Annotated in this window: 52 protein-coding genes; 19 read left to right on the plus strand and 33 right to left on the minus strand. The window is 73.9% G+C overall.

All coding sequences use genetic code 11. The features are described 5' to 3' along the window. Nucleotides 1-96: 96 nt before the first annotated feature. The 5 genes from ACIQUT_RS20460 to galU all read right to left on the minus strand — a co-directional run bounded on the left by ACIQUT_RS20460 (nucleotide 97) and on the right by galU (nucleotide 4307). Nucleotides 97-750, minus strand: a complete 654-nt coding sequence (locus ACIQUT_RS20460) for a GNAT family N-acetyltransferase (RefSeq protein WP_403564451.1) — start codon at nucleotides 748-750, stop codon at nucleotides 97-99. After that, on the minus strand, nucleotides 747-1229 hold the full coding sequence (locus ACIQUT_RS20465; protein WP_403564453.1) for a molybdenum cofactor biosynthesis protein B: 483 nt from the start codon (nucleotides 1227-1229) through the stop codon (nucleotides 747-749). The genes ACIQUT_RS20460 and ACIQUT_RS20465 overlap by 4 nt, the downstream gene beginning before the upstream one ends. Nucleotides 1230-1372: 143 nt before the next feature. After that, nucleotides 1373-1852 (minus strand): cyclic pyranopterin monophosphate synthase MoaC, encoded by a 480-nt coding sequence (gene moaC, locus ACIQUT_RS20470; protein WP_385682384.1) that lies wholly within the window; start codon nucleotides 1850-1852, stop codon nucleotides 1373-1375. Nucleotides 1853-2017: 165 nt separating this feature from the next. Further along, nucleotides 2018-3313: a gephyrin-like molybdotransferase Glp gene (gene glp, locus ACIQUT_RS20475; RefSeq protein ID WP_403564454.1), complete on the minus strand. Its 1296-nt coding sequence runs from the start codon at nucleotides 3311-3313 to the stop codon at nucleotides 2018-2020. 91 nt (nucleotides 3314-3404) lie between these two features. Continuing rightward, nucleotides 3405-4307, minus strand: coding sequence for a UTP--glucose-1-phosphate uridylyltransferase GalU (gene galU / locus ACIQUT_RS20480; RefSeq protein ID WP_403564344.1), 903 nt, complete (start codon nucleotides 4305-4307; stop codon nucleotides 3405-3407). Between the two features lie 95 nt (nucleotides 4308-4402). On the opposite strand from galU, the gene ACIQUT_RS20485 reads away from it, so the two are divergent. Further along, nucleotides 4403-5041 carry a 5-formyltetrahydrofolate cyclo-ligase gene (locus ACIQUT_RS20485; RefSeq protein ID WP_403564346.1) on the plus strand — a complete coding sequence of 213 codons (639 nt, stop codon included), beginning with the start codon at nucleotides 4403-4405 and terminating at the stop codon, nucleotides 5039-5041. Here ACIQUT_RS20485 and ACIQUT_RS20490 read toward each other — a convergent pair. Continuing rightward, nucleotides 5025-7901 carry a penicillin acylase family protein gene (locus tag ACIQUT_RS20490; protein WP_403564347.1) on the minus strand — a complete coding sequence of 959 codons (2877 nt, stop codon included), beginning with the start codon at nucleotides 7899-7901 and terminating at the stop codon, nucleotides 5025-5027. The two genes, ACIQUT_RS20485 and ACIQUT_RS20490, sit on opposite strands and share 17 nt — an antisense overlap. Before the next feature lie 242 nt (nucleotides 7902-8143). On the opposite strand from ACIQUT_RS20490, the gene ACIQUT_RS20495 reads away from it, so the two are divergent. From ACIQUT_RS20495 to mscL, 6 genes are all read left to right on the plus strand, one after another. After that, nucleotides 8144-9652 (plus strand): potassium/proton antiporter, encoded by a 1509-nt coding sequence (locus ACIQUT_RS20495; RefSeq protein WP_403564456.1) that lies wholly within the window; start codon nucleotides 8144-8146, stop codon nucleotides 9650-9652. 348 nt (nucleotides 9653-10000) lie between these two features. Beyond that, a complete protein-coding gene (locus ACIQUT_RS20500) occupies nucleotides 10001-11302 on the plus strand; it encodes an MFS transporter (protein ID WP_403564348.1) in 1302 nt (433 codons plus the stop codon). Between the two features lie 67 nt (nucleotides 11303-11369). Beyond that, nucleotides 11370-11666, plus strand: a complete 297-nt coding sequence (locus tag ACIQUT_RS20505; protein WP_403564350.1) for an FmdB family zinc ribbon protein — start codon at nucleotides 11370-11372, stop codon at nucleotides 11664-11666. Between the two features lie 95 nt (nucleotides 11667-11761). Beyond that, nucleotides 11762-12595 (plus strand): S-methyl-5'-thioadenosine phosphorylase, encoded by an 834-nt coding sequence (locus ACIQUT_RS20510; protein WP_403564352.1) that lies wholly within the window; start codon nucleotides 11762-11764, stop codon nucleotides 12593-12595. A gap of 195 nt (nucleotides 12596-12790) precedes the next feature. Then, on the plus strand, nucleotides 12791-13366 hold the full coding sequence (locus ACIQUT_RS20515) for a hypothetical protein (RefSeq protein WP_403564354.1): 576 nt from the start codon (nucleotides 12791-12793) through the stop codon (nucleotides 13364-13366). A gap of 129 nt (nucleotides 13367-13495) precedes the next feature. Continuing rightward, the gene (gene mscL, locus ACIQUT_RS20520; RefSeq protein WP_403564356.1) at nucleotides 13496-14023 is read left to right on the plus strand and encodes a large conductance mechanosensitive channel protein MscL; all 528 of its coding nucleotides are present in this window, start codon (nucleotides 13496-13498) and stop codon (nucleotides 14021-14023) included. A gap of 88 nt (nucleotides 14024-14111) precedes the next feature. Here the strand turns inward: mscL and ACIQUT_RS20525 are convergent, their stop codons facing one another. Beyond that, complete coding sequence (locus ACIQUT_RS20525) at nucleotides 14112-14369, minus strand: hypothetical protein (protein ID WP_403564358.1); 258 nt, start codon at nucleotides 14367-14369, stop codon at nucleotides 14112-14114. Nucleotides 14370-14471: 102 nt separating this feature from the next. Between ACIQUT_RS20525 and ACIQUT_RS20530 the strand changes: the two genes are divergently transcribed. Together ACIQUT_RS20530 and ACIQUT_RS20535 are read left to right on the plus strand one after the other, a co-directional pair. Beyond that, the gene (locus tag ACIQUT_RS20530; RefSeq protein WP_403564360.1) at nucleotides 14472-15626 is read left to right on the plus strand and encodes a low temperature requirement protein A; all 1155 of its coding nucleotides are present in this window, start codon (nucleotides 14472-14474) and stop codon (nucleotides 15624-15626) included. A 55-nt stretch (nucleotides 15627-15681) separates the two neighbouring features. After that, the gene (locus tag ACIQUT_RS20535) at nucleotides 15682-16962 is read left to right on the plus strand and encodes a cytochrome P450 (RefSeq protein ID WP_403564361.1); all 1281 of its coding nucleotides are present in this window, start codon (nucleotides 15682-15684) and stop codon (nucleotides 16960-16962) included. A 167-nt stretch (nucleotides 16963-17129) separates the two neighbouring features. Here ACIQUT_RS20535 and ACIQUT_RS20540 read toward each other — a convergent pair whose 3' ends face one another. Further along, on the minus strand, nucleotides 17130-17624 hold the full coding sequence (locus ACIQUT_RS20540) for a DUF5949 family protein (RefSeq protein WP_403564363.1): 495 nt from the start codon (nucleotides 17622-17624) through the stop codon (nucleotides 17130-17132). A 57-nt stretch (nucleotides 17625-17681) separates the two neighbouring features. Next, complete coding sequence (locus ACIQUT_RS20545; protein ID WP_403564364.1) at nucleotides 17682-18275, minus strand: DUF4352 domain-containing protein; 594 nt, start codon at nucleotides 18273-18275, stop codon at nucleotides 17682-17684. A gap of 166 nt (nucleotides 18276-18441) precedes the next feature. On the opposite strand from ACIQUT_RS20545, the gene ACIQUT_RS20550 reads away from it, so the two are divergent. Then, nucleotides 18442-18885, plus strand: coding sequence for a DUF6299 family protein (locus tag ACIQUT_RS20550; protein WP_403564366.1), 444 nt, complete (start codon nucleotides 18442-18444; stop codon nucleotides 18883-18885). A gap of 186 nt (nucleotides 18886-19071) precedes the next feature. Here ACIQUT_RS20550 and ACIQUT_RS20555 read toward each other — a convergent pair whose 3' ends face one another. From ACIQUT_RS20555 to ACIQUT_RS20575, 5 genes are all read right to left on the minus strand, one after another. Beyond that, nucleotides 19072-19251, minus strand: a complete 180-nt coding sequence (locus ACIQUT_RS20555; protein ID WP_403564367.1) for a hypothetical protein — start codon at nucleotides 19249-19251, stop codon at nucleotides 19072-19074. 86 nt (nucleotides 19252-19337) lie between these two features. Beyond that, nucleotides 19338-21341 (minus strand): SpoIIE family protein phosphatase, encoded by a 2004-nt coding sequence (locus tag ACIQUT_RS20560; protein WP_403564458.1) that lies wholly within the window; start codon nucleotides 21339-21341, stop codon nucleotides 19338-19340. A 137-nt stretch (nucleotides 21342-21478) separates the two neighbouring features. After that, on the minus strand, nucleotides 21479-21721 hold the full coding sequence (locus ACIQUT_RS20565; protein WP_403564368.1) for a hypothetical protein: 243 nt from the start codon (nucleotides 21719-21721) through the stop codon (nucleotides 21479-21481). 17 nt (nucleotides 21722-21738) lie between these two features. After that, nucleotides 21739-23013 carry an NAD(P)-binding domain-containing protein gene (locus ACIQUT_RS20570; RefSeq protein ID WP_403564460.1) on the minus strand — a complete coding sequence of 425 codons (1275 nt, stop codon included), beginning with the start codon at nucleotides 23011-23013 and terminating at the stop codon, nucleotides 21739-21741. A gap of 171 nt (nucleotides 23014-23184) precedes the next feature. Beyond that, a complete protein-coding gene (locus tag ACIQUT_RS20575) occupies nucleotides 23185-24672 on the minus strand; it encodes an ATP-grasp domain-containing protein (protein ID WP_403564370.1) in 1488 nt (495 codons plus the stop codon). A 295-nt stretch (nucleotides 24673-24967) separates the two neighbouring features. Here ACIQUT_RS20575 and ACIQUT_RS20580 point away from each other — a divergent pair, with 295 nt between their 5' ends. Beyond that, nucleotides 24968-26596 (plus strand): glycosyl hydrolase, encoded by a 1629-nt coding sequence (locus ACIQUT_RS20580; protein WP_403564371.1) that lies wholly within the window; start codon nucleotides 24968-24970, stop codon nucleotides 26594-26596. Nucleotides 26597-26601: 5 nt separating this feature from the next. On the opposite strand, the gene ACIQUT_RS20585 is transcribed toward ACIQUT_RS20580, so the two are convergent. From ACIQUT_RS20585 to ACIQUT_RS20625, 9 genes are all read right to left on the minus strand, one after another. Then, nucleotides 26602-27744, minus strand: coding sequence for a GNAT family N-acetyltransferase (locus ACIQUT_RS20585; protein ID WP_403564373.1), 1143 nt, complete (start codon nucleotides 27742-27744; stop codon nucleotides 26602-26604). Then, nucleotides 27741-28487, minus strand: coding sequence for a lipopolysaccharide biosynthesis protein (locus ACIQUT_RS20590; RefSeq protein WP_403564375.1), 747 nt, complete (start codon nucleotides 28485-28487; stop codon nucleotides 27741-27743). Before ACIQUT_RS20590 ends, ACIQUT_RS20585 begins: the two co-directional genes overlap by 4 nt. A gap of 67 nt (nucleotides 28488-28554) precedes the next feature. Further along, nucleotides 28555-29832: a glycosyltransferase gene (locus tag ACIQUT_RS20595; protein ID WP_403564462.1), complete on the minus strand. Its 1278-nt coding sequence runs from the start codon at nucleotides 29830-29832 to the stop codon at nucleotides 28555-28557. 14 nt (nucleotides 29833-29846) lie between these two features. Beyond that, nucleotides 29847-30626 carry a polysaccharide deacetylase family protein gene (locus ACIQUT_RS20600; protein ID WP_403564377.1) on the minus strand — a complete coding sequence of 260 codons (780 nt, stop codon included), beginning with the start codon at nucleotides 30624-30626 and terminating at the stop codon, nucleotides 29847-29849. Then, on the minus strand, nucleotides 30616-32466 hold the full coding sequence (gene murJ / locus ACIQUT_RS20605; RefSeq protein ID WP_403564379.1) for a murein biosynthesis integral membrane protein MurJ: 1851 nt from the start codon (nucleotides 32464-32466) through the stop codon (nucleotides 30616-30618). Before murJ ends, ACIQUT_RS20600 begins: the two co-directional genes overlap by 11 nt. Further along, nucleotides 32463-33875 carry an O-antigen ligase family protein gene (locus ACIQUT_RS20610; RefSeq protein WP_403564381.1) on the minus strand — a complete coding sequence of 471 codons (1413 nt, stop codon included), beginning with the start codon at nucleotides 33873-33875 and terminating at the stop codon, nucleotides 32463-32465. Before ACIQUT_RS20610 ends, murJ begins: the two co-directional genes overlap by 4 nt. Before the next feature lie 2 nt (nucleotides 33876-33877). After that, nucleotides 33878-35389, minus strand: coding sequence for an exopolysaccharide biosynthesis polyprenyl glycosylphosphotransferase (locus ACIQUT_RS20615; protein ID WP_403564382.1), 1512 nt, complete (start codon nucleotides 35387-35389; stop codon nucleotides 33878-33880). Further along, the gene (locus ACIQUT_RS20620) at nucleotides 35386-36603 is read right to left on the minus strand and encodes a glycosyltransferase (protein ID WP_403564384.1); all 1218 of its coding nucleotides are present in this window, start codon (nucleotides 36601-36603) and stop codon (nucleotides 35386-35388) included. Before ACIQUT_RS20620 ends, ACIQUT_RS20615 begins: the two co-directional genes overlap by 4 nt. A gap of 19 nt (nucleotides 36604-36622) precedes the next feature. Then, nucleotides 36623-37726, minus strand: coding sequence for a DUF3344 domain-containing protein (locus ACIQUT_RS20625; protein WP_403564386.1), 1104 nt, complete (start codon nucleotides 37724-37726; stop codon nucleotides 36623-36625). A 348-nt stretch (nucleotides 37727-38074) separates the two neighbouring features. On the opposite strand from ACIQUT_RS20625, the gene ACIQUT_RS20630 reads away from it, so the two are divergent. The 4 genes from ACIQUT_RS20630 (at nucleotide 38075) to ACIQUT_RS20645 (ending at nucleotide 40737) form a co-directional block, all read left to right on the plus strand. Next, on the plus strand, nucleotides 38075-38485 hold the full coding sequence (locus ACIQUT_RS20630) for a rodlin (protein ID WP_403564388.1): 411 nt from the start codon (nucleotides 38075-38077) through the stop codon (nucleotides 38483-38485). A 284-nt stretch (nucleotides 38486-38769) separates the two neighbouring features. After that, on the plus strand, nucleotides 38770-39003 hold the full coding sequence (locus ACIQUT_RS20635) for a chaplin (protein ID WP_403564389.1): 234 nt from the start codon (nucleotides 38770-38772) through the stop codon (nucleotides 39001-39003). A gap of 121 nt (nucleotides 39004-39124) precedes the next feature. Next, entirely contained in the window at nucleotides 39125-40225 is a 1101-nt protein-coding gene (locus ACIQUT_RS20640; protein WP_403564391.1) for a chaplin, read from the plus strand. A gap of 158 nt (nucleotides 40226-40383) precedes the next feature. Further along, the gene (locus tag ACIQUT_RS20645) at nucleotides 40384-40737 is read left to right on the plus strand and encodes a hypothetical protein (protein ID WP_403564393.1); all 354 of its coding nucleotides are present in this window, start codon (nucleotides 40384-40386) and stop codon (nucleotides 40735-40737) included. Between the two features lie 92 nt (nucleotides 40738-40829). On the opposite strand, the gene ACIQUT_RS20650 is transcribed toward ACIQUT_RS20645, so the two are convergent. Both ACIQUT_RS20650 and ACIQUT_RS20655 read right to left on the minus strand, forming a co-directional pair. Next, on the minus strand, nucleotides 40830-41069 hold the full coding sequence (locus tag ACIQUT_RS20650) for a chaplin (protein WP_403564395.1): 240 nt from the start codon (nucleotides 41067-41069) through the stop codon (nucleotides 40830-40832). A gap of 166 nt (nucleotides 41070-41235) precedes the next feature. Then, nucleotides 41236-41736: a hypothetical protein gene (locus tag ACIQUT_RS20655; protein ID WP_403564397.1), complete on the minus strand. Its 501-nt coding sequence runs from the start codon at nucleotides 41734-41736 to the stop codon at nucleotides 41236-41238. A 299-nt stretch (nucleotides 41737-42035) separates the two neighbouring features. Here ACIQUT_RS20655 and ACIQUT_RS20660 point away from each other — a divergent pair, with 299 nt between their 5' ends. Continuing rightward, the gene (locus tag ACIQUT_RS20660) at nucleotides 42036-42446 is read left to right on the plus strand and encodes a rodlin (protein ID WP_403564399.1); all 411 of its coding nucleotides are present in this window, start codon (nucleotides 42036-42038) and stop codon (nucleotides 42444-42446) included. A gap of 110 nt (nucleotides 42447-42556) precedes the next feature. Here ACIQUT_RS20660 and ACIQUT_RS20665 read toward each other — a convergent pair whose 3' ends face one another. Beyond that, complete coding sequence (locus tag ACIQUT_RS20665; protein ID WP_403564401.1) at nucleotides 42557-43198, minus strand: vitamin K epoxide reductase family protein; 642 nt, start codon at nucleotides 43196-43198, stop codon at nucleotides 42557-42559. A 192-nt stretch (nucleotides 43199-43390) separates the two neighbouring features. Between ACIQUT_RS20665 and ACIQUT_RS20670 the strand changes: the two genes are divergently transcribed. Next, entirely contained in the window at nucleotides 43391-44170 is a 780-nt protein-coding gene (locus ACIQUT_RS20670; RefSeq protein ID WP_403564403.1) for a DUF6227 family protein, read from the plus strand. Between the two features lie 35 nt (nucleotides 44171-44205). On the opposite strand, the gene pfkB is transcribed toward ACIQUT_RS20670, so the two are convergent. Further along, nucleotides 44206-45267, minus strand: a complete 1062-nt coding sequence (gene pfkB / locus ACIQUT_RS20675) for a 1-phosphofructokinase (protein WP_403564405.1) — start codon at nucleotides 45265-45267, stop codon at nucleotides 44206-44208. Between the two features lie 119 nt (nucleotides 45268-45386). Beyond that, entirely contained in the window at nucleotides 45387-46949 is a 1563-nt protein-coding gene (locus tag ACIQUT_RS20680) for an MFS transporter (RefSeq protein ID WP_403564407.1), read from the minus strand. 63 nt (nucleotides 46950-47012) lie between these two features. On the opposite strand from ACIQUT_RS20680, the gene ACIQUT_RS20685 reads away from it, so the two are divergent. Continuing rightward, complete coding sequence (locus ACIQUT_RS20685; RefSeq protein WP_403564408.1) at nucleotides 47013-48023, plus strand: helix-turn-helix transcriptional regulator; 1011 nt, start codon at nucleotides 47013-47015, stop codon at nucleotides 48021-48023. 148 nt (nucleotides 48024-48171) lie between these two features. Here ACIQUT_RS20685 and ACIQUT_RS20690 read toward each other — a convergent pair whose 3' ends face one another. The 4 genes from ACIQUT_RS20690 to ACIQUT_RS20705 form a co-directional block, all read right to left on the minus strand. Beyond that, on the minus strand, nucleotides 48172-49149 hold the full coding sequence (locus ACIQUT_RS20690) for an RNA polymerase sigma factor RpoD/SigA (RefSeq protein ID WP_403564410.1): 978 nt from the start codon (nucleotides 49147-49149) through the stop codon (nucleotides 48172-48174). A gap of 382 nt (nucleotides 49150-49531) precedes the next feature. Then, nucleotides 49532-50329, minus strand: a complete 798-nt coding sequence (locus ACIQUT_RS20695) for a dioxygenase (protein WP_403564464.1) — start codon at nucleotides 50327-50329, stop codon at nucleotides 49532-49534. A 308-nt stretch (nucleotides 50330-50637) separates the two neighbouring features. Next, on the minus strand, nucleotides 50638-52218 hold the full coding sequence (locus ACIQUT_RS20700; RefSeq protein WP_403564412.1) for an MFS transporter: 1581 nt from the start codon (nucleotides 52216-52218) through the stop codon (nucleotides 50638-50640). Nucleotides 52219-52351: 133 nt separating this feature from the next. Beyond that, a complete protein-coding gene (locus ACIQUT_RS20705) occupies nucleotides 52352-53032 on the minus strand; it encodes a TetR/AcrR family transcriptional regulator (RefSeq protein WP_403564465.1) in 681 nt (226 codons plus the stop codon). A 325-nt stretch (nucleotides 53033-53357) separates the two neighbouring features. Between ACIQUT_RS20705 and ACIQUT_RS20710 the strand changes: the two genes are divergently transcribed. Beyond that, nucleotides 53358-54635 carry a M6 family metalloprotease domain-containing protein gene (locus tag ACIQUT_RS20710; RefSeq protein ID WP_403564414.1) on the plus strand — a complete coding sequence of 426 codons (1278 nt, stop codon included), beginning with the start codon at nucleotides 53358-53360 and terminating at the stop codon, nucleotides 54633-54635. On the opposite strand, the gene ACIQUT_RS20715 is transcribed toward ACIQUT_RS20710, so the two are convergent. Next, nucleotides 54622-55512 carry an FAD binding domain-containing protein gene (locus ACIQUT_RS20715; protein WP_403564416.1) on the minus strand — a complete coding sequence of 297 codons (891 nt, stop codon included), beginning with the start codon at nucleotides 55510-55512 and terminating at the stop codon, nucleotides 54622-54624. The genes ACIQUT_RS20710 and ACIQUT_RS20715 overlap by 14 nt on opposite strands. Nucleotides 55513-55539: the final 27 nt, after the last annotated feature.

Here is a 55539-nt window from a genome sequence, read left to right on the forward strand (position 1 = left end):
TGTGATTCTTCGGATCAGGATATGGGCGATTCGGGCCCCCGCTCAGGAATTCGAACGCGCTTTCGAATTACTGAGGGGGGCGGTGGCGTCCGGCGTTTATCGGGCGCCCGTGTCCGGGCCCGGCGGCGGCTCGGCACCCCGGTCCCGCGTGCGGTGCCAGCGGGACACCAGCCCCTCCGGGACCTCCTCCACCGTCAGCGCGTACACCAGGTGGTCGCGCCAGGCTCCGTCGATGTGCAGGTAGCGCGGCCGCAGCCCCTCCTCGCGGAAGCCCAGCTTCTCCACCACGCGCCGGCTGGGCCCGTTCTCCGGCCGGATGCACACCTCGATCCGGTGCAGCCCGACCCGCGCGAAGCAGTGGTCCACCGCCAGCGCCACGGCGGTCGGCATCACGCCCCGCCCCGCCACCTCGCGGTCCACCCAGTAGCCGATGTGGCCCGCGCACATGGAGCCCCAGGTGATCCCGGCGACCGTCAGCTGGCCGACCAGCCGCCCCTGGTACTCGATGACGAACGGCAGCATCCGCCCGGCGTTCGCCTCCGCCCGCAGATGGCGGACCATCTGCCGGTAGGTCGGGCGCCGGACCACCGGCCCCCAGGGCGCGGGCGGCGGAATCGTGGCCTCCCACGGCCGGAGCCATTCCCGGTTGCGCCGGTTCACCTCGCGCCAGGCGCTCTGGTCCCGCATTCTTATCGGCCGGAGGATGACATCGCCGTCGGCGAGCGCCACCGGCCAGGTGGGTCCGTTCAGCTCTGGCTCCCCGACGGTGCCGGGTGGTCGCCGCCCCGGATCTGGTCCACCGCGTGCGGCAGGATCCGCGCGAGGACCGCGAGGCCGTCGCGGACGCCGCCGGTGGAGCCGGGCAGGTTGACGATCAGGGTGCGGCCGGCCACGCCCGCGCGCCCCCGGGACAGCGCCGCGGTCGGCACCTTCGCCAGGCCCTCGGCCCGGATGGCCTCCGGAATGCCGGGGATCTCGTAGTCCAGCACCCGCGCGGTGACGTCCGCGGTGCGGTCGGTCGGCGAGATGCCGGTGCCGCCGGTGGTGAGGATGACGTCGTACCCGGCGGCCACGCCCTCGCGCAGCGCCTGCTCGACGGGGTCGCCGTCCGGGACGACGCGCGGGCCGTCCACGGCGAAGCCGAGCTCCAGCAGCCCCTCGGCCAGCAGGGGGCCGCCCTTGTCGGCGTACACGCCGGCCGAGGCCCGGTTGGAGGCGGTCACCACCAGGCCGCGCGCCTGCCGCGCGCCGACACCGGCAGCGGCAGCGGCAGCAGCAGCAGCAGCAGCACCGGCAGCCGTACCGCCGCCCTCGCGCTGGGGCTGGGCGTCGGGGTGGGCGTGGCCGAAGGCGTCGCCGCCGCGCGGGGCGTTCACGCGCGTGTCCAGTCGCCGGACTTGCCGCCGGTCTTCTCCTCCACCCGGACGTCGGTGATGACGGCGCCCTTGTCGACGGCCTTGACCATGTCGATCACGGTGAGCCCGGCGACCGCGACGGCGGTGAGCGCCTCCATCTCCACGCCCGTGCGGTCGGTGGTCTTGACGGTGGCGAGGATCTCGACGGCGTCGTCGGCGACCGACAGGTCCACCTTCACTCCGGAGACGGCGAGCGGGTGGCAGAGCGGGATCAGGTCGGGGGTCTTCTTCGCGCCCATGATCCCGGCGATCCGCGCGGTGGCGAGGGCGTCGCCCTTGGGTACGCCCTCGCCGCGCAGCAGTTCGATCACCCGGGGGGAGACGAGCACGCGCCCGCTGGCGCGCGCCGTCCGCGTCGTGACGTCCTTCTCCGAGACGTCGACCATCCGGGCCGCTCCGGCCTCGTCGATGTGCGTCAGCCTGCTCTGCGTGTTCATGGGTCGTGCCGCTCCCGATCCCGGGCCCCGAGGGGGCCTGTGTGGTGCAACACGCTACCCGCACCTGCCGGAACAGGGGCGCGGCGGGGGAACGGCTCCGGGCGCCCCGCGGCCGGTCGGCGGCCCCGGCCGAGCGGGGCCGGCCGGGCGGTCAGCCGAGCGGTGTCAGCCGAGCGGGATCACGTCCAGCTCGCTGCCGGGCTCCACGGAGGTGACGTCCTCCGGTACGACCATCAGCGCGTCGGCGTGGGCCAGTGCGGCGATGAGGTGCGAGCCGGATCCGCCGACCGGGCTGACCGTGCCGCTGTCCGCGTCGTACGCGCCGCGCAGGAACTGGCGGCGGCCGGCCGGGGAGCCGAGCGCCTCGTCCGCCTTCAGGACCGCGCGCACGCTGGGCCGGCTGACGTCCGGCAGGCCCATGAGCGCCCGGATCGCGGGCCGTACGAACAGTTCGAAGGAGACGTACGAGGACACCGGGTTGCCGGGCAGGGCGAGCAGCGGGGTGTGGTCGGGGCCGATGGTGCCGAAGCCCTGCGGCTTGCCGGGCTGCATGGCGAGCTTGCGGAAGTCCATCCGGCCGGCGTCCGGCTCGTCGGGGGCGGTGCCGATCGAGGAGAGGGCCTCCTTGACCACGTCGTACGCGCCGACGCTGACGCCGCCGGTGGTGACCAGCAGGTCGGCGCGGACCAGCTGGTCCTCGATGGCGGCCTTCAGGGTCTCGGCGTCGTCGGCGACGGCCCCGACCCGGTAGGCGATGGCTCCGGCGTCCCGGGCTGCGGCGGCCATGGCGAAGCTGTTCGAGTCGTAGATGGCGCCCGCGGTCAGGGCCTCGCCGGGCTGGACGAGCTCGCTGCCGGTGGAGATCACGACCACGCGCGGGCGCGGCCGGACCCGTACGGTGGCGCGCCCGATGGCGGCCAGCAGCGCGATCTGCGACGGGCCGAGCACGGTGCCCGCGGCGAGCGCGAGGTCGCCGGCCTGGACGTCGCTGCCGCGGGCGCGGACGTGCGCCCGCGCCTGCGCCGGCCGGTGCACCCGCACCTCGCCGCCCGCGCCCTCGGGGGCGGCGCTGGCCGGGGCCATTGCGGCGGCCGCGCCGCCGCCCGTGCCGCCGTCGGTCCACTCGACCGGTACGACGGCCTCCGCGCCGGGGGGCAGGGGCGCCCCGGTCATGATCCGGGCGGCCTGGCCGGGGCCGACGGTGGGCAGTTCGCCGCTGCCCGCCGCCACGTCCCCGATGACCGTGAGGACCGCGGGGAACTCCTCGCCGGCGCTCTGGACATCGGCCGTGCGGACCGCGTACCCGTCCATCGAGCTGTTGTCGAAGGGCGGGAGGGCGACGGGGACGGTGACGTCCTCGACCAGGACACAGCCCTGGGCATCGAGCAGCTGGAGTTCGATCGGCTCCAGCGGCCGGACGGCGGCGAGGACGTCCGCGAGGTGCTCGTCCACCGACCACAGGCGCTGCCGCCCGGTGGGGCCGCCGGTGTCCCGGGGTGCCTCCGCCGCCGCGTCCGCCGCCTGCGATGCCTCAGGGCTGGTGCTCAAGGTGCTACATCTCCTCCGTGACGTAACGGCGAAGCCAGGTGCGGAACTCCGGGCCCAGGTCCTCACGCTCGCACGCGAGGCGGACGATGGCCCGCAGGTAGTCGCCGCGGTCTCCGGTGTCGTAGCGGCGGCCCCGGAAGACCACGCCGTGCACCGGGCCGCCCACGGTCTCGTCGGCGGCCAGCTTCTGCAGGCCGTCGGTGAGCTGGATCTCCCCGCCGCGGCCCGGCTCGGTCTCCCGCAGTATGTCGAAGATCGCGGGGTTGAGGACATAGCGTCCGATGACGGCGTAGTTGCTCGGCGCGTCCTCGGGGTCCGGCTTCTCGACGAGGCCGGTGATGCGGACGACGTCCGCGTCGTCCGTGGCCTCGACGGCGGCGCAGCCGTAGAGGTGGACGTTGGCCGGGTCGACCTCCATCAGGGCGATGACGCTGCCGCCGGTGCGCGCGTGCACGTCCGCCATCTGGCGCAGCAGCGGGTCGCGCGGGTCGATGAGGTCGTCGCCGAGGAGGACGGCGAAGGGCTCGTCGCCGACGTGCGGCTCGGCGCACAGGACGGCGTGGCCGAGGCCGCGGGGGTCGCCCTGGCGGACGTAGTGCATGGTGGCCAGGTCGCTGGATTCCTGGACCTTCTTGAGGCGGTCGTCGTCGCCCTTCGCGCTGAGCGCCGATTCCAGCTCGTAGTTGCGGTCGAAGTGGTCTTCCAGGGCCCGCTTGTTACGCCCTGTGATCATGAGCACGTCGTCCAGTCCGGCCGAGACGGCCTCCTCGACGACGTACTGGATGGCCGGCTTGTCCACGACCGGGAGCATTTCCTTGGGCGTCGCCTTCGTCGCCGGAAGGAAGCGGGTGCCGAGGCCCGCGGCAGGGATGACTGCCTTTTTGATCACGGGGTGCAACTGAGTCATGGGCAGAACCATAGTGGGTGATGCCATGGCCTCCGTTTGGAAACCGGTAAGTAGATCAACGTTTGATCCTTTTTGAGAGGAAAAGCGAGTCACCAGTGGTAACGACCCCGCCGAACCCCGCCCGCCCGCCGCAGCCGTCCGGGAAGACGCTGCTGCGCCGCGAACTCCTCGCCGCCCGCCGCGCCCTGTCCCCCGGCTCGCTGCGTACGTCGGCCCGCGCGCTCTCCCGCTCCGCCCTCGCCCTGCCCGAGCTGGCCGGCGCCCGCACCGTGGCCGCGTACGTCTCGGTCGGCAGCGAACCGGGCACCCGCGACCTGCTCGACGCACTGCGCGCCGCCGGGAAGCGGGTGCTGCTGCCCGTCCTGCTGGCCGACAACGACCTCGACTGGGCCGTGTACGAGGGCCCGGACTCCCTCGCCGAGACCGCCCACGCGGGGAAGATGCCGCTGCTGGAGCCCTCCGGCCCGCGCCTCGGGCCGGAGGCGGTCACCGGCGCGGACGCGGTCCTGCTGCCCGGGCTGGCGGTCGACGGGCGCGGGATGCGCCTCGGGCGCGGCGGGGGCTCGTACGACCGGGCGCTCGCGCGCCTGGAGCGCGCCGGGGCGCATCCGGCGCTGGTCGTGCTCCTCTACGACGAAGAGGTGGTCGCGCGGGTCCCGGAGGAACCGCACGACCACCCCGTTCAGGCGGTGGCCACCCCCTCGGGGGTGGTCCGTTTCACGGACTCAGCGTGAGCCGGTACTCCGTCGCCTTGTCCACGGCCTCCTTGCCGAAGGGCCAGTCGAGCAGGTCGCCCTTGGCCCACAGCGTGGTCTGGTCCGTGTAGTTGTCGTGGTACGCGTGCCCGGAGGCGCCGGTGAGGTTGATCCAGCGGGACTTGTCCAGCTCGCCGAGGTTCACGATCATCCGCATGGACGGGACCCAGGTGACGCCGTAGCCGCCGGCCGCGTTCCAGCCGGTCGCGTTCACGGTGGCCTCGCCGCCGCCCACGTTCCACGGGCCGCGGTTGAGCATGAACTTCAGGAAGTCCGGGCCCTCCTTGCCGATGGTCTGGTTCTCCAGCGTCAGCTGGTGCATGCGGCCCCAGCTCCAGGTGGACTGGTCCTTGCCGAGCTTGGCGGTCAGCTCCCAGCGGGCGTCGACCATGGCGCGCGCGAAGAGCTCGTCGCGGGTGGTGGTCGCCGGCTTGTTGCGGAGGGCGGGCGACTGCCACCAGGCCGACTTCTCGTCCTTGATCAGGCGGCGGACCACCTCGAACCAGCGGTCGCCGCCGTCGGGCTGCGCCGAGTCGGCATCGCGGGCGCCGCATTCCCGGACGGTCTTGGCCAGGTCGTCGGCCGGGCCGCTCGTCTCCTCGCGGACGTTCCTGCAGCTGCCCTGGATGCGCAGCTCCTTGGGCAGCTTGTCGCCGAAGGCCAGGCGGAGGATGTTGCTCCAGACCGCGTTGAAGTAGGCGGCCGCCGCCGAGTCCGGCTCCTGGGTGTAGTTCCAGCCGTCGAGCAGCTTCTGCGCGGCGCGGACGTCCGGGTCGCTCATCTCGATCTTGGCCAGGATCGGGGTGAGCAGCGCGGCGATCTCGCTGCTGTTGTCCATCTGCATGACGCGCATGTCGTCGCTGGAGATCTTGCCGCTGTCCTTGATCTTCGCCTCGATGAGGTCGTTGATCCGCTGGCTGCGGGCGCCGTAGCCCCAGTCGCCGGTCAGCAGGTGCGGGTACTTGCCGGCGCCGGTGCCGTTCTCCACGACGGCCTGGTTCGCGGTCACGATGTAGCCGCGCGCCGGGTTGAAGTCGTACGGCATCTCGTCCTGCGGGATGTAGCCGTTGCCGTCCTTGCCGCCCTTCCAGGCGTACTTCGGGTCCCAGCCCGGGGCGGGCAGGCGGCCGTCGCCGGCGCCGCGGAGCGGGATGCGGCCCGGGGCCTGGTAGCCGATGTTGCCCTTGACGTCCGCGTAGATCAGGTTCTGCGAGGGGACCTCGAAGTCGCGGGCGGCGAGGCGGAAGGCGGCGAAGTCCTTGGCCCGGTTGAGCTTGAAGACGGCGTCCATCGACTTGCCCGGGTCCAGGGCGGTCCAGCGCAGGGCCACGGCGTAGCCCTCGCCGCGGTCGGGGGCCGAGCTGGGCACGGGGGCGCGGCCGCCGACCGTGCCGAGCTCGTCGCTGCGGTCGGAGACCAGCGGGCCGTTGTTGGTCGACCGGATGGTGATCTTCTTGGAGGCTCCGCCGGCGACCTTGATCTCCTCCACGCGGGTCGTGAAGGGGACCACCTTGTTGTCGTAGACGTAGCCCTCGGGCCGCACCTGCTCCAGGTAGAGGTCGGTGACGTCGGCGCCGAGGTTGGTCATGCCCCAGGCGATGTCCGTGTTGTGGCCGATGACCACGCCGGGCATGCCGGAGAAGGTGTAGCCGGCGACGTCGTACTGGCACTGGGGCGAGACGGCGCGGCAGTGCAGGCCCATCTGGTACCAGACGGAGGGCAGCTGCGGGGACAGGTGCGGGTCGTTCGCGAGCAGCGGCTTGCCGGTGGTCGTGTACTGGCCCGAGACGACCCAGGAGTTCGAGCCGATGCCGCTGCCGTTGGGGCCGAGGATGGCCGGGACCTGGTCCAGGGTCTTGGCCAGGGAGCTCAGCGAGGTGCGCAGGCCCATGGACGCGCCCTGGGCGGTGGCGTTGCCGGTGAGGCCGGACTGCGGGGCGGTGGCGGCCTGGTTGGCGGTGGCGGCGCCTGCGGCGCCGGAGCCCGGGCCCGCGCCCGGGCCTGTGGCGCCGGAGCCGGTGGCGCCGGAGCCGGACGCCGGGCCGGAGCCCGTGCCCTTGCCGCCGGCGGCGGTGCCCTGCGGCGCGAACTTGCCGCCCTCGATCTTGCCGCCCTCGACGATCGGCTTGTTCCGGTCGAAGGGGTAGGGCGGGTAGAGCTCGTCGATCTGCTGCGGCGTGAGCTTGTTCGTCATCAGCGCGCGGTCGATCTCTTCCTGCATGTTGCCGCGCAGGTCCCAGGCCATCGCCTTGAGCCAGGCCACCGAGTCCACCGGCGTCCATGCCTCGGGCCGGTAGTTGTCGCTGAGCTTGAGGGCGGCGTGCTCGACGGAGAGGTCCTTGCCGGACTTCCCCTTCATGTACGCGTTGACCCCGTCGGCGTAGGCCTGGAGGTACTTCTTGGTCTCGGGCGAGAGCTTCGAGTCGAACTCGGCCTGCGCGACCTGGCGCCACCCGAGGGTGCGCAGGAACGCGTCGGTCTCGACCTGGCCGGCGCCGAACATCTCCGAGAGCCGCCCGGAGGTCATGTGGCGGCGCACGTCCATCTCCCAGAAGCGGTCCTGGGCGTGGACGAAGCCCTGGGCGCGGAAGAGGTCGTCGTCGCTGTCGGCATACAGCTGGGGAATGCCGTTGGCGTCGCGCTTCACCTCGACGGTCCCCTTCAGGCCGGGAACCTTCAGGGAGCCGGTGGTCTGCGGGAACGAGGCCCGGACGGTGTCCAGGCCCCAGTACGTCCCGTAGCCGAAGCCCGACACGAGCGCCAGGACCAGAACGAGCACGAGCAGTCGGGCGCGTCGTCCCTTCTTCTTGACGGAAGGGGCGGTTTCTTTGGCGGGCATCGCTGTCCTTAGAGCGGCAGGGTGGTCCTGGCAGTACTGGAAGCAACCATAGGCGCAGGACCGCTCCCGTTGATCCGCCAGGGGTCGAGGTCCTCAGGACAAGGGCGAACCGGCGTTTCACAATGTGACTATCACGTAAAGGAAGCGTCAAATATTAGGTAAGGTAACGAACCACTTGCCGTTCCGCTCGACCCGGTCGCCAGGGGGAAGGATCCGCCAGGCGTGTAGAGGAGGGCCGCCCGCTGACCGTCCACACGCTCAACGAACTTCTGCTGGTCTGCTCGCTCGTCCTGCTCGTCGCCGTCGCGGCGGTGCGCGTCTCGTCGCGCAGCGGACTGCCCAGCCTGCTCATCTACCTCGGCATAGGCATCGCGATCGGCCGGGACGGCATAGGCCAGGTCGTCTTCAGCAATGCCGCGCTGACGCAGGTCATCGGGTACGCGGCCCTGGTCGTGATCCTCGCCGAGGGCGGCCTGGGCACCAAGTGGAAGCAGATCAGGCCGGCACTGCCGGCCGCGGCCGCCCTGTCGCTCGTCGGCGTGGCGATCAGCGTGGGCGTGACGGCGGCGGGCGCGCACTACCTGGTCGGGCTGGACTGGCGGCAGTCCCTGCTGATCGGCGCGGTCGTCTCGTCGACCGACGCCGCGGCCGTCTTCTCCGTCCTGCGCAGGGTGCCGCTGCCCTCCCGGATCTCGGGCGTGCTGGAAGCCGAGTCCGGCTTCAACGACGCCCCCGTCGTCATCCTCGTCGTCGCGTTCTCGGCCGTCGGCCCGATCGAGCCCTGGTACGTGCTGATCGGCAAGATCGCGCTGGAGCTCGCGATCGGCGCCGCGATCGGCCTGGCCGTGGGCTTCGTGGGGGCGTACGGCCTCAGGCACGTGGCCCTGCCCGCCTCCGGCCTCTACCCGATCGCCGTGATGGCCATCGCCGTGACCGCGTACGCGGCCGGCGCGCTGGCGCACGGCTCCGGCTTCCTCGCGGTGTACCTCGCGTCCATGGTGCTCGGGAACGCGAAGCTGCCGCACTGGCCGGCGACCCGCGGGTTCGCGGACGGGCTCGGCTGGATCGCCCAGATCGGCATGTTCGTCCTGCTCGGCCTGCTGGTCACCCCGCACGACCTGCCCGGCGACTTCTGGCCCGCGGTGGTCATCGGCCTGGTGCTGACCATGGTGGCGCGGCCGCTGTCGGTGTTCCTCAGCCTGATGCCGTTCCGGCTGCCCTGGCAGGAGAAGACCCTGATGGCGTGGGCGGGCCTGCGCGGCGCCGTCCCCATCATCCTGGCGACCATCCCGATGGTGACCGGGATCGAGGGCAGCGACCACATCTTCAACATCGTCTTCGTGCTGGTCGTCGTGTACACGCTGGTGCAGGGGCCGACGCTGCCCTGGCTGGCCCGCAAGCTCAGCCTCGGCACCGGCGACGAGACGGCCTCCGACCTGGGGATCGAGTCGGCCCCGCTGGAGAAGCTGCGCGGGCACCTGCTGTCCTTCGCCATCCCGGCGGCCTCGCGGATGCACGGCGTCGAGGTGAGCGAGCTGCGGCTGCCGCCCGGGGCATCGGTGACGCTGGTGGTCCGGGAGGGCAAGAGCTTCGTGCCGCTGCCGTCGACCGTGCTGCGGCACGGGGACGAGCTGCTGGTGGTGGCCACCGATCCGGTGCGGGACGCGGCGGAGGCGCGGCTGCGGGCGGTGGCCCGAGGCGGAAAGCTGGCCGGATGGCTGGGAACGGGCAATGGGAAGGCGGGGCGCTGACCGGCGTTTTCCATGGAAACTGCGGGCCTTCACCCCGGTTCAGGGGCATCTGGAGGGCGAACTTCCCGTTAATCGCAGGCGAAGGCACAGGTTGTCGGCGGAATCACAGGGCGTGATACCACACCTCCCTGTACGATAAACGCACACCACATCGAACCAACTCTGCCTGATGCAGAGCTGGCGCGACCGCAAAGCGGCCGTGGCACCCCAACCGCAGTGGGCGCCCAGGTATCACTCGGTTCTGCGCAAGAGGACAGCTCTCGGGGTTCCCGCGTACGGGTGCGGCCGCTCACCAGCGAAACACCTCCGCAAGCCGGGATCTCTACCAGGCAGCGGAAAGGCCAGGCCGTGACATCCGCGGTCACGACCGACACGTCCGCCCGGCCCGGATACGGCGCGCTGCTGCGCACCCCCGGCGCCCTGGGCTTCGTCCTCCCGGGATTCGCCGCCCGCCTCCCCTTCGGCATGCTGACCATCAGCATCCTGCTGCTGGTCCAGCACACCACCGGCTCCTACGGCTCCGCCGGCATCGTCTCCGCCGTCACCGGCATCTCGATGGCGCTGTCCGCGCCGGTCATGGGCAAGTTCACCGACCGCCGCGGCCAGAGCGCCGTCCTCGTCCCGGTCGTCCTCGCGCACGCCGCAGCCGTCGCCGCCCTGGTGACGCTCGCCCTGCTCGACGCCCCGCTGTGGGCGCTCGCCCTCTCCGCCGTCCCGACCGGCGCCTCGGTCCCGCAGGTCGGCCCCATGGTCCGGGCCCGCTGGACCGCCCGGCTGGAGGGCTCGCCGCTGCTGCCGACCGCGGCCGCCTTCGAGTCCGTCACCGACGAGTTCACCTTCGTCGTCGGCCCCGTGCTCGCCACCGCCCTGTGCACCGGCGTCCACCCCGCCGCCGGCCTGGCCACCGAGGCCGCACTGACCCTCGTCGGCGGCCTGGTCTTCGCCGCCCGGCGCGCCACCCAGCCCGCGACCCACGCCCCCGCCGCGGCCGGCGAGAAGCACGCCTCCGCCCTCTCCCACGCCGGCCTGCGCGTCCTGATCGCGGCCTTCCTCGGGATCGGCGCCGTCTTCGGCGGCATGCAGGTCTCGCTGGCCGCCTTCTCGAACGAGATCGGCAACCCGGGCGCGAACGGCCTGCTGTACGGCGTGTTCGCGGCCGGCAACATGATCGCGGGCATCGCCTGCGGCGCCATCGCCTGGAAGATCGGCCCGCGCCGCCGGCTGCTGCTCGGCTACGCCGGCCTGACCGTCACCGCGTCCGTCCTGTGGACCGCCCACTCGGCGGTCCTGCTCGGCGCCCTCGGCCTGCTCGTCGGCCTGTGCATCGCCCCGGCCCTGATCACCGGCTACACCATGGTCGAGTCGCTGGTCCCGGCCCACACCCGGACCGAGGCCTTCACCTGGCTGACCGGCGCGGTCGCCTTCGGCCAGGCCGTGGCCGTCGTCCTGGCCGGCCGCCTGACCGACGCGCACGGGTCCTCGTACGGCTTCCTGGTGCCGATGGCGGGCACGGTGCTGGCCCTGGCCACGCTGCTGGCGCTGCGGTCGAGGCTGGCGCCCAAGGCGCCGAGCCGGATCATCAACGCGTCCGCGTCCGCGCCCGCCGACGAGCGTGGGATGGGTCACCGCACGCCGGTGACGGTGGACTGATCCGCCGGAATACGTCACCATGGAACATCGTTAGCACTCGTCGAGTCAGAGTGCCAGGAGGAAATTCGTGCCGACCTACCAGTACCAGTGCACCGAGTGCGGTGAGGGCCTTGAGGCCGTGCAGAAGTTCACCGATGACGCGCTGACCGAGTGCCCGAGCTGCCACGGACGCCTGAAGAAGGTGTTCTCCGCGGTCGGCATCGTCTTCAAGGGTTCCGGCTTCTACCGGAACGACAGCCGCGGCGCCTCGTCGAGCAGCACCCCCGCCTCGAAGCCGGCCTCGTCGTCGAGCAGCACCTCGACGGCCTCCGCCGCCCCGGCAGCGTCGTCCAGCCCGTCGACGGGCTCCACCTCGGCCGCCTGACCGAGCCGCAGCCGCAGCCCAGCAGCATCGTCGCGAGGCCCCGCCGCCCCCTCCGGGCAGCGGGGCCTCGCGCATGCCCCGGTTAGGGTGACGGCATGGCTAACGCAGAGATCGGTGTCATCGGCGGCTCGGGCTTCTACTCCTTCCTGGAGGACGTCTCCGAGATCCAGGTGGACACCCCGTACGGGCCCCCCAGCGACTCCCTCTTCCTCGGCGAGCTGGCCGGGCGCCAGGTCGCCTTCCTGCCCCGCCACGGCCGGAGCCACAAGGTCCCGCCCCACAAGATCAACTACCGGGCCAACCTGTGGGCGCTGCGCTCGACGGGCGTGCGCCAGGTGCTCGGGCCGTGCGCGGTCGGCGGGCTGCGCGCCGAATACGGCCCGGGAACGCTGCTCGTCCCCGACCAGCTGGTCGACCGTACGAAGTCCCGCGCCCAGACCTTCTTCGACGGGGAGCCGCTGCCCGACGGGACCGTTCCGAACGTCGTGCACACCACCTTCGCCGACCCGTACTGCCCGGTGGGGCGCTCGGTGGCGCTGGCCGCGGCCCGCGGCCGGGACTGGGAGCCGGTCGACGGCGGCACCATGGTCGTCGTCGAGGGCCCGCGCTTCTCGACCCGCGCCGAATCGCAGTGGCACGCGGCGATGGGCTGGTCGGTCGTCGGCATGACGGGCCACCCGGAGGCCGTCCTCGCCCGGGAGCTGGGGCTCTGCTACACCTCGATGGCGCTGGTCACCGACCTGGACGCGGGCGCGGAGACCGGCGAGGGCGTCTCCCACACCGAGGTCCTGAAGGTGTTCGGCGAGAACGTCGGCCGACTGCGCGAGGTGCTCTTCGACGCGGTGGCGGCCCTGCCGGCCACGGACTCCCGCGACTGCCTGTGCACGCACGCGCACGACGGCTGGGACCTGGGCATCGAACTGCCTTAGGACGGTCCGGACCGCCCTGGCGGCGAAGCGGCCCCCTTGCTGCGTGCGAGGGGGCCGTTCCCGTGCGGGTGACGCGGTTGTCCACAGGCTGGGGATCGTCCACAGGCGCGAGCGGGGGCGGGCGGAGCAGCGGATCGTGGGGGTGTCCGGACGGCCGTCCGGACACCGGAACCCACTCAGCCCGGCGGTGCCGTCATGTCGAGGACCTCTCAGCCCCCTTCCCCTTCCTCTTTCTCCCTCGCTCCTGTGCCTTCTCCCTCTCCTTCTCCCTCTCCTTCGCCCTCTCCGTGCCCGCCTGCGCGTACGGTGCCGGCGTTTCCGCCGCTGCGGGTCGGGCGGTGCGGGGGCCGGCTGCGGCGGGCGCTGCGGCGCAGGCGGCGGGCGGCCTCGGCCGCGCTGGCCGTCGCGGCGGCCGCGCTCGCGGTGGCGGGCGGCCCTCAGGCCCAGGCGTCCCGGGGGGCCGGGCCGCCCGTGCAGGAGCCACCGCCGCCGCCCGCGCGGATGGTGTCCGCGCCGGTGCGGATCGCGGACGCGGCGACCGTACGGCTGCTGCGGCCCGGGGACCGGGTGGACGTGGTCGCGGCGGAGCGGGCCGGGCCGCCGCGGGTGGTGGCTGAGGGGGCCCGGGTCGACGCCGTACCGGGCCCGGAGGAGGCCGCTGCGGGCGCCGGGGACGGCGGGGCGCTGGTGGTGCTGTCCGTGCCCCGGGACACCGCGCGGGCCCTGGTCGGGGCGGGTGCGGTGGCGCGGCTGGCGGTGACGCTGTGCTGATCCGGAATCGGACACCCGTACCGGCGGGTCGCCACGGGCCGGACCCGGACTGGACACGCCGGGCCCCGACTGCCGTAGTTTTCGGAACCGTTGGCTCCATTCATGACGGACTCGAAGAGAGGCTCAGCGGTGAGCGAGAAGAAGCAGAGCGTCCTGGCAGGCTTCAAAGCCTTCCTGATGCGCGGCAACGTGGTCGACCTGGCGGTCGCGGTGGTCATCGGCGCCGCCTTCACGAACATCGTGAACTCGGTCGTGAAGGGCATCATCAGCCCGATCGTCGGCGCCATCGGCACCAAGAGCCTGGACGGCTACAGCTCCTGCCTGAAGGGCCCCTGCGGCGTCGACGCGAAGGGGGAGCCCATCGGTGTCAACATCCTGTGGGGCTCGGTGCTGAACGCGGCGCTGACCTTCCTGATCACGGCCGCGGTCGTGTACTTCCTGATGGTGCTGCCCATGGCGAAGTACCTCGCCAAGGTGGAGGACCGCCGCAAGGCCCGGGAGGGCGTCAAGGAGTCCATCGAGGTCACCGAGCTGGTGGTGCTCAAGGAGATCCGGGACGAGCTGGTCGCCCAGCGCGGCCGGGCGGGCGGCAACGGCAGCGGCCACGGCAACGGCTACGGCGGCCCCGCCGCCCCGGGCTCCCAGCAGCAGTACTGAGCGGGTGCAGTACCGCGCCCCCGTAAGGGGCGCGGGGAACTGCGCGACCAGCCGCCACCGGCCCGCGGTGTCACGACCGGACTTCCGGTCAGAGGTGGTGCGGCGGCTTCTCGTCGAGGAAGCGGGCCAGGTCGGCGGAGCTCCCGGTCACGGGAGCCCGCTCGCCCCACCCGTGGTCGGTGTCGTCCCGGGACTGCTGGTCCAGCGGGTCGTCGAAGACGAGCCGCGGCCGGGGCTTCCGCGGGGCCGCGGACCCGGTCCGGGAGTCCGCCGGGGACTCGGCGCCGGCCGCGGACGAGGGCTCGGCGTTCGCGGACTGCGGGTCGGAAGCGGGGACGGTGCTCATGCCCCCAGGGTACGGCCGCGGCGGGGCCGTACAGGTGAAGGCGGCCCCCTCCGGACGCCGCCGGGGCCTGCCGGGCGGCCCCGGGCTGCTGTGCTGGGCGGTATGACGTACGTACCGATGACGGCCCGCGACCGGGACGAGGGGCACCGGTCCGCGACCGCGCTGGAGCTCTTCTTCGACCTGTGCTTCGTCGTGGCGGTGGCGCAGGCCGGCCGCCAGCTGGTCCACGCGCTCGCCGAGGACCACGTCGGCGCCGGGGTGAGCGGCTACCTCTACGTGTTCTTCGGCGTGTGGTGGGCATGGATGAACTTCACGTGGTTCGCCTCCGCCTACGACGTCGACGACGTGCCGTACCGGATCGCGACGCTCGTGCAGATCTCCGGCGTGCTGGTCTACTCGGCGGGGATCCCGCAGGCCTTCAACAACAACGACTGGACCGTCGCCGTCATCGGCTACGTGGTGATGCGCCTCGCGCTGACCGTGCAGTGGCTGCGCGCCGCGGCCGGGGAGAGCGGCGAGGCCCGCCGCTGCGCGCTCACGTACGCGATCGGGCTGGTGATCTGCCAGGCGGGCTGGGTGGCGATGCTCTGGGCGCCGGAGGCGAGCAAGAGGTGGCTGTTCCTCGTCCTCGTCGCGGCGGAGCTGCTCGTGCCGGTCATCGCGGAGCGCGGCCACCAGACGCCGTGGCATCCGCACCACATCGCGGAGCGGTACGGGCTGTTCACCATCATCGTGCTCGGCGAGACCATCGCCGCCAGCACCGTCGCCGTGCAGTCGGCGATCGCCGAGCACGAGGCGCTGGACGTGCTGCTGCCGATCGCGGGCGGCGGCCTGCTGCTGGTGTTCTCGGCGTGGTGGATCTACTTCGCCGCCCCGGCCCACGACCTGCTGCGCAACAACCGCCAGGCCATTCCCTGGGGCTACGGGCACTACGTGATCTTCGCTTCGGCGGCCGCGATCGGCGCGGGCATCGAGGTGGCGATCGAGTACTCCGTCGGCAAGGCCCGCATCTCCCAGACGGCGGCCAATCTCGCGGTGGCCGTCCCGATGGCGGTGTACCTCGCCTTCGTCTGGCTGCTGCACTCGCGCCACTTCAAGCACGGCGCGGCCCAGCAGCTGCTGCTGCCGGTGTCGGCGGCGGCGATCCTCGCCTGCGCCTGGACGGGTCCGTACGCGGTGCTGTGGGCCGGGCTGGTGGCCGCGGCCACGGTCGCGGCGGGCGTGACCTTGGCGGATCGGGAGCGTTCTGGTGCGTGAGGAGCGCGGGCGGCAGTGGCCGCGGCCAACGCGCCGGCAAAAGGAAGAAGAAACGATGAAGGTCCCGGTACAGCGGTACGGGCAGGCCGGCCCGGCGGGGGCGGAGCATGCGGAGTACGGGGAGCTCGCCGACCCGGCGTTCTGGCAGCAGCCCCCGGCGGCGCGGCTCGCGGAGTTCGCGCGCCTGCGGGCGCTGGACTCCCCGGTCTTCGTGCCCGAGGGCAGGGGGCGGGGCCACTGGGCCCTGGTCCGGCACGCGGACGTGCAGGAGGCGAGCCGGCTGCCGAAGGTGTTCGCGAGCGCGCCCGGGGTGACCACGCCCGAGCCGGCGCGGTGGGTGCGGGCCCTGTTCGGGGACTCGATGGTCAACCTGGACGGCGCCGACCACGCGCAGCTGCGCAAGATCGTGCAGCGGGCGTTCACGCCGCGGCTGCTGGCGGCGGCCGAGGCGGACATCCACGCGGTGGCCGCGCGGATCGTGGACGACGTCCTGGCGGAGCGGCCCGACGAGTTCGTCTCGGCGGTGGCCTCCCGGCTGCCCCTGGAGGTCATCTGCAACATGATGGGCATCCCGGAGCGCCACCGGCCGGAGATCGCCGACCGCGTCAACCACGCCTCGGAGAACATCGGTGTCGAACGGGGCCTGGCCGCACGGCTGCGGATGCCCGGGCGCGGCCTGCGGGCGCTGGCCCGGATGCAGCGGATGGTCGCGGGCATCGGCCGGGAGCGCCGCAGGAACCCCTCCGACGACCTGATCTCGGCGCTGGTCTGCGCGAACGTGGACGGGCAGGCGCTGGGGGCGCGCCAGCTGGGGGCGTTCTTCTCGCTGCTGATGGTCGCGGGCGTGGAGACCACGCGGAACGCGATCACCCACGGCCTGTCCCTGCTGACCGACCACCCGGACCAACGGGACCTGCTGCTGGAGGACTTCGAGAAGCATGCGGACGGGGCGGTGGACGAGATGATCCGGCACTCGACGCCGATCATCCAGTTCCGCCGGACGGTGGCGGCCGAGCACGCCCTGCGCGGGCACGTGTTCAGGCCGGGCGACAAGGTCGTGCTGTACTACGCCTCCGCCAACCGCGACGAGGCGGTCTTCCCCGACCCGGACGCCTTCGACATCACCCGCTCCCCCAACCCGCACCTGGGCTTCGGCGGCGGCGGCCCGCACTTCTGCCTGGGCGCGCACCTGGCCCGGGTGGAGATGAAGGCCCTGTTCCGCGAGTTGCTGATCCGGCCGGTCGGGCTGCGGGCGGTGGGGCTGCCGGATCTGGCGGGGTCGAACTTCGACAACCGCGTCCGCTCGCTCAGGTTCGCCTTCGAGCAGCCGCGGTAGCGCTCCGGCGGGCGTGCCGCGGGCGCGCGGGACCGGCCGCCGGGCAGGCCGGGAGCCCGGCGGCCGGAGCGGGCGCCGGGCGAGCGGGCGGGCAGGTGCCGGGCAAGTGGGCGAGCAGGTGCCGGGCACCCGGCCCGCCGCCGCCGGCACCGCGCGGCGGCGGCGCGCTACTGCTTCAGGCGCCGTACGGCGAGGAGGCAGTGGGCGCTGGTTGCGAGCACCTCCTCGTCCCCCGCGAACGCCTGGAGCATCGCGGCGTCGACCGGCCGCCCCGGGACGGCCTCGGGCCAGGGGCGGGTGGCGAACAGGAAGTACGCCTGCCCGCTCTCGTTCGCCGCCTCGACCCATTCGTCCGGGACGGTGCAAGTGGCGTTGAGTCCGGGCAGGGTCAGGGCGACCTGGTTGTCCGCCAGGATGATCTGCACGGGGAAGCCCGTCGGGTCGTTCCGGCCGTCCTCGACCTTGTCCCCGACGGACAGCTTGTTCTCCGCCAGCAGCGCCCGCGCGGCCTCCCCGGCGGCCTCCGGGCCCTGCGGGCCGTCGCCCAGCGAGTAGGCGAGGAGGTACGGCATGTCGTGGCCTTCGGCGGGGTCGCCGATCCAGGCGAGCACCGAAAGGGTGCCGAGCCGGGTCCGGTCGATTTCGGCTTGAGTTGAAGTCATGCGCCGCACCCTAGTGGCCTTCACCCCGCCCCTTTCACGGCCTGTCACCCGGGCGGGCTACACCGCCCAGAATCCTTCTCCGGAATTCGACTGGACGTTCGCATCCTGGTACTGGAGCCGAACGATGCGCGTATTTTCCGGGATTTCGAACACGACCCACCCCTCGGCCTGTTCGCCGACGGCGAGGGAATCGAAGACGAGGGGTTTCCCGGTGGTCAGTTCGCCGGTCTGCACCGCCGGGTGGCGCTTCCCCGCGCTGTCGTACGCCCACATGCGCCCGAGTGCCCCGTACGAGGCCCCGCCGACGTTGACGAACGACATCGAGGCGGCCACCCAGCGCTTCCCCGCGGACGGGGAGTAGTTCTTCTCCATGCTGACCGCGGGGTCGACATAGGCGTTGAGCACCGCCTGGAGGTGTCGGCCGACCTGGCGGCCGTGCACCCGTACGGGGTCGCCCACGTGGGCTTCCTTCGCGGCGGGATCGCCCGCGGCGCCCGGGGCGGCGTCGTCCACGGGGACGGCGGGCACCGCGGCGGGGGCGAGCGCGGCCCCGTCGGAGGGTGCGGAACAGGCCGTGGTCCCGAACAGCAGGAACGGCAGGAGGGCGGCGGCGGCAAGAGCGGAGGCGGGGACGGAGGGGGGCTGGCGCATGCGCGATCCCTTCGGGGACCTTCGAGAGGGGTATTTCCGGCCAGTCTCACGCGCCCGAGCGGGGAATTGCACACACCGACACGGGTGTGCGGAGCGAGTTGCCGCCCATCTGCCAGCACAATGCGTTCCGACGGAATTCCGTCACCCGCATCCACCTGGAGGAAGAATGCGCACGTACGGCAGCCGAATCGCCCTGGCGGCCTTCTCGGCACTGGCCGCGGGCGCGGTATTCACCGCCCCGGCCGAGGCCACCGTATTCAACCAGGCTGTTTCCGTGCAGTCGAAGGCATCCATCGGCAAGGACGGCACGATCACCCTTTCCGGCACCTACCGCTGCGAGCTGCCGTCACCCGAGGGGACGATCCAGGTCAGGGCCGCCCTCGTGCAGGACGACGTCCACCTCGGCCTCAGCGGCGGCGAGGCCGTCTGCGACGGCAAGGACCACGCCTGGCACGCGCACGGAACGCTCGGCTACACGCCGCAGGTGCACGCGGGGCCCGCCAAGGCCACGGCGGAACTCCAGGAGATCCACTTCTCGGGCATCATGCCCTCGTCGCTCGACACGGTGGCGGCGGACGAGAAGGTCGTCGAGATCGTCGACCACCGCTGAGCCGCGGTACCGCGCCCCGCCAGGGGCGCGGGGAACTGCGCGACCGGCCCCCACCGGCCCGCAGCGTCACAACCGGCATGGCGAAGCGCCAACGGCAAGGCGACGCCCCGCCCCGCCAGGGGCGCGGGGAACTGCGCGACCAGCCCCCACCGGCCCGCGGTATCACAACCGGCTTCCGGCGGAGCGCTAGCGGCAAGGCGCCGCGCCCGTCATCGACATGAACGCCACGGTCCGGCACCCGGGATCCGCGTGCCGGTGCCCTGTGGCCACGTCCACGGCGCGGTCCACGGCCGTCGGCAGCGCGGCCCCGAGCAGGAGCAGCGCGAGCAGGCCCGTGGCCGTGCGCCCGCTCAGGCGGCGCCGCACGGGACGATCCGTTCCACACACGTCCGTCTCATGGACCGCATCATCACGCCGGACCCCACCGGCCACAACTCGGCGTGCGCACGTGCTCACGCCGTGCCGCGGGGGCTGCCCGCCGCGTCGAACTCGCACCACACCGCCTTGCCGTCGCCCCGGGACTCCACCCCCCAGTGCGTGGCCAGCGCGTCCACCAGCAGCAGTCCGCGCCCGGTGGTGGCGGCCTCCCCCGGGGTCCGCCGGCGCGGCCAGACGCTGGAGCGGTCCTTGACCCACAGCCGGATCCGCCGCACCGGCTCCGGCAGCACCTCCATGGTCAGCACCGCGCCGCCGTCGGTGTGCAGCAGGGCGTTGACCAGCAGTTCCCCGGCGGCCACTTCCACGTCGTCGGCGAGCTCCGGCATGCCCCAGTCCCGCAGCGCCTGCCGCAGGGCGTAGCGGGCCTCCGACAGCCCCTCCGGATCGGCCTGGTGGATGTACTGGTGGATCCGCGGGGCCCGGTGGGTACCCGGGTCCGGGGCCCGGCGCAGCACGAGCAGGGCCACGTCGTCGCCGGAGCCCCAGCGCTCCCAGAGCCGGTCCGAGAGGTGGTCGGCGAGCGCCCCGGCTTCCTGCGGGCCGCTGCGGACCACCTGGGCGAGGGCCTCCATGCCCTGGGTGATGGCGGTGCCGGGCTCCTCCACCAGGCCGTCCGTGCACAGCACCAGCGTCTCTCCGGGGACCAGGTCGAGCCGGGTCTCGGGGAAGTCCTCCTGCTCGAAGGCGGAGGCCAGCCCGAGCGGCAGCCCGCCGCGCACGTTGGGCCAGCCGGTCCGCCCGTCGGTGTGCCGGATGAGCGGGCCGAGGTGGCCCGCGCGGACCGCCCGTACGCCGCCCGTCTCCAGGTCCACCTGCGCGTACATGCACGTCGCGAAGCGCTCGGTGTCCAGCTCGGCCAGGAAGCGGGAGGCCCGCGCCAGCACGGTCGACGGCGGGTGCCCCTCGCCGGCGTAGGCGCGCAGCGCGATCCGCAGCTGGCCCATGATCGCTGCGGCGTGGGTGTCGTGCCCCTGGACGTCGCCCACCACGATGCCGACCCGGTCGCGGGGCAGCGCGATCACGTCGTACCAGTCCCCGCCGACCTCGCGCCCGCTCCACGCGGAGTGGTAGCGCACGGCGATCTCGCCGCCGCTGATCTCCGGGATCCGCCGCGGCAGCATCGAGGCCTGCAGGCCCGTCGCGAACTCCCGCTCCTGGTCGAACAGGAGCGCCCGCTGGAGGGACTGCGCGACGATGCCGGCGAGGCCCAGGCAGAGGTTGCGCTCCTCGGGGGTGAAATCGGTGCGCCGCCGGTAGAAGAGCACCAGACCGCCGATGGCCCGGGCCTGGGCGATGAGCGGGAGGTAGGCGGCCGCGTCGAACCGGATCCGGTTCAGGTAGTCGGCGAGCAGGGGGAACTCGTCGGCCAGCGCGCTGAGCGAGGTGGCGAAGCGGGCCTTGCGGGTGAGCACCGCCTGGGACAGCGGCAGGGTGCCGTCCAGCCGGGTGAACCTGCGCTCGCTGAGGATCTCCAGGGACTCCCCGCTCAAGGCGATGATCTTGATCGCGCCGTTCTCGACCAGCCCCAGGGCCAGCCCGTCGGCGCCCAGCCGCTCCAGCGCTCCCGCGCCCGTCAGCGTGGCGGTCACGTCGTCGACCGTCACCGCCCGCGAGAGGGCCTCGGTGGTCCGCTGCACGATCGTCGCCTGTTTGGCCCGCGCCGTCTCCAGCTTCCGCAGCACGGTCGCCTGGGCCAGCTCGGCCGTCGCGTCCCGGACGATCCCGACGATGCGGTCGGGCCGTCCGGCGGCGTCCCGCAGGATCCTGCCCTGGGTGTGGGTCCACTGGTCGACGCCGTCGCGCCGGCGGACCGTGAAGTACGAGCCGTGCGTCTCGGCGCCCTCGTCGACCGCGGTCCGCACGGAGTCGGCCAGGCGCGCGCTGTCGTTCGTGGGGATCCGCAGGCCGAGGCCCTCGGGGGTCCGGTCGAACTCCGCGGGGTCCAGGTCCATGACCGCGTACCCGGCCTCGTCCAGCTCGAACGTGTTGGCGCGCAGGTCCCACTCGAAGCTGCCCATGCCGTTCAGGGCGAGCCGCTCGCCGGGCCCGGTCACCGGGCCGCCGCCGGCTCCCCGGCCCGGTCCGCGGCCGGCTCCTGGGCCGGGTCCTGGGCCGGATCTGTCGCGCTCCGCCGCTGCCACCTGACACACACCACCTAACGGCCGGGCCAGTACGGCTGGGAGATCAGCCGCTCCCACTCCTCGTCCGGATGCCCCGGAAGGGTGCGACCGGCCTCCCGCCAGCGCTTGAGGAGGGACAGGTAGATCGCCGACGGGTCCGGTGCGGCGGGCGCGGGCGGACCGTACGGGGCGGCCGCGCCCGCAGTGGCGTGCTGTTCCGTGCGGCTGGCCGGGATGCGCACCCAGCCGCGGCCCTGTGCTCGCTGCTCCGCACTCATCGCGGACCCCTCTCACCTCACCGCAGAGACGTCTTCGGATGCCCCGCGCCGGCCCGGGCGGACCGCGGGTTCCCGAGGGAGCCCGCCGGCCGGCGCCGGGCGCCGAGGCGCCTACCGACTCCTTTCACCAGTCTCCCCGCCGTGAACCCCGCACCGTGCACGAATCGCATGGAAGGGCCGAATGAGGGAGCCGTCAGCAGCCCCGCGAAGAACAGTCCCGGCCACGACGACTCGAATGCGGGGCTCAGCTCCGGCGTGCCGCCGCCCCCGACCGTGTCCAGGGCGTCCCGCAGCCGGGCGTCGAGCAGCCCCAGCCGGCCCAGCTCCGGGTGGAATCCGGTCGCGGCGATGACGTGCGCGACGTCCAGGACGGCGGGCCCCCCGGCCGCGCCGGTCAGCCCCAGCCGGATCCGGTCCCCCACCGCGACCGCCCGGCGCAGCCGGTGCCCCAGCAGCGCCGGGACGCTGCGCTCGAACCGGTCCCGCAGCCACCAGGCCCCGGCGGGCCCGAGCGCGGTGGCCGCGATCCGCTCCCGCCGCGCCGCGGGCAGCCGGCGCACCGCCCACGGCAGCTCGGACCACACCCAGGTGCGCCAGCCGCTGCCCAGGCCGCTGTGCGGGCGGCGCAGCGCCTCCAGGGCCGGGCGCTCCAGCGGCGGGGGCACGGTGTTCCAGTCGATCCGGCCCCGCCGGGCGACCAGGCAGGGCCGGGCGCCGCCCTCGGCGAGCAGGGCCGCGGTCTCCAGGGCGGCCTGCCCGGCCCCGATCACGGCGACCTCCCGGCCCGCGAACCGGCTCAGGTCGCGGTGGTCGGTGCTGTGCGAGTAGTGCCCGGGCGGCAGCTCGCGCAGCGCCCCGGGGTGGCGGGCGAAGGGCATCACGCCGACGGCGAGGGCCACCGTCCGGGCGAGGAGCGGGGGCCCCTCGGCGGTGCGGATGCGGAAGCCGTCGCCCTGCGGGGTGACCTCGGTGACGGTCAGCTCCTCCACCTCCGGCACCGCCCGGCGGGCGAACCACATGCCGTACGCGCTGAAGGTGCCGATCGGGAGCGGTCGGCCGTGCTCGGCCGCCAGCCCCTGGCCGGCGCAGTACTCGGCGAGGGTGTGCCGGCCGCCGGGCGCCGAGAGGTTCGAGGCCCAGGACTCGGACTTCAGGTACATGCCCTCGGGCATGTGGTCCCGCCACGAGGCCATGGGGCGCCCGAGCACCCGTACGCCGATCCCGGCAGCCGCCGCGTGCGCGGCGATCGACAGCCCGTACGGACCGGCGCCGACCACGACGAGGTCGTCCATCCGCGTCACCGCTGTCCCTCCAGTCTCATGAGTTCCCCGTGGTTCGACGGGGCGGTACGGGGCCGGCGGGGGTCGTGCGCGCCGCCGTCTCCGGCTTCCCGGGACCCGGCGCCTCAAACGCCGGCACGGCCCGTGTCGCCCGCAGGGGGCACGGGCCCGGCTCCCGGGCGGTCACCGCGTCACCAGCTCGTCGGGAGCAGCTGCCTCCGGCGGCCCGGGCGGGGGCGGCACGACGGGCGCGGCAGGGGCGGCGGATGGCGCGGCGGGCCCCGACAGGGCAGGCACAGCCGGCGCCGACGGCGCGGGCACGCCAGGCAGTGACGGCACAGCCGCAGCGGGCGCCGACGGGGCGGGCACAGCCGGCGGTGGCGGTGGCGGTGGCGGTGGCGGTGCGGGTGGTGGGGCCGGCAGGGCGGGGGCCGGCGGGCCCGGCGGTGCCTGGCTGCCGCCGCGCTGGCGCGGGGTGCGCTGCCGCGGCGTACGCACCACCGCGCGCGCCGTGCGCTGCCCGTGCGCCGGGATCCGGCGCAGGACGCGCGCCCCCTTGTCGGCTCCCCGCCCGAGGAACGCGGCGAGCATCGCCAGGAAGGGCATCAGGTCGTCCGCCGCGAACCAGGCCGCCTCCGTCCGCCTCTTCGGCCGTCCCCGCCCCCGCCCCGGTCCGCGCGCCGGCCCGCGCCCCGGACCCGGCTCCCCGGCGGGCACGCGCGGCCGCCCGCGCCGCCGCAGCGGGAGCTGCCGCCCGCGCACCGCCGCCAGCAGTGCGTAGTTCTCGGCGACGAACACCCGGCCCGGCCCCCCGGACTGCGCGGGCACCTGCTGCCCCGTCAGATCCAGGTACATGGCCTGGACGACGTCCAGCCCGGCCGCGTCGGTGAACAGCCGGAACTGCGCCCCGGGACGCGGGTTGAAGTCCACCAGCCGGAAGCAGCCGCTCTCGTCCCGCCGGAAGTCGAGGTCCAGGATCCCCTGGTAGCCCAGGCGTTCGGCGATCCGCAGCCCCGCCTCCTCCACCGCCGGGTCGGGCAGCCAGCGCCCCACCGCCGTCAGCCCCGTCCGCACCGGCCAGGACAGCTCCTTGCGGCCCGACCCGGCGAGCAGCGGGCGCCCGCCCGGGCCGAAGGCGCCGTGGAAGAACCAGTCCGTGCCGGCGCCGGCGGGCAGGAACCGCTGCAGCAGCAGCCGGCTCCCGGCCTCCGCGGTGCGCTCGTACAGTCGGCGCGCCTCCGCGGCGGTGTGCACGAGGGTGGTGCTGCGCAGGCCGGAGCCCTTCGGCAGCAGCCAGGGCCGGCTCCACTTGGCGACCGCGGGCAGGCCGAGCCGCCAGGCCGCGTCGGCGGCCTCGGCCCCGCTGCCGGGGATCACGGTCTCCGGATGGGGGATGTCCCAGCGTGCGCACAGCGCCGACAGCTCGGCCTTGTCGGCGACCCTGGCCGGCAGGCCGTCGGGTTGGCGGGGGATCCGGAACCGCCCTTCGAGCGTCGGCGCGATCCGCGCGACGGCGATCGCGCTCAGGTCGTCCATCGCGATGAGCACCGCGGGCTGCCCGATCCGCTCCGACACCCCGGCGAGGCACTCCCCGAGCGCCTCCGGCGCCTCCGGGTCGAGCCCGCCCGGCGGTCCCTCGTGGACGGCGCGCACGTACCGCGAACGCCTCATGGGACCTCCCCCGGCCTCGACGACGGCATGGACCTCCACGCCCTTGCGCCCAAGGGATCTGACGGCGCCCAGGGTTCCGTGGTGGAACGGATTCCGGTCGAGTCTGAGCACAACAGCGGGCACGTGGCCGGAGAACTCGTACATGGAAACGGTGTCTTTCACCTAGTCGGACCAAGCAGGGATGGTGCGCAACTGCAAATGGCCTATGGAGGCTGCCGTCGGGCAGGCCATTCATCGGATGTGATGCCTAACGTCTTGGGCAAGCGCACCGATTCGGGAGAGCCCGGGAGATGCCATGCCCAGAACACATCGCCACCTGGCGAGCACCTGCATCGGTACGGTCGCGGCCGGGCTGCTCGCCACCGGTGCCGCACTCGAACCCCCCGGCGACGACCTGCCGAAGGCCTCGGACACCGCGATGGGCGCCTACCTCGGCTACGGGCCGTCCGGGGTCGCGCGGATCCCGTTCCTGTCGAACTGGCTCGGCGGCAAGGAGATCCGCGTCGGCCACACCTACCTGCCGGGCGACCGCTGGGCCGGCATCGAGGGGAACGTCGGCTTCCTGGAGGACTGGGCCGAGTGGCGCCAGGCCGCGTCGGACCGGCTCTTCGTGCTCAACGTGCCCATGCAGGAGCGCAACGAGGGCCGGGTGCCGGACCAGCAGGTGGCCCGGCTGATCCGGGAGGGCGCCGAGGGCCGGTTCGACGCGCATTTCCGGAAGCTCGCCGAGCGGCTGGTGGACCTGGGCGTGCCGGACACGGTGATCGTGCTCGGCTGGGAGATGAACGGCGCCACCTACACCCACCGGTGCGCGCCGGACCCGGAGAACTGGAAGGTGTACTGGCGGCGCGTCGTCACCGCGATGCGGTCCGTCCCCGGGCAGGAGTTCAGCTTCGACTTCACCCCCAACCGGGGGACGGACGCGATCGGCTGGACCCGCTGCTACCCGGGCGACGACGTCGTCGACATCATCGGCATGGACTCCTACGACCAGGGTCCGGGCCGCACCTTCGACGACCAGATCACCCAGCCGTACGGGCTCCAGCACCACGTCGACTTCGCGAAGGCACACGGCAAGCGGGTCTCGTACCCGGAGTGGGGGCTGTTCCGCCGCGGGGACAACCCGGAGTACATGCGGCGCATGCTCCAGTGGATCGAGCAGCAGAAGCCGCTTTACCACACCATCACCGACTACTGCCCGCACGGCGTGTGGCAGTGCAAGCAGAACCCGCTGTCGGCGAAGGTGTTCCGCAAGGCGCTCACGCCCGAGGTGCCGGACCCGGTGGTCCCGACCCCCGTGGTGCCGACCCCCGTGGTGCCGACCCCCGTGGTGCCGACCCCCGTGGTGCCGACGCCGGTGGTCCCGACGCCGGTCGTGCCGACCCCGGCCGTCCCGACGCCGGTGGTCCCGACCCCGGCCGTCCCGACGCCCGTGGTGCCGACCCCGGCCGTGCCCACGCCCCAGATCCCGACCCCGCACATCCCGACCCCGCAGGTCCCGACCCCGGTCCCGTCCCCCGACCTGCCCGCGCCGAAGCCCTCGCCGCTGGTCCCCACGCCCGAGGCACCCGTCGTGACCCCGTCCCCGGTCGAGACCGCCCCCGAGGCCCCCGCGCCCTCCCCCGAGGTGCCGGAGAGCACGGCACCGGAGAGCCCGGCGGCCGAGAGCCCGGCGGCCACGCCCGTCGCGCCGAGCCCGGCCACGCCCGGCCCGGTCGCGCCGAGCCCCGCCGCCCCCAGCCCGGCCACGCCCAGCCCGGTCGTTCCCGATCCGGTGCCGCCCCGTCCGACACCCGTGAACAGCACGCAGTGGTGCCTGCCGCTCGGCCTCGGCGACTGGCTCTCCGAGCTGGTCGGCAAGCAGGCGGTGTGCATCACCCTCGACTGGGACTGGGGCCGGGACTCCGGCTTCTGGCCCTGGTAGACCCGTCATCGCACCCGCAGTTCGTTGAGCCGGGCCCGCCAGTCCCGGGCGGCCGGCAGCGCCTCGCGCAGGGCGTCCACCGCCCGCCCGCGCCCCGTCACCTGCGACTCGTGCAGCCGCAGCAGGGGCGCGAGCGCCGTCCGGGCCATCAGGAACCGCTGGTTGACGACCGTGTCGGGCCGCCAGTGGTTCTTGTACGGTTCGCTGCCGCGCAGGAAGCTCACCACCGGGCGGCCCTCCGCGAGGGCCCGGCCGGCCTCGTAGCGCAGCAGCAGCGTCGCCACGTCCACCTTCCGCGCCCGCAGGTCCGGGTCGGCCCCGTACAGGTACCCGCCGCTGAGCGCCCCCGACAGCAGCGTGACGTTGGCCGCCACCACCTTCCCGTCGAGCCGGAACTCGGTCAGCCGGCCCTCCCCCGCGCGCACCATCCGCCGGGTGGCCCGGGTCAGGTGCTCGGCGAAGCGGGGCTTGAGGTGCTCGGGGGTGACCCCGCGGCCGCGCCACTGCTTCTCGTGGAGCCGCAGCAGGGTCCGTACGGCACCGGGCACCTCGTGCTCGGTGACCTCGCGCTCCTCGATGCCGGCCGCGTCGGTCTTGCGGAGCTTGGCCCGCACCCGCTGGGCCCCGGAGGACGGCATCCGCTTGACCAGCTCGTCGAACGGCAGCGCGGGCAGTTCCATGCAGGTGGAATCGGCGAGCTTGCTGCGCACGCCCGGCCACTGCTCGTAGACGGCCTCGGCGGCCGCGCCGGGCCGCACCTCGCGCAGGTCGACGACGGCGCCGCGGGCCGCCCGGTGCAGCCCGTGGGCCAGCGCGGGCACGACCTGGTCGGCGTACGCGTCGGCCACGAGCACGTCGGAGTGGTCGGTGATGCCCCCGCCGAGCGGCACCAGCAGCGGCAGCGGCCGGTGGACGAGCATCAGCGGGGCGGCGCCGAGCAGTTCCCCGTCGCGCCGCACGAGCACGATCCGCAGCCGCCCGTCCCGGCCGTACGACAGCCACCAGGAGTGCAGCCAGGCGTGGCTCTGGAAGGGGGTGGCGGTACGACAGGAGCGGAACAGCCGGTTCCAGGGCTCGGCCAGTGCGGCGAACTGCCGGGGGTCACGGCACAGCGCCACCGACAGGGCCCCGGTGGAGCCCTGTGTCATCGCACGGACTCCTTCTCCTTGGATTCCGGGTGCTCGCCCTGGGCCGGCAGCGTGGGCGTGGCGGTGAACTCCTCGACGACGGCTTCTTCCTGCCGCGAGGACTGCTCCTGCCGCGAGGGCTGGTCCTGCCGCGGCAGCTGCTGCTGCTCCCGCCGCCCGCGGCCGGGCCGGGCCAGCATCCACAGGCCGCCGAGCAGCCCGCCGGCACACAGCCCGACGGCTCCGGAGACGGGGGCCGACGGCGAGACCGGATCGGCCGGGGCCACGGCCTGGCTGAACAGCAGCAGCTGCACGCCGGTGTTCTTGGCGGCCTGATTGCTGCTCAGCGACAGGGCGTCGGCCACCGCGTTGGCGATGTCGGCCGCCTCGGCGGCGCTCCGGGAGGTGCCGGTGACGGCGATCATCGGGGAGTCGGGGGAGGTCTCGGCGCGGACCTGGGTCCGCAGCCGGCGGGCGTCCAGCCCGGCGCGGGGCTGGGCGTACGCGAGGGTGGAGGTGCTGGTGGCGATGCGGCCGTACGCCTGGGCGAAGCCGAGGGCGGTGGCGGGCTCGGTGGTGTCGTCCGGGACGGCGACGACATAGCTGGTGGCGGCGTACTCGGGCGCCTTGAGGACGCCGTACGCGCCGCCCGCGGCCACGCCCAGCACGGCGCAGACGGGCAACGGCCACCAGGCGGGCGGCGGCAGCAGCCGGACCCGGCGGCGGCGGTGGTCGGACTTCTTCTGCTCGGCGGTGTCGGCCATGTGCGTGCTCACTTCCTGGGTGAAAAGGTGTTCCTCCCGGACCCGTTCGGGACCCGGGGCATACGGTTCAGTCCCGGTCCCCGGGCGCCGGCAGCGGCTCGCGCGCGGAACCCGTCGTGCCCGCGGGCGCAGCCGCCCGGCCGCCGGGCACGGCGGACGCCGGGGCGGGGGCCGCGGCCGGGGCGGCGGGTGTCGCGGGAGCCGGGGCGGGGCGGGGGGACGGCGGGCGGGGGGCGAGGGCCAGCCGGTACACGTCCAGCAGTTGCTCCGCGCTGCGCGCGATGTCGTAGCGCCGGACCACGGGCGGCGGCGGCAGCCGGGTGGCGCCCGCCTCCATGTGCCCGCGCAGGGCGGCGACCAGCTCCTCCGGCCCGGTGCCGATCCGCCGCGCGCCCGGTGCCTCCGCGGTCGGCAGGTCGTCGATCGCCGGGCAGGTGACGTGCAGCACCGGCAGCCCGGACGCCAGCGCCTCCACCACCGCCAGCCCGAACGCCTCCTCCCGCGACGGCGACACGAACACGTCCATCGCGGACAGCAGCGCCGGGATCCCCGGCGTGCGCCCGTCCGGGCCGTCGCCCAGCGGGTCCCGCTCGCCCAGCAGGTGGATCCGGTTCTGCGCGCCGAGCTCGGCGGCCAGCCGGCGCAGCGCGGCCCGCTCGGGCCCCTCCCCGGCCAGCAGCAGGTGCGCGCCCGGCAGCGCCGCCACCGCCCGGACCAGTGCGTCGAACCGCTTGCCCGGCACCAGCCGGCCGACCCCGCCGACGACGAACGCCCGCTCGGGCAGCCCGGTCCGGGCCCGCGTGGCCCGGCGCACCCCGGCGTCGAAGCGGAACCGGGCGGCCTCGATCCCGTTCGGCACGACGTGCACCCGGGCCGCGGGCACGCCCCACCCGGCCAGCCGGTCCGCGACCGTGTCGGAGACGGCCACCGTCGCCGCGCCCAGCCGCTCGCTCGCCAGGTACAGGGCCCGGACCCCGCCGGTGAGCGGTCGGCCCTCGATCTCGGCGTCGCCGAGGGAGTGCTCGGTGGCGACGGCCGCCCCGGTGCCCGCGAGCCGGGCGGCGAGCCGCCCGTACACGCAGGCCCGGTACAGGTGGGTGTGGACGAGGTCGTACCGGCCGCGCCGGACGAACCGCGCCAGCCGGGGCAGCGCCCCTAGGTCCCGGTTGCCGCGCATGCCCAGGTGGACCACGCGCACCCCGTCGGCGCGCAGCCCCTCGGCGACGGGCCCCGGGTTGGTCAGGGTCAGCACGTCGCAGCGCATCGGCAGGTGCCGCAGCAGCAGCCGCAGCTGCTGCTCGGCGCCGCCGACGCCGAGCCCGGTGATGACGTGCAGCACCCGCAGGTCCTCCAGCGGCTTCACCGGTGCACCGCCCGGCCCAGCTCCCGCACCCGGTGCCGCAGCTGCTTGATCCGCAGCCGCCCGCTGCCGTCGGCCTGGCTGACGTGCGTGCGCGGCAGGGCGTGCGGGCCGGCCAGCCGCCCGGGGTCGATGGCGCAGGCGTACCCGTACCCGGCGGCCCGCGTCGCGTCGACGACCCGCGCGTCGAGGTAGCCGTACGGGTAGCAGAACCCCTCGGGCAGGGTTCCGGTCAGTTCGCGCAGCAGCTCCCGGCTGCCCCGCAGCTCCTGCTGGAGCACGTCGTCGGGGACGGCGGTGAGGTCCTGGTGGAGCAGCCCGTGGGAGCCGATCTCCTGCCCGGCGGCGGCGACCTCGCGGATGCCCTCGGCGGTGAGCAGCGGTTTGCGCGGCCCCAGCGGATCCCACACGTTGTCCACGCCGAGCCGCCCGGGCAGCACGAACAGGGTGGAGGTGCAGTCGAAGCGGCGCAGCACCGGCAGTGCCCCGGTCAGGTAGTCGGTGTAGCCGTCGTCGAAGGTCAGCCCGACCAGTCCGGAGCCGCGCCCGGCGGCGCGGGCCCGCAGCAGTTCGCCGACGGAGACCCCGCGCAGGCCGCGCGAGCGCAGCCACTGCAGCTGGGCCTCCAGGGTGCGGGGGGTGACGGTGATGCCGTACGGGTCCTCGGCGGGATCGGTGAACTCGGTGACCGAGTGGTACATCAGGACCCACGGCGAGGCGGCGGTCCGGCGGGCGGGAGCCTTCGCGGCGGCCGGTGCCGTGTCGGCGTCAGCGGACATTGCGGACATTGCGGAACCTCTGGGTCGTGTGGGCGATCTGGGCGGACAGGGTGGTGATTTCGAGCGCCCGTATGGCCGTGCCGGCGGCCGCGAACATGGCCGGGACCAGCAGGCAGCCGAGTGCGGCGCTGAGCAGCGGGTCGGGGATCATCGGCCCGGCGATCCAGCCGGTGCCGCAGGCGGCGAACGAGGCGACGGAGAGCCGGCCGATGCTGAGGGCGACCCGGCGGGCCTGGATCGCGATGATCCGCCGGCCGATGCCGAGGAGCAGCAGCACGGCGGTGGTGGAGATGCCGGCCGCGTTGGCGCCGGCGAGGCCGTACACGCCCCACCAGCGGACGGCGGCGGCTCCGCCCGCGATGTTGACGAGGAGTCCGGCGCCCATCGCGAGCGCCGGGAACCAGGTGGGCCGGGCGGTCGCGAAGAAGGGCCGGCTGAGGGCGCCGACGAGGCAGTGGCCGAGGAGTCCGAGGCCGTAGACGCGCATGACGGCGGCGGTGGCCCGGGTGTCCTCGTGGGTGAAGGCGCCGCGCTCGAAGAGGACCTCGATGATCTGCGGGGCGTAGCCGATGACGAGGGCGGTGCCGACGAGGACGGCGAGGCAGGCCAGCGCCAGGTCCTGTTCGACGCGCCGGCGGGCCTTCTCGCGTTCGCCGCCGGCCATGGCCTGGGCGACGACGGGGAAGGTGACGGTGCAGATCATCAGGGACAGCACCATCGGCATCTGCGCGACCTTCTGCGCGTAGTTCAGGTGCGAGATGGCCCCGGGGGGCAGGGACGCGGCGAGGAACCGCTCGACGAGCACCTGCGACTGCCGGAAGACGGCGAAGCAGATGACGGGGGCGATCACGCCGAGGGCGATCAGGGTGGGCCGGTCCCGGTCGCGCTGGCTGCGCGGCGCGTCCTTGGCCCGGGACTGGCCGAAGCCCACGTTCCGGATGAACGCGGGCAGTTGGACGAGGACCATCAGCAGCCCGCCGGCCGCGACCCCGGCGGCCGCCGCCCGCACGCCCCACACGGCGTGCAGGGCGATCATCGTCCCGATGATCCCGACGTTGTACGAGACGTAGATCGCGGCCGGCGGCACGAAGGAGCGGTGGGCCCGCAGGGCGGCGCTGAAGTACCCGGCGAGCCCGAAGGACAGCACGGTCAGCGCGGTGAGCCGGGTGCACTCGACGGCGAGGCCGGGGTCGGGCAGCCCGGGCGCGAGGACGGCGACGACGAGCGGCGCGGCGACGACCAGCAGGGACGCGACGGCGGCCAGGAACACCGCCAGCCGCGGCAGGGTCGCCCGCACCAGCAGCCGTACGGGGTCCTGCGCGCGGGCCTCCATCCGGCTGAGCCCGGCCCGGGCGGCCGCCCGCCGGGCGAGGGCGTGGCTGAACGCGGGCACCATCAGCAGCGCCATGGCGTCCTCGATCAGCAGGGTCGAGGCCATCTCCGGGACGGTCCAGGAGATGAGGAAGGCGTCGCTGTCGTGCCCGGCGCCGAAGAGGTGGGCAATGGTCTGGTCCCGGGCCAGCCCGAGCACCGAGCCCGCGGCGGTGAGTCCGGCGGTGACGGCGGCGGCCTTGGCCAGGAACCGGCCGAGCGGTGCGGGCGCGCCCCGGTCGGGACCGGAGCCCGGGCCGGGGCCGGCGGGTCCGCCGGGGCCCGCGGGGCCGGTGGCCCCGGGCAGCGCGGGCGGCCGCCGGCCCGGGGCGGTGGCCTGGCCGTGGGCCGCGGCGGGCTTCGGGGGGTGCGGGGGGTGCGGCTTCGGCGGGTGCGGCGGACGGCCCGCAGCCGCGGCAACGTCGGTCGCCGCGGCTGCGGGCCGCCTCCAGGGCGTCGTATCGGTCACCGGCCGGCCGCACCGGAAGCGGCGCGCGGGCCGGCCGGGGACGGCAGCGCCCACCAGGCCGCCAGTCCGATGATCACTCCGGTGAGGACCGTGGACGGCCCGCCGATGTCCGCGTAGAGGAAGTCGGTGAGCTGCCACACCAGCAGCCCGATCGCGATCAGCCCGCAGTCCCGGATCGAGCGGTCCGACCGGTCCGCTCCGCCCGCGCCGGCGGTGCCGTACGGATCCTGCGCGCGCCCCGCGGCGTACCGGCGGATCCCGGCGACCAGCAGCGCCGCCCAGCCGCCCGCGAGCGCGACCAGCCCGATCAGCCCCTGCTCGCCGAGGACCAGCAGGTACATGTTGTGCGGCGAGAGCAGCGGCTGGCGGACGTACCCCTGTCCGGCGCCGGCGGTGTCGCTGCCGGAGGACAGTCCCAGCGAGGCGTGCCCGTCCCGGTGGGCCGGGAACCCCTTGAGCCCCACGCCCACCGCGGGCCGCTCCTGCCACATCGCCCCGGCGGCGGCCCACATCGTGTAGCGGTCGATGACCGACTGGTCGGGGGCGCTGGAGACCTGCGTGATCGAGGTCAGCCGCTCGGCCACCATCGCGGACCCGACCCCGAGCCCGCCGACCAGCACCACACCGAGCGCGGTGAGCGCCACCAGCACCCGCACCGCCCGCCGGATCCCGGCCAGCAGCATCACCAGCACCGCCGTGCCGGCCGTGGCGATCCACGCGCCCCGGCTGAACGACAGCACCAGCGGCACCACCAGCAGCAGCGCCGTGCCGCCCGCCACCCGGCGCACCGGCCTCGGCAGGCCCGGGGCCAGCGCCGCGGCCGTCGCCACGACCAGCCCGTACGCCACGACGGTGGCCATGCCCATCACGTCGCCGGGGCCGAAGGTGCCGACGGCCCGGACGTCCTCGCCCTGGTAGGAGGCGCCGGTGTGGGTCACGTACTGCACGACCCCGACCGCGCCCTGCACCAGGGCCAGCACCGTGAAGCACCCGGCGGCCACCCGGAACTCCCCGGCGTCGCGCACCAGCAGCACCACCGCCACCGGGACCAGGACGAACACCTGCAGGTAGCGGACGAACCCCGGCAGGGCCGCCTGCGGGTCCCCGGCGGTCGCCGTCGCGACGGCCAGCCCCACGGCGGGGGCCCCGAGCACCAGCACCGCGAGCGGGCTCAGCGCCCGCACCCGGCCGCGCAGCGCCTGCACCGCGCACACCAGCACCAGCACCAGCGAGGCCGCGTCGGCCGGGCCGACCTTGCCCGAGATACTCGCGTCGCCGGCGGGCACCGGGACCAGCAGCATCAGGACGGTCGCGGCGAGCGGCAGCAGCGGCCAGTGCCGCCGCACCAGGCGGGGCACGTCCGGCCGCGCCCCGCCCGGTGCGGCGGCCGTCGTCACGGCGAGGCTCATGGTCAGCTGCCCCCCAGCCGGAAGCGGAAGAAGGAGGCCGCGGTGCGGGCGAGGATCCACAGGTCCTGCCACAGCGACCAGGTGTCGATGTAGTGGTTGTCGAAGCGGGCCCGGTCCTCGATGGAGGTGTCCCCGCGCAGCCCGTTGATCTGGGCGAGTCCGGTGATCCCGACGGGCATCCGGTGCCGGGCCTCGTAGCCGGGGTGCACACTGCTGAACTTCGCGACGAAGAAGGGCCGCTCGGGCCGCGGGCCGACCAGGCTCATGTCGCCGCGCACCACGTTCCACAGCTGCGGCAGCTCGTCCAGGGAGGACTTGCGCAGGAAGGAGCCGACGGGGCTCATCCGGTGGTCGCCGGCGACGGTCCACCGGGTGGCGGACTCGTGCTCGTCGGCCCGCAGGGTGCGGAACTTCAGCAGGGTGAACGGGCGCCCGTACAGGCCGACCCGCTCCTGGCGGAAGATCACCCCGGGCCCGTCGGAGACCCGCACGGCCAGCGCGCACAGCCCCATCAGCGGCGCGGCGGCGAGCAGCGCGCACAGGGCGAGGCCGCTGTCGAGGCCCCGCTTCACCCAGCGCTCCAGCTGCCGGGCCGGGCGCGGCAGCAGCGGCTGGACGGCGTACCCCCACAGCTGGTCGGCGGGCTGGGCGACCCGCATGCCGGTGACCTTGGCGGTCCCGGCGGGGTCGGCGAGCCAGAGCCGGCAGCCGTGGTCGTGGAAGAGGCGGACGAGGGAGGCGGTGTGCTCGTCCGCCTCCGGCGGCCGGGTGAAGACGGCGGCCCGGACGGAGTTCTGGATGACCGCGCGCCGGATGTCCTCGTGGGTGGCGAGGACGGGCATCGCGCCGTCGCCGCCGGGCCCGGCCGCGGTGTCGGCGAGCCCTACGGGCCGCAGCCCGTACTCGGGGTGCCCGTGCAGGGCGGCGGCGACCGCGGCGGCCCCGGCGCCGGGTCCGACGACGAGGGCCGAGGCGGGCCGGCGGCGGGCGGAGCGGCGGCGGAGCCGGATGACGAAGCCGCGGCCCGCGCACACCAAGGCGGTCTGCAGGCAGGCGGCGGCAAGCAGCGCCCACCAGCCGAAGGCCCGGCGGGGTTCGACGGCGGCGGCGACGGCGGCCGCCCCGCACCACAGGGCGGCGGACCGCGCGGCCAGCGCGGGCAGTTCGAGCAGGGCGGACGGGGCCAGCCGCGGCCGGTACAGCCCGGCCTGCGCGTGCAGCAGGGCGAGCAGGACGGCGAGCGGTACGGCCGCCTCGCGCGGGAGTGCCGGCCCGGGCACGGCGGCCGTGGTCAGTACGACGGCCAGGGCGTCGGCGGCCAGCAGCGGGAGCGCCCCGTGGCGGCGCCGGTCCCGCCGCTGCCGCACCAGCGGCCTGGCCTGGCCGGCCCTGGACCCCCGCGGCGGGTGGATGGCGGTGACGGTCCGTCGGACGGCGGCCGTGCCGGCGGCGCCGGCCGCATGCCCCGTGCCGCCCTGTCCGGTGTGCCGGGGGGGTGCGCTGTCCATCGTCATCGGCTGATGCGCTCCTGGTTCGAGGGCCGGGGCCTGCCCAGCAGTTCGTGGTACAGACCGGTGACCGCGTCCGTGGTCCGCCGCACGTCGAATTCGGTCCGGGCGTGCTGCTGGGCCTGCTCGCCGAGTTCGGCGAGCAGCCGCGGCTCGGCGAGCAGCCGACCCAGGGCCTTGGCCAGGGCCGTCGGATCCTCCGGCGGCACCAGGCAGAGCCGTCCCTGGCCGGGCGGCAGGCTTTCCCTGGCACCGCTGACGTCGGAGACCAGGACCGGTCGGCCGCTGGCCATGGCTTCCAGCGGGGCGAGCGCCATGCCTTCCCACCGCGACGGCAGTACAACGAGATCGGCGGCCCGAAGCCACGGTCGGATGTCGGCGGCCCCACCCGCGAAGAGGACTCCGGGTGGGGCCGAACGGCGCAGTTTCTCGGTGTCGGGGCCGTCCCCGACGAGGGCGAGGCGGGCCTCAGGGAGGTTGCCGAGCACCTCCCGCCAGGCGCGCAGCAGCACGTCCTGTCCCTTCTGCCGGCAGAGCCTGCCCACGCAGACGGCGAGCGGCCCGTCGCCCGGGAAGGCGGCGGGCAGCGGGAGTCCGGCGCGGGCGGCGGTGCGGTCCTCCGCCCGGTCCGGGCCGCCGGGGCGGTAGTGGTCCAGGTCCACCCCGTTGCGGATCACCGACCAGCGGGCGGCGATCCCCTCGGCCTCGCCGACCCGCCGTTCGGCCTCGCTGACACAGAGCACCCGGTCGGCCCAGCGGACCCCGAAGCGCTCCCAGCGCCGGGCGAGGGCGCCGGTGGCCCCGCCGACCGCGTCGAACGACCAGGCGTGCGGCTGGAACACGGTGGGGACCCGGCCGCGGGCGGCGAGCCGGCCGGCCAGCCCGGCCTTGGCACTGTGGGCGTGCAGGACGTCGGGGCGGGCGCGGCGGATCACCCGGCGGGCGCCCATGACCTCGGCGGCCAGGTCGGGTCCGGGGGCGCGGCCGGCCCGCCAGGCGAGCACCTCGGCGCCGGCGGCGCGGGCCTCCTCGGCGAGCCGGCCGCCGCGCGGGCAGCCGACGACGGTGCGCAGGCCGGCGGCGGTCTGGGCGCGGACGAGGTCGACGACGACGCGGGCGACCCCGCCGTCGACGGGCTGGACGAGGTGCAGGACGGTCAGGTCGGGTGCGGTCGGGGGCTGCGCGGGGCAGGGCTGGGCAGGGGCAGGCTGTGTCGGCACGCGGAGCGGTCTCCTACGTTCAGCGGCGCGCGTCTGTCTGAACGAAGAGCACGCCGAGGAATTGGCCCTGGCTTTCGCCCGTGAACCTGAAGCTCAGGCTGCGGGCGCCACCGGAGAGGGTGGGACTCAGGTCGAACACGTCCGCGTCATATCCGAGATTGTTCAGGTGTTCGGGCTGTCGCACGGACGCGGGTTGTCCGAATTCCGTGATCGTGGAATTCATGACATCGTTGAAAGGGTTTTCTTCGTCGCTGACGTCGGTCCGGCGCCCGGAGTCGGCGATCACGGTGAGTGAGTCCCCGAGGGTGCCCCGGTCGCCGTCGTACGCCACCACGCCGACCTTGCCCGAGGCCCCGGCCGGTGCACCCATCCCCGCGATCTCGATCGACTCGCCCGCCGCCTCGCCCGCCCCCGCGGCGATGCCCTCGAAGCCGTCCCACAGCGAGATCCGGCGCAGCGGCTCCTGCGGGTGCTCGTAGGCGACGACCAGCGTCCAGCCGCCCCACGCCCCCGCCTCGGACCGGCCCATGGCGATGTTGAGCTGGGCGACCGTCCACATCCCGGCGCCGCCCTTGCGGACCATCGGCGTCACGTCGGCGGAGGCCTGGTACGCGTCGCTGCCCTCGTCCGTGCGGTGCCCGATCACGGTGTCGGCGAGGACCTCCTTGTACGCGCCGCCCGGCTCGGCGACGAGCACCCGCCCGTTGTCCTCCGGCGGCTTCTGCTCGCCGACGCGCAGGTTCCCGCCCCAGTACAGGCGGGCGTACGAGACCTGTGCGCCCGGCGGGACCTTCAGTTCGGCGCGGGTGGAGTTGTAGGTGTCCGGGTCCTTGTCGACCTCGCTGTAGAACATCTCGAAGTCGCTGTTGACCCCGGCCGCGCCCTTCTTGACCTCGGCGCACGGCGCGGCGTCGGGGGCCTCCTCCCTGCGGCAGCCGATCGAGGAGTTGGAGGCCCGGACCAGCCCGCCGTGCAGCACCGCCTGGTAACGCTCCGTGAACGGAACCCGGGGTGCCTCTTTGGGGCCTGGCGGAGCCTCCGCGCCCGCGGCGGGAACGGTGGCCGAAAGTGCGAGGCAGGACAGGAGGCCGAGCATGCCGAGGATTCTGCGGGAGGAACCCATGACCCTGTCTCCATTTTCGATCAAGAGGGACAAAACAGGAGTGAACTTTGTCAGAAACCCGACCCGGAATCACGCCGGACTCGCACGTACGGCCTTTTGGGCGATAACACGCACCCTCGCAGGCGGCGAGTCGTTATGCGGGTGCGCCGCCGCTCGCACCGAAAGGGAAACCGGACCCGGCGTCCGGCGGCGTCCGCGCCGCTCCCGCCCCGACCCGACCGCACACCCGAGCGTCAACCGCGCCACCCGAAACGGCGGCATCTGGGTGAAGCCACGCAACCCGAGCCGACGGCGCCCCGTTGACCCGGGTGCTCAAGTACCGGGCAATCCTGCAAAAAAGGGACCACAATGATCAAGAAGATGATGGCCACGGCGGCGGCTGCGGCCTCGGTCGTGGGCATCGGTGCCGCCGCGGCGCCGCAGGCGATGGCCATCGGGAACGACAACGGCATCAACACCGTCAACGGCAACGGCGCGTCGCAGATCTACGGCAACCAGGCCACCTACGGGAACATGAGCCCGCAGATGGCGCTGATCCAGGGCTCCTTCAACAAGCCCTGCATCGCCCTGCCCGCGAAGGTCAACGCCCAGTCGCTCCTCGCCCTGGTGAACGTCGGCGTCCAGGACATCCCGATCCTGTCCAACCCGATGAACCAGCAGTGTGTCGAGAACTCCACCCAGGCCAAGGGCGACGAGCCGCTCTCGCACATCCTGGACAACATCCCGATCCTGTCCGGCAACGCCTCCGCCGGCAGCTGACCCTCCCCGCGCCACCGAGGCCGTCGCACCTCCGGGTCGCGGCGGCCTCGCCGCGTACGACCCTGCCCCCCGCCCCGCCCTCGCCCCCTCCCGCCCTGTGCGCCCTCCCGCCCTCCCGCCCTCCCGCCCGGAAATGGCCGCGGAAATCCGCGCCCCCATTTCCGGCCGCCGGACCGCCGGGGCAATTCCGAAGGCGCCCCGGAAAACCGGGAGTTTCCTTCACACCGCCTGCTCGTTGTTGTTTCTGCAGTGGACAAGCCGCTGCGGGAAAGGATCGAAATCACATGACGTACAAGAAGGCAGTGGTGCTGGCCGCCGGCGTTCTGATGGCCGCCGGTGCCGCCGCCCCCGCCATGGCCGACTCCGTTGCCGAGGGTCAGGCCATCGGCTCCCCCGGCGTCGTCTCCGGCAACCTCGTCCAGGTTCCGGTCAACGTCCCGGTCAACGTCTGCGGCAACACCATCAACGTCATCGCCCTGCTGAACCCCACGTTCGGCAACACCTGCGTCAACGCCTGACGAAGCGCCTGCGCCCGCAGGGGCGAACCTCCTCGGGGTGGCCTCGGAGTGCACGGCGGTGCGCTCCGAGGCCACCTTCGATTCAGCACCGGCCCCCGCGCCGGTAGACAGGGAAGGACCCATGCGACAGGTACTGAGCCGACAGGTACTGGGCAAGGGAGTACTCACGGCCGCGGCCGCCTCCAGCCTGCTGTCGATCGCCACCGGCGCGGCCTTCGCGCACCCCGGGGCGGTGGCCGAGGCCTCGCACTCGCCGGGTGTGCTGTCCGGCAACAGCGTCTCGGTACCGATCACCCTCTCGCCGAACGTGTGCGGCAACAGTGTGGACGGCGGCGCGGCGCTCAACCCCTCGTTCGGCAACACCTGCGCCACCACGAGCGGTTCGGACACCCACCGCCACGACGATCGCGGCGGTCACGCCCACGACCGCCACCTGAGCCCCGAGCACGCCGAGGCCTTCGAGCGCTACCTCCAGGAGCACGGGGCGCGGCAGGGGCTGCCGGGGCAGCGCGGCGAGGAGGCCGGGCACAGCGGCCCCCGCCACGAGGAGCCGCGCCGGCACGCGCCCCGCCACGCGGCCCCCCGGCACGCGGCACCGCGCCACGAGGAAGCCCGCCACGAGGGAGCCCGCCCCGAGGGCCGCCACGGCAAGCCCGCGGAGGAGGAGTGCGACGACCACCCGCAGGGTCACCCTCAGGGCCGGCCCGCCCCGAAGCCCGCCCCGGCCGAGCACCACGCGCCGCCCGCACCGGAGCCGCCCCGGTCACACCCCGCGCCGCCGGCGCCGCCCGCAGCGCACCCTGAACCCCCGGCGCCGGTCGAGGAGGCTCCGCGGCCGCTGCCCGCTCCCGCCCCGGTCGAGCAGGCGCCCCCCGCGCCGGAGGCCCCGGCGGAGATCCCCGCGCCCCTGCCCGCCCCGGCGCCCGCTCCCGCGCCGGTGGCCGAAGCCCCCGTGCCGCTCCCGGCCCCGGCTCCGGTCGAGCAGGGCCCAGCCCCCGCCCCAGCCCCCGCGCCGCCGCACGGCAGCACGCCCGTGCCGCTCCCGGCCCCGGCGCCCGCTCCCGTCCCGGCGCCCGCACCGGCGCCGGCCGCCGCCCACGCAACGGCTCCGGCTCCCGTCCTCGCCGAGACCGGTGCGGGTCAGACCGGCATCGCGGCGCTCCTCGCCTCCGCCCTCGTCCTGGGCGGCGCGATTCTGTACCGCAGGTCCCGTACGGCCTGACGCGGCAGCAACGGTCGTCGAAAGAAATACCGGCCGGAGAATCCCCTGACGGATTCTCCGGCCGTCGCCGTGCCCTCGTACGCGTTTCCGCCGCGGCACGGAATCGTTACCCAGGGCAAAAGCGGTGCGACGGTCGCCGCTGGAAAAGGATTTCGACAATGAAGCTCACGAAGGTCGCCGCGGTCGTCGCCGGTTCCGTTGCCGCCCTGGCCGCCTCCGCTCCCGCGTTCGCCGCCGGGGGCGCGGCCGCAATGCCCCCCATGAGCCTGACGGGCGGGGCGACACAGGCCTTCGACTCGCTCGCCCCCGTCACGGAGTCGCTTCCGCAGACCCTCGGCAACGGCCTGGCCGAGCAGGGCGAGACGGTCGACAAGGTCGTGGGTACCGCCCAGCGGGTCAACGAGATCCGCAACGACGCCCCGGCCGAGGTGCTCGGCCTGGCGAACGGGGCCACGAAGGCCTCCCCGCTCCTCGGCGGGGTGCAGCTCAACGGCGGCGGCAACCAGTCCTGAGCCGTCCGGACCCGGACGGCAAAGAACCGTGGGCGCCACCGGCGAGGCCGGTGGCGCCCACGGTTCGATGTGCCGTCGACGCAGCGTCAGGCTCAGGCGTTGACGCAGGTGTTGCCGAACGCCGGGTTCAGCAGGGCGATGATGTTGATGGTGTTGCCGCAGACGTTGACCGGAACGTGGACCGGGACCTGCACGACGTTGCCCGAGAGGACACCGGGGGAGCCCACGGCCGCGGCCTCGGCCGTGGAGTCGGCAAGGGCGGTGCCCGCGGCGCCGGCTGCGGCGAGACCGGCGGAGGCCAGGACCAGGGCGGCCTTCTTGGCAGTGTTCATGGGAAGTGCACCTTCTCTTCGACGTTCTGCCCCTAACGGGGCTCACACCGAGAGAAACGGTCCGGACTCCCCATCGGACACGGCCTCGCGCCCGATCAAACCTGTTCAGCGCAATCTCCTTCGCAGCACGCGGTGTTCGGCGGTCCGGCACGCGCCGGACCCGCCGCTACGGGAGCGCGGGCACGTCCGGGATCTCGGGGATCTCCGGGATCTCCGGGATCTCGGGAATCTCCGGGATCTCCGGGATCTCGGGAATCTCCGGGATCTCCGGGATCCCGGGGGTCGACGGCAGGCTGTCCGCCGGCGGGACGGTGACAGGCAGGCCCGGGATCGTGATCGGCAGGCCGGGGACGGCCGGCATCTCGGGGACCGTCGGCAGCGTGACCGGCGGCAGTGTGATCCCCGGCAGCAGCCCCGCGAGGCTCCCGAGGAGGCCGCCCAGGGCCGCGGAGATGCCCGACAGCAGGTCGTCGATCGGGCCGGTCGGGGCCGCGGCCCGGCGCTTCTCCACTTCCCGCTGCTCGGCCGCCACCCGTGTGCGCGGGGAGGCGGCGGTCTCGCCGTCCGCGGCGCCCGCGGGGGCGGCCGCTCCGGCGAGCATGACGGCGGCGAGGGCCGACGGGAGGAGGACGCGGGCGCGGAAGCGGAACGGCATGGAGCGGCGCATGGGAGTTCCTTCGCTGTTCGCAGAGAAACGGACCCGAGCGATCCGCCTCATTGGCCACCGTCGTGACTGGGCGCACGGACTGCAACCGGAGCCGGGCCGAACGCAGGACCCGCGCGCGCACGGGAGTTGCTCCGGGCTGCGTACGGGCTTCGCGCACGCGTCCGGGGCGGAGTCACCCGGGCCGGGGAAAGCCCCTGCGGGTGCGGGCCGTTCGAGTGAAGCCCCGGAACCAACGCCGCGGAGGGGCAGTTGACCAGGGCGCTCCACTAGCGGGCACTCGTGCGACAAAAGGACCCATCATGCTCAAGAAGATCATGACTGCTGCTGCGGTCACCGCCGCCGCCGTCGGTGCGGGCGCTGCTCTCGCCGCCCCGGCCATGGCCATCGGCAACGACAACGGGGTCAACACCGTCAACGGCAACGGCTCCCAGCAGATCTACGGCAACCAGAAGACCGCCGGCGACATGAGCCCGCAGCTCAGCCTGGTCCAGGGCACCCTCAACAAGCCCTGCCTCGGTGTGCCCGCGAAGGTCAACCTGCAGAACGTGCTCGCCGCGCTGCAGCTCGGCATCCAGGACGTCAACGTCCTGTCCAACCCGATGAACCAGCAGTGCACCGAGAACTCCACCCAGGCCAAGGGCGACGAGGCGCTCTCGCACATCCTGGACAACATCCCGATCCTGTCCGGCAACGCCTCCGTCGGCAGCTGATCCCCGCTCCCTCCCTGCCCACTGCGGTCCGGGCCTGCGCCCGTGGAGCGATGTGACGAGGGCCCCGGCAGCATCCGGCTGCCGGGGCCCCCGTGCGTGCCCGTCCGTCGTCAGCCCGTCCAGAACTCCCACCACCGAGTGAGGATCAGCATGCCGATCACCCCGGTGTGCAGGACGGGCGGGACCCAGCCGAACTCGGCGAGGAAGCCCCGCACCGGCCCCGGCGCGGGCAGCGCCCCGGTGCGGACGTTGAACGCGGTGACCGCCCAGAACATCACGAGCGTCGCCACCCAGGTCAGGCAGCACCACAGGCAGAGCGCGTTGATCCGGTAGAGCGACTGGGCCATCAGCCAGGTACAGAAGCCGACGCCGAAGGCCATGCCGGCATTCAGTCCCAGCCAGAACCAGCCGCGCTGCCGGGCCCCCGCCAGCAGGCTCACGCCGACGCACACCACGGCCCCGAACGCGACCAGCCCCAGCATGGGGTTGGGGAAGCCGAAGGCCTGCGCCTGCTCGCTCTGCATGACGCTGCCGCAGGAGACCACCGGGTTGAGGCTGCAGGCGGGCTTGAAGTCCGGGTCCTCCAGCAGGTGGAACTTGTCGAGGGTGATCACCCAGGAGGCCAGCACGCCAGCGGCCCCGGTGAGGACCAGCAGCCAGGCCAACGCCCTTGGTGCGGCGGCCGGTTCGCCCTCGTGTCGCGTGCTGGGCCGCCCCTGCTGGCGGGGGAGGCCCACTGTGTTCGTAGCCATACCGCCCATGGTCCCGCGCTCCGGGACAGACCCGGGCGAACCAGGCGCATTCCGCCGCAAGTTGACCTGAAGGGGTGGCGGGAACCCCCGTCGCTTCCCGGACGTTTTAACGAACCCCGGACGTGATGTCAGAGCCAGGGGCTACGTTGTGCTTCCGCGAAGTCACAAGCTGCGACGGCCTGGAGACCCACCTTGAGCGATCCGTACGAGACAACCGAGGCGCACCTCGAGCGACTCCTGGGCCGCGCCCTCAACTCCTACGACCTGCCCGACCGGTTGGTCGAGCGCCTCGGGACGGCGCTCGCCCACAGTTCTTCGCTGTACACCACGAGCCACAGCCCGGCGGCGGGGCGGTGGCGGGAGACCCACCGGCACACCTACCTGCTCTCCGACGGCGGTTCGGCCTCCCTGTGGGAGCTGGTGTACCGGCACGAGGGCGACCGGACCATACGGCACGAGGTCTTCGCGAGCCGCACCGAGGCCCGCCTGGCCGTGGCCCGCCTGTTCGGCGAGGCCCCGGAGGCGGAGGACGTCTTCGGCCCGGCGGCGTTCGACGCGGAGGAGGAGCCGGAGACGGTGGACCGGGATGCGGCCGCGCTGAGCGCGCTGCTCACCACCCCGACCGCCGGCCAGCGGTACCGGGAGTACGCGGTGGAGCATTCGGCCGACCACGCCCGGCGGGTGCTGCGGCGCGCCGAGAACGCCGACCGGCCCGGGGAGCGGACGGCGCTGCTGCTGAAGACGGCGTACGCGCACCGGATCACGCAGGCGTTCGGCACCCTGCAGTGCCTGGCGGACGGGCGGGACGCCGGATTCCGGCTGTACGAGCACGCGTTCGTCCTGCTGGACGGCAGCGAGATCAGCCTGTGGGAGGTCGAGCACACGGCGACGCCGAACGGGCGCCACATGTGCGAGGTGTACGGGACGGAGGCCGCGGCGCGCGGGGCGATGGAGGTCCGCGCGCACGGCTGAGGCGCTCCCGCCGGACGGCGGTCGGCTCGGCTCGATCAGACGGCGGTCGGTTCGATCGGCCCGGTCGGGTCCACCGGCCCCACCGGGTTCACGGGCCCGGCCGGCGCCGGCGGCTCCACCCGTACCGGGGCCCGGCCGCCGGGGACGGTCGGTGCGGCCGGCTCGGTCAGGTACCGGTCCAGGGGCGGCCGCGGCGTGATGCGGACGGCCTCGGGGCGCAGCTCCGCGGGGGCCGGCATGGCGCTGCCCGGGAGCCGGACGGCGGCCGCGCCGTGGGCCAGGGCGGAGGCGAGGGCCGCCGGGCCGCTGCCGCCCGCGACGAGGAAGCCGGCCAGTGCGGCGTCGCCGGCGCCGGCGCTGCTGCGGACGGCCCCGACGGGGGCGATGCCGTGGAAGATCCCGTCGGCCGAGACCAGCAGCTGGCCGTCCGCGCCGAGCGAGGCCAGGACGGCGCCCGCTCCCCGGGAGCGCAGCTCCTCCGATGCGGCGGCCACATCGCCGAGCGTGCGCAGCGGGCGGCCCACCGCTTCCGCGAGCTCGGCCGCGTTCGGCTTCACCAGGTCCGGGCGGGCGTGCAGCGCCTCCGCCAAGGCCGGGCCGGAGGTGTCCAGGGCGACCCGGGCGCCGGTCGCGCGGGCCCGGGCGACCACGTCGGCGTACCAGTGGGGCGGCAGGCCGGGCGGGAGGCTGCCGCAGGCCGCGATCCAGTCGGGGCTGTCCCCACAGGTGCGGACGGTGTCCAGCAGGAGCGCGGATTCGGCCCCGGTGAGGACCGGGCCGGGGGCGTTGACCTTGGTGAGGGTGCCGTCCGGTTCGACGAGCGAGACGTTGGAGCGGGTCTGCCCGGTGATCGAGACCGCGGTGACGTCCACGCCCTCGGCGGCCAGGAGCTCGGCGAGCAGGGTGCCGGCCGGGCCGCCGAGCGGGAGGACCGCCGTCGTCCGCACGCCCGCGGCGGCCACGGCGCGCGAGACGTTGACCCCTTTGCCCCCGGGGTCGAGGCGGTCGGTGGCCGCGCGCAGCACGGCGCCCCGCTCCAGCACGGGGACCTCGTAGGTCCGGTCGAGGGAGGGGTTCGGGGTGACGGTGAGGATCATTCGGGCAAAGCTCCCTTGGATTTTCCCTCACCGTACGCCCGATATGTCCGGAATCAAAAGAAACGGGCATGCCCGCCCGAAGGAGCGGACATGCCCGCATGCAGGGGGCCGCGGCCCGGCTACGCGGCCGGGGCCTGCTCCGGGGCCTGCTCGACGGCGCCCTCGCGCTGCTCCGGCGGCACCGACTTGCGCGGCAGCATGAACATCACCGCGAAGATCACCACCAGGACGGCCGCGATCCACCACAGCGCCCCGTGGAAGGCCTCCACGTACGGCGGGCCGAAGATCGAGTCGTCGTCCATCTGCCCGAAGAAGACCACCGAGGTCAGGCCGAGGCCCAGGGCGTTGCCCATCTGGCCGGTGGTGTTGATCAGGCCGGAGGCGGAGCCGGCGTGCTCGCGCGGCACCTGGGACAGCACGGTGTCGGTGAGCGGGGCCACGATCAGGCCCATGCCGAGGCCCATGACGACCAGGGGGGCGGCCATCTGCCAGGAGGCGATCTCCATGCCGAAGTGCTTCGCCTCCCAGATGTAGAGCAGGATGCCCGCGGCCATGGTCAGCGCGCCCGCCTGGAGCACCTTGCGGCCGAAGCGCGGGACGAGCTTCTGCACCGACATGCCGGCGGCGACGGAGACCGCGATGGAGAACGGGACGCCGGTGAGGCCGGCCCGCAGGGCGCTCCAGCCGAGGCCCATCTGCATGTACAGCGTCCAGACCAGGAAGAAGATGCCGGTCGCGAGGCCGAAGGTCAGCTGGACGGCGATGCCGCCCGCAAAGCTCTTGATCTTGAAGAGGGAGAGCTCGACCAGCGGGGAGCCGTCCTTGCGGATCTTGTACTTCTCGTACGCGATGAACGCGGCGAAGACGAAGGGCACGAGGGCCATGGAGACGAAGCCCCACAGCGGCCAGTCGTTGTCCCGGCCGTGGGTCAGCGGGAAGATCAGCATGACCAGGCCGAGGGTCGCGAGGACCACGCCGACCAGGTCGAGGCGCAGGGCCTTGGGGGCTTTGGACTCGGTGATGAAGGCGCGGCCGAGCAGCACGCCGGCGATGCCGACGGGCAGGTTGATCAGGAAGATCGGGCGCCATTCGAGGCCGAAGAGGTTCCACTGGGTCAGCAGGGCGCCCAGCAGCGGGCCCGAGACGGCACCGAGGCCGACGATCGCGCCGAACATGCCGAAGACCTTGCCGCGCTCGTGCGGCGGGAAGCTGACGTGGATGATCGCCAGCACCTGCGGGACCATCATGGCCGCCATGGCGCCCTGGAGGATGCGGGCGGCGACGAGCACGTCGGGGTCGGGGGCGATGCCGCAGAGCAGCGAGGCGGCGGTGAAGCCGGCGATGCCGATGAGGAAGAGCCTCTTGCGGCCGTAGATGTCGCCGAGACGGCCGCCGGTGATCAGGCCGGCCGCGAACGCGAGCGCGTAGCCCGCGGTGATCCACTGGATGGCGCTGGTGGAGGCGCCGAAGTCACCGCGCATGCTGGGTATCGCGATGTTGACGATCGTGACGTCGACCAGGTCCATGAAGGCCGCGGTCATCACGATGGCGAGCGCCAGCCAGCGGCGCCGGTCGGCCTCCGGGGCCTCCGGGGCGCCGGGTTCGGCGGGGGCGGAGCTCCGCTCTTCGGGTAGGGGCCCGGTCTTTCCTCCGGGCGATGTCATCGTCGTCTCGCTGCTCATGGAGAGAAACCTAGACCGTGTCTAGGTCAGATGGTGTCCTATTTTGCTGGCAGCCTGGATCGCATGACGGACACACCGGCACGGCTCCTCACCCTGCTCTCCCTGCTGCAGACCCCGCGCGAATGGCCCGGCAGCGAACTGGCGGACCGGCTGCGGGTCAGTACGCGCACGATCCGCCGCGACATCGACCGGCTGCGGGAACTGGGGTACCCGGTGGAGGCCACGCTGGGCCCGGAGGGCGGGTACCGGCTGGTGGCGGGCGCGGCCATGCCGCCGCTGCTGCTGGACGACGAGGAGGCCGTCGCGATCGCGGTGGGGCTGCGGGCGGGGGCCGGGCATGCCGTCGAGGGGGTCGAGGAGGCCTCCGTACGGGCGCTGGCCAAGCTGGAGCAGGTCCTGCCGGGGCGGCTGCGGCACCGGGTGGGCGCCCTGCAGTCGGCCACGATCGCGCTGACCCGCGGCGACGGGGCCACCGTGGACCCGCACACACTGACGACGATGGCCTCGGCGGTGGCCGGGCGGGAGCGGATGCGGTTCGCGTACCGGGCGCGGGACGGGGCCGGCACGCGGCGGCTGGTGGAGCCGTACCGGCTGGTGAGCACCGGCAGCCGGTGGTACCTGGTGGCCTACGACATGGACCGGGAGGACTGGCGGACGTTCCGCGTGGACCGGGTGGCGGAGCCCTTCACGACCGGCGCCCGGTTCGCCCCGCGCGAGATGCCGATGGACGCCGTGGAGTTCGTCCGCAGGGGGATGCACGGCCGGCAGACGTACGCGGTGGAGGTCGGCTTCGGCGCCGGGGCGGAGCAGCTGCCCCGCTGGCTGCAGGGGCACGCCGTACCGGCGGCCGGGGGCGCGGAGGCGGGCGCGGGGGCGGGGGCGGGAGCGGGCTGCCTGGTGCGGTTCGAGACCGGGGAGTCCCCGGAGTGGCTCGCGGCCCGGCTGGCGCTGACGGGGCTGCCGTTCACCGTGCACACGCCGGAGCTCCTGACGGAGGCGGCCCGGTCGCTGGCCGAACGGCTGACGGCGGGGGTGGGAACCGGCGTCAAGGCCGGGGCAGCGGCGGCGGGGTAGCCCCGACCGCCGGGCAGGGGCGGCCGGACGGTGACGGCGCCGGACACGGGCTGCGGTCGGCGGGGCCGCCGGGCGGCTGCGGGCAGAGGGAAGCCCCGGCGCCTGGAGGGGGTGGCGCCGGGGGCTGGCATCGGGGGCGGCGGGCCGCTCAGGCCACTGCGTCGAAGCCCGTGTCGTGCGCCATGCGCTTCAGCTCCAGCAGCGCGTGCTTCTCGATCTGGCGGATCCGCTCGCGGGTCAGGCCGTGCTGCTTGCCGACCTCCGTCAGGGTCCGCTCCCGGCCGTCGTCGATGCCGTACCGCATCTTGATGATCGACGCCGTGCGCTGGTCGAGCTTGCCCAGCAGGTCCTCCAGCTCTTCCCTGCGCAGCAGGGAGAGGACGGACTGCTCCGGGGAGATCGCCGAGGTGTCCTCCAGGAGGTCGCCGAACTGCGTCTCGCCCTCGTCGTCCACGGACATGTTCAGGCTGACCGGGTCCCGGGCCCAGTCCAGGACATCGCTCACGCGCTGCTCGGTCGAGTCCAGCTCGGCGGCTATCTCCGCGTGTTCGGGCTCCCGGCCGTTCTCCCGGTTGAACTCCCGCTGGACGCGGCGGATCCGGCCGAGCTCCTCGACGAGGTGGACGGGGAGGCGGATGGTGCGGGACTGGTCGGCGATGGACCGGGTGATGGCCTGGCGGATCCACCACGTCGCGTACGTCGAGAACTTGAAGCCCTTGGTGTAGTCGAACTTCTCGACCGCGCGGACCAAGCCCGCGTTGCCCTCCTGGATCAGGTCGAGCAGGGGCAGGCCGCTGCGCGGGTAGCGGCGGGCAACGGCCACGACGAGACGCAGGTTGGAGCGGATGAACGTCTCCTTGGCCCGCTCCCCCTGCGCGGCCAGGACCTCCAGCTCCTCGCGGCCGGCAGCGCCCCCTTCGCGCTCCACCTCGCCGTCGAGAATCTGGCGGGCGTAGATGCCCGCCTCGATGATCTGGGACAGTTCCACTTCCTTGGCCGCATCGAGCAGCGGGGTGCGCGCGATCTCGTCCAGGTACATGCCGACCAGGTCGCGGTCGGCGATCTCCCCGCCGGCAGCGCGGGCGCTGCCCTCGGACTGGTGGCGGGCGACGGCGCGGGTTGCCATGCGTGCTCCCTTGCAATGTGTGAGGTCGCGGTGCGGCTGCTGGAACGCGGCTCTGCGTCCCTGGACACTCTCCCGAGTGCCCGCTTCCTAGGGAGACAACGGCTGGAATCGGGACAGAATTCCCACGCCGTCTCTCTTTTTCGCGATCTTGCAGTATCCTGCCCCGCCGCACCCCGGGAGGGCGGCGGCGCCGGCTCCGCCGGACGCGAGGAGTCGCAGGTCAGACTGGGTGCGGGGGATCGAAAAGCCCCCGCCTGCCGCGCACGGACCAGGCCCGGCGCAACACCCGCGTGACCGCCATCACACGGACGGCGGAAGCACTCCTGCCCCGGAAGACGACTCCCGGCGGCATCCGGTTGCCCGGACCGGCCCCCGGACGGCCTTACCCGAACTGGACCGAGCGCTTCGACAGCCCCATCCAGAAGCCGTCCACCGCATCCGTCCGGCGGCCCAGGTCGCCGGCTGCGTCAGCCGCGCCGAGGGTGACGAAGAGCGGGGCGAAGTGTTCCGTGCGCGGGTGCGCGAGCCGGCCCGCCGGGGCCTTGGCCTCGAAGTCCAGCAGGGCGTCGACGTCGGAGGCGTCCAGCGCCTCGCGGCCCCAGGCGTCGAACTCCGCCGACCAGGCCGGAACCCCGGGCCCGGTGTGGCGCAGGGCGGCCAGGTTGTGGGTGAAGAAGCCGCTGCCGACGATCAGGACGCCCTCGTCGCGCAGGGGCGCCAGCTTGCGGCCGATGTCCATCAGGCGCCGCGGGTCGAGCGTGGGCAGGGAGATCTGGAGCACCGGGACGTCGGCGCCGGGGTACATCTCCACGAGCGGGACGTACGCCCCGTGGTCGAGGCCGCGGTCCGGGATGTCCTGGACGGGGGTGCCGGGGGCCCGGAGCAGTGCCCGTACGGCGGCGGCGAGGTCGGGGGCGCCCGGGGCGTCGTAGCGGACCCGGTAGTAGTGCTCGGGGAAGCCCCAGAAGTCGTACACGAGCGGTGCGCGGCCGGTGGCGCCGAGGGCGAGCGGGGCCTCCTCCCAGTGCGCGGAGACCATGAGGACCGCCCGGGGGCGGGGCAGGGCGGCGGACCAGGCGGCGAGTTCGCCGGGCCAGACCGGGTCGTCGGCGAGCGGGGGCGCGCCGTGGCTCAGGTAGAGCGCGGGCATGCGGGCCGGCGCCGGGGTCGGGGAGGCCATGTCTGCGGCTGAGGCCGTGTCCGCGGCTGCGGCTGCGGCTGCGGCTGCGGCTGCGGCTGCGGCTGCGGCTGCGGCTGCGGCGACCGGGTGCGGGGTGGGGGCGGGGGTCACGGCGGGGGTCACGGCGGCGCTCCTCGTTCGTCCTCGCGGAGCCTGGGACAGGACGGACCCCGCGTCGTTCAAATTTGAACGACGCGGGGTCGATCGTCATTCCCGGGGTACCCCGCGGCCCGTCAGTGGGCCCTGATCCGTGACCGACGGTGCTACGAAGTGACACCGCCAGCCATGGCAGCCGCTTGACAACAGCATTAGGAAGCGATCACCGGGACCTTCGCCACGGCCTCTGCACCGGCCTCGGAGCCGGCGCCGGCCCCGGACCCGGACGCGACCGGGCCGCCGGTGCCGGGACGGCCCGTGTTGACGAGGGTCAGGGCGACGGCCGCACTGGCGAGGAGGATGCCGACCGCCCACCAGATGGCGCTGGAGTAGCCCTCCACCATCGCCTGGGCCTGCACCAGCTTCGCCGCGGCGCCGCCCGCCGAGGCCTCGGCCGCGTGGTCGGTCAGGTACGCGGTGGTCGCCGAGGCGGCGATGGTGTTCAGCAGGGCGGTGCCGATCGCGCCGCCGACCTGCTGCGAGGTGTTGACCATGGCGGAGGCGACACCGGCGTCGGCCGCGGCCACCCCGTGCGTGGCCAGGGACATCGCCGGCATGAACGCCGTGCCCATGCCGAGGCCCAGCAGCAGCTGCGCCGGCAGGATCAGCGCCGGGTACGAGGAGCCGACCTCCAGCCGGGTCAGCATCAGCATGCCGGCGGCGGCGACCAGGAAGCCCGGCCCCATCAGCAGCCGCGGCGCGACCCGGGTCATCAGGCGGGCGCCGATCTGCGTGGAGCCCGTGATCATGCCCGCGATCATCGGCAGGAAGGCGAAGCCGGTCTTGACCGGCGAGAAGCCCTTCACGACCTGCAGGTAGTAGGTCAGGAAGAGGAACAGGCCGAACATCGCGATGACGGCCAGGCCGAGGGAGAGGTAGACACCGCCGCGGTTGCGCTCCAGCAGGACGCGCAGCGGCAGCAGCGGGGACTTCACCCGGGACTCGGTGAAGACGAACGCCGCCAGCAGGGCCGCCGAGGCGATGAACATGAGCACGGTCGGCTCGGACGACCAGCCGGCCGACTCGGCGCGCGTGAACCCGTACACCAGCGCGACGAGGCCGAGCGTGGACAGGATGACGCCGGGGATGTCGAGCGGCGCGCGGTTGCGTCCCCCGGCGGGCTCGCGGATGACCATCCAGGCGCCCGCGGCCGCGACGACGGCGAACGGGATGTTGACGTAGAACGTCCAGCGCCAGTTGAGGTACTCGGTGAGGAAGCCGCCGAGGATCAGGCCGACGGCGCCGCCGCCGCCCGCGATCGCACCGTAGATGCCGAAGGCCTTGGCGCGCTCGGTGGCGTCGGTGAACATGACGGCCAGCAGGGACAGGGCGGCCGGGGCGAGCAGCGCGCCGAAGGCGCCCTGGAGCGCACGGGCGCCGAGCATCATCGCCTCGTCGGTGGCGGCGCCGCCGAGCGCGGAGGCGAGGGCGAAACCGACGAGTCCGACGACGAACGCGTTCTTGCGGCCCCACTTGTCGGCGATGCGGCCGCCGAAGAGGAGCAGGCCGCCGAAGGCGAGCGCGTAGGCGGTGATGACCCACTGGCGGTTGCCGTCGGAGATGCCCAGGTCGGTCTGGGCGGAGGGCAGCGCGATGTTCACGATCGTCGCGTCGAGGACGACCATCAGCTGCGCCAGGGCGATGAAGACGAGCGCTTTCCAGCGGTTGGAATCGGCGGTCGGCGCCGGGGGCGACGACGGGGCCGGCGCGCTTGCTGCGGCCGTTTTCGGCATGGGGGTACCCACTTCGGTGTGTTCGGCGTGCGAAATGACGAATATGCCGCAATTGGCGGCGATTGAGAGCGCTTTGGGGTGAATGAAGTCAGTTAGGGGCGATTTACGACGCCAACGGGCCCGGCCCGGAACGTCACACGGTTTTCTGCCTGAGGTCGTCGAGGGTGGCCGCCTCACCGGGCAGCGCGGAGCGGGCCGGGGCCCGCAACCCGTCGAGGAGGAGCTGGAGATGGCGGTGGACGAACGTGTCCACGTCGATGCAGGTGACGCCCGGGAGGGGGCGGCTGAGCTGGGACAGGGCGACCATCAGGTCGCCGACGCCGACATCGGCCCGGATCAGGCCCGCGTCCTGGCCGGCGGCCAGCAGCCCCTCGACCGCCTCCGCCAACTGGTCGCGGGCGGAGAGGAGTTCGGGGTGCTCGCGGTCGAAGTCGCCGCTGAGCATGGCGCACAGGGCGCCGATCCGCTCGTCCGCGGCGGTGTGCGTGAAGCGGCACAGCCCGGCGAACGCGTCGGGCTCCTCGGTGAGCGACCGCCGCGCCTCGGCCGTGACCCGGTCCATCACGAACAGCACGACATGGTGGACGAGGGCGGCGCGGTCGGGGAAGTGGCGGTACAGGGTGGCGTTGCCGACGCCGGCCCGGCGGGCGACCTCGTCGAACGGCGCGCCGGAGCCGTGCTCGACGAACACCTCGCGCGCCGCCACGAGGATCCGCTCCCGGTTGCGCACGGCATCGGCACGCGGACGCGGAGCTGCCGCACCGGCGGTGCCGGTGCTGGAACTGGTACTGGTACTGGTGCCGGTGCGCGCCATCCGCGGCCTCCTCGACTCGAACCGCTCGAACCGCTCGAACCAGTCGAACTGCTTGAGCTGCTTGAACTTCTCGAACTTCTCGAACTGCCTGAACTTCGTACGGGCCGGCCCCGCATCCGAAACGGGGAGCCCTTCCCCGGTTCCGGGGACACCGGTGCAAACGGGGATCGCGTCCCCGCTTATTTCACTCCCCCGTGTGACCTGAGACACGCCGCCGTTCCCGTTCGGCGCACCCGGCGCGCGGGCGCGCCGCGGCCGACGGAGGGTGATCGCACGGAGCGCAGCCCGGGTCCGGCCGGCTGCCGCGGACCCGAAGGCGATCTCCATGCCGCAGACCCGCCACCGGATACGCAGACCACACCGCGCCGGCGCCTACATCGGCCTCACCGCGCTGGCCCTCGGTGTCGCCGCCACCGCCAGCACGGGGATGGCGGGCCGCGGCCAGTCCGCGGCGGGGCCCGCCGCCACTGCGGCCGAGTCGGCGCTCGCTCCCTGCCGGATCACCGGCGCGACGGGTGTGCAGATGTCCGAGGGCCTGCCGACACCGCCCGGGTACTCCCGGTCGACCGGCGAGATAAGGGCGCTGAACCTGATGGTCGACTTCCCCGACGCCAAGGGCGAGGGAACGGCCCTGGACCGGCTGGCGGAGTTCTTCCCGCAGACCGCGGAGTGGTTCCGCACCAGCTCCTACGGCCGGCTCAGCTACCGGGCCGAGGCCCCGATCAAGACGTGGCTGCGGATGCCGATGCCGTTCGCCGCGTACGGGATCGAGCGCGGGTCCCCGTACGAGCCGGGCTACCGGCAGCTCGTCGAGCACATCGTGCAGGCCGCCGACCCGGACGTGGACTTCCGCGCGTACGACCTGGTCAACATCCTGGTCACGCCGAACGCCGGGCCCTCGGCCCTGGACACCGTGCTGTCGGTGACCTTCTCCGGCAACGCCGAGGCCCCGGTGGCGGACGGGGTGCCGCTCGCGAACACGTCGTTCGTCTACAGCCGGCAGGACGACGGCTCCGGCTCCTACCGGGAGACCGGCTTCCGGGTGCTGCCGCACGAGAACGGGCACATCTTCGGCCTGCCCGACCTGTACACCGCCGACGGCGGGGGCGCGGTCGGGCACTGGGACATCATGAGCGAGGACTGGGGCGCCAACAACGACCTGCTGGGCTGGCACAAGTGGAAGCTGGGCTGGCTCGACGGCACGCAGATCAGCTGCGCCTCGAAGTCCGGTGTCAGCGACCACATCCTGTCGCCGCTGGCGGCCGAGGGCGGCACCAAGCTGGCCTTCGTCCCGCTGTCGGACAACTCCGGGTACGCGGTGGAGGTGCGGACCCGGGCCGGGAACGACGAGGCCGTCTGCGAACCGGGCGTGCTCATCTACAAGGTGGACTCGCTCGTCGACACCGGGCAGGGCCCGGTCACGGTCCTCGACAGCGCGGCCGGCAGCGGCGGCTGCACCCGCCGGCCCAACGTGCACGGGGAGCTGTCGGACGCGCCGTTCCAGTCGGGCGAGACCTTCACCGACGACAAGGCGGGCATCAGCGTCTCGGTCGTGGGCGAGCTGCGCAACGGCAGCTTCCAGGTGCGCATCACCCGCCCGTGAGCCACCGCCCGCGATCGCCCCGGTACTCCTCCCACGTCCACAGCAGCTGTCGGCGGGCCAGGACGCCGACGGCGTGGCGCCGGTACCCGGCGGTGCCGCGGACGTCGTCGATCGGGTTGCAGGACGCGGCGGCGAGCACGCCGAACTCCCGGACGACGGAGGGCGTGAGCGCCTGCCCGGACTCCCAGAACCCGCCCTCCTCCAATGCCGCGCACAGGAACTCCTCGGCGGCCTTGGCCCGTACCGGGGTGGGTGCGGCAGACCCGATGCCGGTCCGGACGGTCCGGCTCCGCGGGTGCAGGGCCGTCCCGAAGGCACACACGGCGATGACCATGGCGTTGCGCGTGCCGACCTTGGAGAACTGCTGGGGCCCGGTGGCGTTCGCGATCCGGATCGTCTTGATCAGCTCGTCGGGGGCGAGGGCATTGCGCTTGACCCCGGTGTAGAACGCGTCGATCGGGATCATCCTGCTTCCCCGTACGGACTCCGCCTCGACCTCGGCGCCGGCGGCGAGCAGCGCCGGGTGGGCGTCCCCGGCCGGGGAGGCGGTGCCGAGGTTGCCGCCGACGCTGCCGCGGTTGCGGATCTGCGGGGAGGCGACGGTGTGCGAGGCGAGGGCGAGACCGGGCAGCGGGCCGCGCAGCCGCTCGACGATGTCGGTGTACGGGACGGCGGCGCCGAGGACGGTGGTGTCCTCCCCGACCTCCCACGCGTAGAGCAGCCCGATACGGGTGAGGTCCATGAGGTACTCGGGCCGACGGTGGTCGAAGTTGATCTCGACCATCACATCGGTCCCGCCGGCGATCGGCAGGGCCTCGGGATACTCGGCCTTGGCGGCGAGGGCCTCTTCCCAGGTGGCGGGGCGCAGGAACTCCATGGTCCGGCTCACATTCGTCGCGGCGAG

Origin of the sequence: Streptomyces sp. NPDC090445, assembly GCF_044769385.1 — a bacterium.
GTDB lineage: Bacteria > Actinomycetota > Actinomycetes > Streptomycetales > Streptomycetaceae > Streptomyces.

Coding starts and splice junctions, on each gene's coding strand:
- moaC (WP_385682384.1), bottom strand. CDS start 1,852: ATGAACACGCAGAGCAGGCTGACGCACATCGACGAGGCCGGAGCGGCC.
- galU (WP_403564344.1), bottom strand. CDS start 4,307: ATGACTCAGTTGCACCCCGTGATCAAAAAGGCAGTCATCCCTGCCGCG.
- ACIQUT_RS20490 (WP_403564347.1), bottom strand. CDS start 7,901: ATGCCCGCCAAAGAAACCGCCCCTTCCGTCAAGAAGAAGGGACGACGC.
- ACIQUT_RS20510 (WP_403564352.1), top strand. CDS start 11,762: ATGGCTAACGCAGAGATCGGTGTCATCGGCGGCTCGGGCTTCTACTCC.
- ACIQUT_RS20515 (WP_403564354.1), top strand. CDS start 12,791: ATGTCGAGGACCTCTCAGCCCCCTTCCCCTTCCTCTTTCTCCCTCGCT.
- ACIQUT_RS20525 (WP_403564358.1), bottom strand. CDS start 14,369: ATGAGCACCGTCCCCGCTTCCGACCCGCAGTCCGCGAACGCCGAGCCC.
- ACIQUT_RS20530 (WP_403564360.1), top strand. CDS start 14,472: ATGACGTACGTACCGATGACGGCCCGCGACCGGGACGAGGGGCACCGG.
- ACIQUT_RS20535 (WP_403564361.1), top strand. CDS start 15,682: ATGAAGGTCCCGGTACAGCGGTACGGGCAGGCCGGCCCGGCGGGGGCG.
- ACIQUT_RS20540 (WP_403564363.1), bottom strand. CDS start 17,624: ATGACTTCAACTCAAGCCGAAATCGACCGGACCCGGCTCGGCACCCTT.
- ACIQUT_RS20545 (WP_403564364.1), bottom strand. CDS start 18,275: ATGCGCCAGCCCCCCTCCGTCCCCGCCTCCGCTCTTGCCGCCGCCGCC.
- ACIQUT_RS20550 (WP_403564366.1), top strand. CDS start 18,442: ATGCGCACGTACGGCAGCCGAATCGCCCTGGCGGCCTTCTCGGCACTG.
- ACIQUT_RS20560 (WP_403564458.1), bottom strand. CDS start 21,341: ATGGGCAGCTTCGAGTGGGACCTGCGCGCCAACACGTTCGAGCTGGAC.
- ACIQUT_RS20565 (WP_403564368.1), bottom strand. CDS start 21,721: ATGAGTGCGGAGCAGCGAGCACAGGGCCGCGGCTGGGTGCGCATCCCG.
- ACIQUT_RS20570 (WP_403564460.1), bottom strand. CDS start 23,013: ATGGACGACCTCGTCGTGGTCGGCGCCGGTCCGTACGGGCTGTCGATC.
- ACIQUT_RS20575 (WP_403564370.1), bottom strand. CDS start 24,672: ATGAGGCGTTCGCGGTACGTGCGCGCCGTCCACGAGGGACCGCCGGGC.
- ACIQUT_RS20580 (WP_403564371.1), top strand. CDS start 24,968: ATGCCCAGAACACATCGCCACCTGGCGAGCACCTGCATCGGTACGGTC.
- ACIQUT_RS20585 (WP_403564373.1), bottom strand. CDS start 27,744: ATGACACAGGGCTCCACCGGGGCCCTGTCGGTGGCGCTGTGCCGTGAC.
- ACIQUT_RS20590 (WP_403564375.1), bottom strand. CDS start 28,487: ATGGCCGACACCGCCGAGCAGAAGAAGTCCGACCACCGCCGCCGCCGG.
- ACIQUT_RS20600 (WP_403564377.1), bottom strand. CDS start 30,626: ATGTCCGCTGACGCCGACACGGCACCGGCCGCCGCGAAGGCTCCCGCC.
- ACIQUT_RS20610 (WP_403564381.1), bottom strand. CDS start 33,875: ATGAGCCTCGCCGTGACGACGGCCGCCGCACCGGGCGGGGCGCGGCCG.
- ACIQUT_RS20615 (WP_403564382.1), bottom strand. CDS start 35,389: ATGACGATGGACAGCGCACCCCCCCGGCACACCGGACAGGGCGGCACG.
- ACIQUT_RS20625 (WP_403564386.1), bottom strand. CDS start 37,726: ATGGGTTCCTCCCGCAGAATCCTCGGCATGCTCGGCCTCCTGTCCTGC.
- ACIQUT_RS20630 (WP_403564388.1), top strand. CDS start 38,075: ATGATCAAGAAGATGATGGCCACGGCGGCGGCTGCGGCCTCGGTCGTG.
- ACIQUT_RS20635 (WP_403564389.1), top strand. CDS start 38,770: ATGACGTACAAGAAGGCAGTGGTGCTGGCCGCCGGCGTTCTGATGGCC.
- ACIQUT_RS20640 (WP_403564391.1), top strand. CDS start 39,125: ATGCGACAGGTACTGAGCCGACAGGTACTGGGCAAGGGAGTACTCACG.
- ACIQUT_RS20645 (WP_403564393.1), top strand. CDS start 40,384: ATGAAGCTCACGAAGGTCGCCGCGGTCGTCGCCGGTTCCGTTGCCGCC.
- ACIQUT_RS20650 (WP_403564395.1), bottom strand. CDS start 41,069: ATGAACACTGCCAAGAAGGCCGCCCTGGTCCTGGCCTCCGCCGGTCTC.
- ACIQUT_RS20655 (WP_403564397.1), bottom strand. CDS start 41,736: ATGCGCCGCTCCATGCCGTTCCGCTTCCGCGCCCGCGTCCTCCTCCCG.
- ACIQUT_RS20660 (WP_403564399.1), top strand. CDS start 42,036: ATGCTCAAGAAGATCATGACTGCTGCTGCGGTCACCGCCGCCGCCGTC.
- ACIQUT_RS20665 (WP_403564401.1), bottom strand. CDS start 43,198: ATGGCTACGAACACAGTGGGCCTCCCCCGCCAGCAGGGGCGGCCCAGC.
- pfkB (WP_403564405.1), bottom strand. CDS start 45,267: ATGATCCTCACCGTCACCCCGAACCCCTCCCTCGACCGGACCTACGAG.
- ACIQUT_RS20680 (WP_403564407.1), bottom strand. CDS start 46,949: ATGAGCAGCGAGACGACGATGACATCGCCCGGAGGAAAGACCGGGCCC.
- ACIQUT_RS20685 (WP_403564408.1), top strand. CDS start 47,013: ATGACGGACACACCGGCACGGCTCCTCACCCTGCTCTCCCTGCTGCAG.
- ACIQUT_RS20690 (WP_403564410.1), bottom strand. CDS start 49,149: ATGGCAACCCGCGCCGTCGCCCGCCACCAGTCCGAGGGCAGCGCCCGC.
- ACIQUT_RS20695 (WP_403564464.1), bottom strand. CDS start 50,329: ATGGCCTCCCCGACCCCGGCGCCGGCCCGCATGCCCGCGCTCTACCTG.
- ACIQUT_RS20700 (WP_403564412.1), bottom strand. CDS start 52,218: ATGCCGAAAACGGCCGCAGCAAGCGCGCCGGCCCCGTCGTCGCCCCCG.
- ACIQUT_RS20705 (WP_403564465.1), bottom strand. CDS start 53,032: ATGGCGCGCACCGGCACCAGTACCAGTACCAGTTCCAGCACCGGCACC.
- ACIQUT_RS20710 (WP_403564414.1), top strand. CDS start 53,358: ATGCCGCAGACCCGCCACCGGATACGCAGACCACACCGCGCCGGCGCC.
- ACIQUT_RS20715 (WP_403564416.1), bottom strand. CDS start 55,512: ATGGAGTTCCTGCGCCCCGCCACCTGGGAAGAGGCCCTCGCCGCCAAG.